The 57,671-nt window shown below is 38.7% G+C and carries 48 protein-coding genes and 1 riboswitch (1 of these 49 running past the window's edge); of the genes, 38 read left to right on the top strand and 10 right to left on the bottom strand.

The annotated features are described in order from the left end of the window. Positions 1-1,890: the 3' portion of a penicillin-binding transpeptidase domain-containing protein gene (locus tag NR125_RS17320; RefSeq protein WP_009332098.1), read on the top strand. Its footprint begins 117 nt before the window's first position; only the last 1,890 of its 2,007 coding nucleotides appear in the window; the start codon falls outside the window, past its left edge; it ends in the stop codon at positions 1,888-1,890. A gap of 152 nt (positions 1,891-2,042) precedes the next feature. Here the strand turns inward: NR125_RS17320 and NR125_RS17315 are convergent, their stop codons facing one another. Continuing rightward, the gene (locus NR125_RS17315) at positions 2,043-3,464 is read right to left on the bottom strand and encodes a YfcC family protein (protein ID WP_226280652.1); all 1,422 of its coding nucleotides are present in this window, start codon (positions 3,462-3,464) and stop codon (positions 2,043-2,045) included. A gap of 141 nt (positions 3,465-3,605) precedes the next feature. Continuing rightward, positions 3,606-4,487 (bottom strand): LysR family transcriptional regulator, encoded by an 882-nt coding sequence (locus tag NR125_RS17310; RefSeq protein ID WP_009332096.1) that lies wholly within the window; start codon positions 4,485-4,487, stop codon positions 3,606-3,608. A 129-nt stretch (positions 4,488-4,616) separates the two neighbouring features. Between NR125_RS17310 and hutG the strand changes: the two genes are divergently transcribed. The 3 genes from hutG to NR125_RS17295 all read left to right on the top strand — a co-directional run bounded on the left by hutG (position 4,617) and on the right by NR125_RS17295 (position 7,605). Next, complete coding sequence (hutG, locus tag NR125_RS17305) at positions 4,617-5,576, top strand: formimidoylglutamase (RefSeq protein WP_071156279.1); 960 nt, start codon at positions 4,617-4,619, stop codon at positions 5,574-5,576. A gap of 15 nt (positions 5,577-5,591) precedes the next feature. Further along, entirely contained in the window at positions 5,592-6,800 is a 1,209-nt protein-coding gene (gltS, locus tag NR125_RS17300; RefSeq protein WP_009332095.1) for a sodium/glutamate symporter, read from the top strand. Between the two features lie 338 nt (positions 6,801-7,138). Continuing rightward, a riboswitch (cyclic di-GMP riboswitch) is annotated at positions 7,139-7,222 on the top strand. 152 nt (positions 7,223-7,374) lie between these two features. Next, positions 7,375-7,605, top strand: coding sequence for a hypothetical protein (locus NR125_RS17295; protein WP_009332094.1), 231 nt, complete (start codon positions 7,375-7,377; stop codon positions 7,603-7,605). Between the two features lie 119 nt (positions 7,606-7,724). Here the strand turns inward: NR125_RS17295 and tagU are convergent, their stop codons facing one another. Further along, positions 7,725-8,651 (bottom strand): polyisoprenyl-teichoic acid--peptidoglycan teichoic acid transferase TagU, encoded by a 927-nt coding sequence (gene tagU, locus NR125_RS17290; protein ID WP_009332093.1) that lies wholly within the window; start codon positions 8,649-8,651, stop codon positions 7,725-7,727. A 269-nt stretch (positions 8,652-8,920) separates the two neighbouring features. Here tagU and NR125_RS17285 point away from each other — a divergent pair, with 269 nt between their 5' ends. The 4 genes from NR125_RS17285 (at position 8,921) to NR125_RS17270 (ending at position 14,183) form a co-directional block, all read left to right on the top strand. After that, the gene (locus NR125_RS17285; protein ID WP_034296140.1) at positions 8,921-9,925 is read left to right on the top strand and encodes a hypothetical protein; all 1,005 of its coding nucleotides are present in this window, start codon (positions 8,921-8,923) and stop codon (positions 9,923-9,925) included. Positions 9,926-10,037: 112 nt separating this feature from the next. After that, a complete protein-coding gene (locus tag NR125_RS17280) occupies positions 10,038-10,364 on the top strand; it encodes a hypothetical protein (protein WP_009332091.1) in 327 nt (108 codons plus the stop codon). Positions 10,365-10,469: 105 nt separating this feature from the next. Then, positions 10,470-11,852 carry a S41 family peptidase gene (locus NR125_RS17275; RefSeq protein WP_256815816.1) on the top strand — a complete coding sequence of 461 codons (1,383 nt, stop codon included), beginning with the start codon at positions 10,470-10,472 and terminating at the stop codon, positions 11,850-11,852. Between the two features lie 120 nt (positions 11,853-11,972). Continuing rightward, entirely contained in the window at positions 11,973-14,183 is a 2,211-nt protein-coding gene (locus NR125_RS17270; RefSeq protein ID WP_256815815.1) for a cell surface protein, read from the top strand. Positions 14,184-14,230: 47 nt separating this feature from the next. On the opposite strand, the gene NR125_RS17265 is transcribed toward NR125_RS17270, so the two are convergent. Beyond that, entirely contained in the window at positions 14,231-15,811 is a 1,581-nt protein-coding gene (locus tag NR125_RS17265; RefSeq protein WP_256815813.1) for a C39 family peptidase, read from the bottom strand. 696 nt (positions 15,812-16,507) lie between these two features. Here NR125_RS17265 and NR125_RS17260 point away from each other — a divergent pair. The 3 genes from NR125_RS17260 to NR125_RS17250 all read left to right on the top strand — a co-directional run bounded on the left by NR125_RS17260 (position 16,508) and on the right by NR125_RS17250 (position 23,522). Next, positions 16,508-19,219 (top strand): S-layer protein, encoded by a 2,712-nt coding sequence (locus NR125_RS17260; RefSeq protein ID WP_256815812.1) that lies wholly within the window; start codon positions 16,508-16,510, stop codon positions 19,217-19,219. Between the two features lie 393 nt (positions 19,220-19,612). Next, entirely contained in the window at positions 19,613-20,380 is a 768-nt protein-coding gene (locus NR125_RS17255; RefSeq protein WP_256815811.1) for a restriction endonuclease, read from the top strand. A 2,176-nt stretch (positions 20,381-22,556) separates the two neighbouring features. Then, positions 22,557-23,522, top strand: a complete 966-nt coding sequence (locus NR125_RS17250; RefSeq protein ID WP_306219851.1) for a tyrosine-type recombinase/integrase — start codon at positions 22,557-22,559, stop codon at positions 23,520-23,522. 221 nt (positions 23,523-23,743) lie between these two features. Here NR125_RS17250 and NR125_RS17245 read toward each other — a convergent pair whose 3' ends face one another. Continuing rightward, positions 23,744-24,721 (bottom strand): LexA family protein, encoded by a 978-nt coding sequence (locus tag NR125_RS17245; protein WP_256815810.1) that lies wholly within the window; start codon positions 24,719-24,721, stop codon positions 23,744-23,746. 132 nt (positions 24,722-24,853) lie between these two features. Between NR125_RS17245 and NR125_RS17240 the strand changes: the two genes are divergently transcribed. From NR125_RS17240 to NR125_RS17205, 8 genes are all read left to right on the top strand, one after another. Continuing rightward, positions 24,854-25,036, top strand: coding sequence for a hypothetical protein (locus NR125_RS17240; RefSeq protein ID WP_256815809.1), 183 nt, complete (start codon positions 24,854-24,856; stop codon positions 25,034-25,036). A gap of 12 nt (positions 25,037-25,048) precedes the next feature. Then, positions 25,049-25,891: a bifunctional DNA primase/polymerase gene (locus NR125_RS17235; RefSeq protein WP_256815808.1), complete on the top strand. Its 843-nt coding sequence runs from the start codon at positions 25,049-25,051 to the stop codon at positions 25,889-25,891. Next, positions 25,881-27,380 (top strand): hypothetical protein, encoded by a 1,500-nt coding sequence (locus NR125_RS17230; protein WP_256815807.1) that lies wholly within the window; start codon positions 25,881-25,883, stop codon positions 27,378-27,380. Before NR125_RS17235 ends, NR125_RS17230 begins: the two co-directional genes overlap by 11 nt. Positions 27,381-27,434: 54 nt before the next feature. After that, complete coding sequence (locus tag NR125_RS17225; RefSeq protein WP_256815806.1) at positions 27,435-28,295, top strand: tyrosine-type recombinase/integrase; 861 nt, start codon at positions 27,435-27,437, stop codon at positions 28,293-28,295. A 22-nt stretch (positions 28,296-28,317) separates the two neighbouring features. After that, positions 28,318-28,884 (top strand): hypothetical protein, encoded by a 567-nt coding sequence (locus NR125_RS17220; RefSeq protein ID WP_256815805.1) that lies wholly within the window; start codon positions 28,318-28,320, stop codon positions 28,882-28,884. A gap of 114 nt (positions 28,885-28,998) precedes the next feature. Continuing rightward, the gene (locus NR125_RS17215) at positions 28,999-29,568 is read left to right on the top strand and encodes a recombinase family protein (protein WP_256815837.1); all 570 of its coding nucleotides are present in this window, start codon (positions 28,999-29,001) and stop codon (positions 29,566-29,568) included. Between the two features lie 994 nt (positions 29,569-30,562). Then, positions 30,563-31,732, top strand: a complete 1,170-nt coding sequence (locus tag NR125_RS17210) for a hypothetical protein (RefSeq protein WP_256815804.1) — start codon at positions 30,563-30,565, stop codon at positions 31,730-31,732. Between the two features lie 475 nt (positions 31,733-32,207). Then, complete coding sequence (locus tag NR125_RS17205; RefSeq protein WP_256815802.1) at positions 32,208-33,800, top strand: hypothetical protein; 1,593 nt, start codon at positions 32,208-32,210, stop codon at positions 33,798-33,800. A gap of 377 nt (positions 33,801-34,177) precedes the next feature. Here the strand turns inward: NR125_RS17205 and NR125_RS17200 are convergent, their stop codons facing one another. Both NR125_RS17200 and NR125_RS17195 read right to left on the bottom strand, forming a co-directional pair. Beyond that, entirely contained in the window at positions 34,178-35,605 is a 1,428-nt protein-coding gene (locus NR125_RS17200) for an amidohydrolase family protein (protein WP_256815801.1), read from the bottom strand. A gap of 17 nt (positions 35,606-35,622) precedes the next feature. Then, positions 35,623-36,912 (bottom strand): Na+/H+ antiporter NhaC family protein, encoded by a 1,290-nt coding sequence (locus NR125_RS17195; protein WP_256815800.1) that lies wholly within the window; start codon positions 36,910-36,912, stop codon positions 35,623-35,625. A gap of 139 nt (positions 36,913-37,051) precedes the next feature. On the opposite strand from NR125_RS17195, the gene NR125_RS17190 reads away from it, so the two are divergent. Then, entirely contained in the window at positions 37,052-37,291 is a 240-nt protein-coding gene (locus tag NR125_RS17190) for a hypothetical protein (protein ID WP_256815799.1), read from the top strand. 150 nt (positions 37,292-37,441) lie between these two features. Here the strand turns inward: NR125_RS17190 and NR125_RS17185 are convergent, their stop codons facing one another. Beyond that, a complete protein-coding gene (locus NR125_RS17185) occupies positions 37,442-38,032 on the bottom strand; it encodes a helix-turn-helix domain-containing protein (RefSeq protein ID WP_256815798.1) in 591 nt (196 codons plus the stop codon). Positions 38,033-38,711: 679 nt separating this feature from the next. On the opposite strand from NR125_RS17185, the gene NR125_RS17180 reads away from it, so the two are divergent. From NR125_RS17180 to NR125_RS17130, 11 genes are all read left to right on the top strand, one after another. Continuing rightward, on the top strand, positions 38,712-39,455 hold the full coding sequence (locus tag NR125_RS17180) for an SDR family NAD(P)-dependent oxidoreductase (RefSeq protein WP_256815797.1): 744 nt from the start codon (positions 38,712-38,714) through the stop codon (positions 39,453-39,455). A 45-nt stretch (positions 39,456-39,500) separates the two neighbouring features. Then, a complete protein-coding gene (locus NR125_RS17175) occupies positions 39,501-40,235 on the top strand; it encodes a GntR family transcriptional regulator (protein WP_256815796.1) in 735 nt (244 codons plus the stop codon). A gap of 94 nt (positions 40,236-40,329) precedes the next feature. Further along, a complete protein-coding gene (locus NR125_RS17170; RefSeq protein ID WP_192907907.1) occupies positions 40,330-41,772 on the top strand; it encodes an FAD-binding oxidoreductase in 1,443 nt (480 codons plus the stop codon). A gap of 37 nt (positions 41,773-41,809) precedes the next feature. After that, positions 41,810-42,847, top strand: coding sequence for a zinc-dependent alcohol dehydrogenase (locus NR125_RS17165; protein ID WP_256815795.1), 1,038 nt, complete (start codon positions 41,810-41,812; stop codon positions 42,845-42,847). After that, complete coding sequence (gene xylB / locus NR125_RS17160) at positions 42,844-44,358, top strand: xylulokinase (protein WP_192907905.1); 1,515 nt, start codon at positions 42,844-42,846, stop codon at positions 44,356-44,358. Before NR125_RS17165 ends, xylB begins: the two co-directional genes overlap by 4 nt. 84 nt (positions 44,359-44,442) lie before the next feature. After that, a complete protein-coding gene (locus tag NR125_RS17155; RefSeq protein ID WP_009332078.1) occupies positions 44,443-45,792 on the top strand; it encodes an ABC transporter substrate-binding protein in 1,350 nt (449 codons plus the stop codon). A 109-nt stretch (positions 45,793-45,901) separates the two neighbouring features. Then, entirely contained in the window at positions 45,902-46,822 is a 921-nt protein-coding gene (locus NR125_RS17150) for a carbohydrate ABC transporter permease (RefSeq protein WP_034296132.1), read from the top strand. After that, the gene (locus NR125_RS17145; protein WP_009332076.1) at positions 46,819-47,649 is read left to right on the top strand and encodes a carbohydrate ABC transporter permease; all 831 of its coding nucleotides are present in this window, start codon (positions 46,819-46,821) and stop codon (positions 47,647-47,649) included. Before NR125_RS17150 ends, NR125_RS17145 begins: the two co-directional genes overlap by 4 nt. 113 nt (positions 47,650-47,762) lie before the next feature. After that, the gene (locus NR125_RS17140) at positions 47,763-48,563 is read left to right on the top strand and encodes an SDR family NAD(P)-dependent oxidoreductase (protein ID WP_009332075.1); all 801 of its coding nucleotides are present in this window, start codon (positions 47,763-47,765) and stop codon (positions 48,561-48,563) included. Between the two features lie 258 nt (positions 48,564-48,821). Beyond that, positions 48,822-49,652: a DUF4352 domain-containing protein gene (locus NR125_RS17135; RefSeq protein ID WP_256815792.1), complete on the top strand. Its 831-nt coding sequence runs from the start codon at positions 48,822-48,824 to the stop codon at positions 49,650-49,652. A 382-nt stretch (positions 49,653-50,034) separates the two neighbouring features. Next, positions 50,035-50,685: a lysozyme inhibitor LprI family protein gene (locus NR125_RS17130; RefSeq protein WP_256815791.1), complete on the top strand. Its 651-nt coding sequence runs from the start codon at positions 50,035-50,037 to the stop codon at positions 50,683-50,685. Between the two features lie 108 nt (positions 50,686-50,793). Here NR125_RS17130 and NR125_RS17125 read toward each other — a convergent pair whose 3' ends face one another. Both NR125_RS17125 and NR125_RS17120 read right to left on the bottom strand, forming a co-directional pair. After that, entirely contained in the window at positions 50,794-51,063 is a 270-nt protein-coding gene (locus NR125_RS17125) for a hypothetical protein (protein ID WP_256815790.1), read from the bottom strand. Positions 51,064-51,102: 39 nt separating this feature from the next. After that, entirely contained in the window at positions 51,103-51,309 is a 207-nt protein-coding gene (locus NR125_RS17120; RefSeq protein ID WP_009332071.1) for a helix-turn-helix transcriptional regulator, read from the bottom strand. A 360-nt stretch (positions 51,310-51,669) separates the two neighbouring features. Between NR125_RS17120 and NR125_RS17115 the strand changes: the two genes are divergently transcribed. From NR125_RS17115 to NR125_RS17085, 7 genes are all read left to right on the top strand, one after another. Beyond that, positions 51,670-52,515 (top strand): AraC family transcriptional regulator, encoded by an 846-nt coding sequence (locus NR125_RS17115; protein WP_009332070.1) that lies wholly within the window; start codon positions 51,670-51,672, stop codon positions 52,513-52,515. A gap of 231 nt (positions 52,516-52,746) precedes the next feature. Beyond that, the gene (locus NR125_RS17110; RefSeq protein WP_071156233.1) at positions 52,747-53,475 is read left to right on the top strand and encodes an SH3 domain-containing protein; all 729 of its coding nucleotides are present in this window, start codon (positions 52,747-52,749) and stop codon (positions 53,473-53,475) included. Between the two features lie 460 nt (positions 53,476-53,935). Further along, positions 53,936-54,628, top strand: coding sequence for a hypothetical protein (locus NR125_RS17105; protein ID WP_256815789.1), 693 nt, complete (start codon positions 53,936-53,938; stop codon positions 54,626-54,628). Positions 54,629-54,714: 86 nt separating this feature from the next. Further along, entirely contained in the window at positions 54,715-55,104 is a 390-nt protein-coding gene (locus NR125_RS17100; RefSeq protein ID WP_256815788.1) for a hypothetical protein, read from the top strand. 147 nt (positions 55,105-55,251) lie between these two features. Beyond that, positions 55,252-55,785, top strand: coding sequence for a sigma-70 family RNA polymerase sigma factor (locus NR125_RS17095; protein WP_256815786.1), 534 nt, complete (start codon positions 55,252-55,254; stop codon positions 55,783-55,785). Continuing rightward, positions 55,778-57,097 (top strand): DUF4179 domain-containing protein, encoded by a 1,320-nt coding sequence (locus tag NR125_RS17090; protein WP_009332062.1) that lies wholly within the window; start codon positions 55,778-55,780, stop codon positions 57,095-57,097. The genes NR125_RS17095 and NR125_RS17090 overlap by 8 nt, the downstream gene beginning before the upstream one ends. Before the next feature lie 70 nt (positions 57,098-57,167). After that, positions 57,168-57,566, top strand: a complete 399-nt coding sequence (locus NR125_RS17085) for a hypothetical protein (RefSeq protein ID WP_009332060.1) — start codon at positions 57,168-57,170, stop codon at positions 57,564-57,566. Positions 57,567-57,671: the final 105 nt, after the last annotated feature.

Here is a 57,671-nt window from a genome sequence, read left to right as displayed (position 1 = left end):
CAGGAGTTTGAGAAGATGTACGAATACCTGTCAAAGGATGCGAAGCAGTCAATCAGCAAAGAGGACTTTGCAGCCCGTTATGAAAAGATTTATAAGGATTTAGAGATAGATAATCTGAAGGTAACATACAAGCCGGATATGGAAAAGGAATACAAAAAAGAAGAAAATGCAAGTTTTCCTTTTTCAGCAAGCATGGATAGTGCAGCCGGCAAGATTGAATTTACCCATGATGCCAAGCTTGTAAAGGAGGAAAAGGAAGAGGAAGACAATTGGTTTGTTGCCTGGGATACGACTTATATTTTCCCGGAGCTGGGGCCAGAGGATAAAATCAGCTATTCAACTGTTCCAGCGCAGCGCGGAGATATTGTGGACCGAACAGGTGACCCGCTTGCCTTAAACGGCACCCTATATGAAATTGGTGTTGTTCCAGAACAAATGGGTGATCAGAAGGAGCAGACTGTCAAAGGTTTGTCAGCAGCCCTGGGAATGTCAGAAGAGCAGATTAATAAAAGCTTGAATGCAAGCTGGGTGCAGCCAGGTTACTTTGTGCCAATTAAGAAGGTTTCCCCGGATGATAGGACAACATTAGATAAAGTGTTCGCACTAAAAGGTGTCCTGAAACAGGATGTCAAAGGCAGAGTCTACCCGATGGGGGAATCAGCAGCCCATCTAATCGGATATGTTGGAACGATTACAGCTGATGAAATGAAAGAGCGTGAAGGCTATTCAAGTACTGATATAATTGGGAAAAGAGGACTCGAACAGGTGCTTGAGGAGCGTTTGAAGGGTTCGAACGGAATTAAAATCGGCATCCAAAAGAAGGACGGCTCTGAAGTGGTCCTCTCTGAAAAACCGGTAGAGAACGGTGAAACTATTCAGCTTACCATCGACATGAACCTGCAGAAGTCACTCTACACAGAGCTGGGAGGAAAGCCGGGAACCGCAGCAGCAATTGACCCAATTACAGGAAATACGCTGGCGCTCGTCAGCAGCCCGAGCTTTGATCCGAACCAGGCTTCACTCGGGTTTACAGCTGATGAGTGGAAGGAAATTGAAGGCAATAAGGACATGCCGCTTCTGACACGATTTAAGCAAACCTATGCGCCAGGTTCAGTGATGAAGCCGCTGACAGGCGCAGTCGGACTGACAGAAGGAACATTAACGCTTGATGAAACGATTAATGTTAAGGGCCTTCAATGGCAAAAAGACAGTTCATGGGGTGGCTATAAAGTCACTCGTGTTAAAGACCCCGGCGGGCCGGTCAACTTTGAAAAAGCGATGATGTATTCGGATAATATCTATTTTGCCCAGCAAGCCCTGGAGCTGGGAAAAGAAAAGTTTTCAGCAGAGCTCAAGAAATTTGCGTTTGAAGAGGAAATTCCATACGCGTTCCCGCTTGAACCATCCAAGATTGGCGGCCTGGACACAGAGATTCTGCTCGCTGATTCGGGCTACGGCCAGGGCCAGGTGGAAATGAGCATTGTCCATCTTGCAGCGTCTTACACACCTTTCATCAATAAGGGATCCATGATCAAACCTGTTCTTCTGGAAGAAGAGGAAAAAAGCCAGGTACTAAAAGAAGGCGTGATGAGCGAAGAAACTGCGAATACGGTGGCAGCCGCAATGGCTAAAGTCATCCAGGATCCAAGCGGAACCGGCCGGACGGCTTATATGAAAGATTACCCTTTGGCTGGGAAAACAGGGACAGCTGAGCTGAAAAAAAGTGCAAACGAAAAAGGGCAGGAAAATGGCCTGTTTGTTGCCTACAACCCGCAGTCACCGAAGCTCCTCATCGCGATGATGATGGAGGGCGTTGAAAACAGCGGCGGATCGAAAGTTGTAGTGGAGAAAGTGAAGAAGGTTTTTGAAGAGCATAAAGGGCGGTTTTAATAATCAATAAAGAAGTATGGAAAGTGTCTGTACCCTGATAGAGTGCAGACACTTTTTTTGTGGCCTGGATGGATTGAATAACATACACCATCGAAATTGAAAGAGCTTTGTATAACAAAATAGTGAAATCCGAACGGAAAGTCCGGTTCATTTTAAACTGGCCCCCAATTTATCAGTACCCCAATACTAAGCATGATAACAGCGATTACACACCAGATCAGAAAGAGAGGCATCATCCATTTTGCCCATTTGATCCAGGGTACCCCGGCTACGGCAAGGCTGGCCATGAGTGGACCGGATGTCGGAAAGATACTATTAGTGAATCCATCTCCAAACTGGTAGGCTTGGACCGCAACTTGACGAGTGATGCCAATCATATCTGCCAGAGGTGCCAGGATAGGCATGGATATCATTGCTTGCCCGCTTCCGGATGGAACAAGGAAATTTAGAATAGCATTGGATACAAACATACCAATTGTCGCCAGTATGGGGGGGAATCCTTCCAGAGGAATGGACAGCGCGTGAACAAATGTATCCAGGATGCTGGCGTTTTCCATGACGATAAGAATGGCTCGGGCAACGCCAATAATTAAAGCTCCGTACACAAGCTTTTGGCAGCCTTCCAAAAAGGTTAATGCAACTTGATTATAGTTCATACCTGCAATAATACCTGAAATAAGTCCAATGATAATAAAAAAGGCAGCCATGTGATCAATAGTCCATTTAAATTGAATGGTGGCAAAAATAAAAAACAGCAGTGAGAACCCTACAAAGCTGAGAATCAGTTTATGCCGGGCTGTAAAAGGGGATTCAAGGTTATCGTCTAAAGAGGATGTTTCAATTGATACTCCGACCAGGCTTTTAGATGGATCTGCAAGGACCTTTTTGGCATATCGCCAGGTGTAGAGAATGGTTGCACCCACAATCACAGCAAATGCTATAAGCCTTAGGGCCATTCCGGAGAATAAGGGGATATCAGCAATCGATTGCGCGATGCCAACTGTATAGGGATTCAGGAACCCGACATTAAAGCCGGCAAAAGTGGCCCCGAAAGTAATGGAAACTGCCACAAGCGCATCAAGCTTGAGGGCACGTGTGATAATAAGTCCGATGGCGACAAAAGGGATAACCGAATTGGCTACTGCTCCAACGGCTCCTCCCAATGCAAATAAGATAGATACAATAGCAATAAGCCAAAACTCTTTTCCCTGAGTCTTAGTAACCGCACGCAAAATGCCTCCTTTAATAGCACCTGACCGTTCCACGACCTCAAAGGCTCCGCCTGCAAATAGAACAAGAAATATCAGCCCTCCAGATTGAACCATTCCTTTCTGAAGTGCTAAGAATAAATCCATGAAGCCAGTTGGATTACCCTCTGTTCCTGCATATGTACCTGGAATGACTCGTTCTACCTGATCGACTATTTCTCTCTCAAATGCTCCTGCTGGCACGATGTATGTAGCTGCTGCTGCCATTAATAAAACAGCGAAGAGGATAACATAAGTATCCGGCATCTCCCACTTTTTTTGCTGATTAGTTTCTAATCCTGTTTCTTGCATTGTCTGTGGTTTCAATATTCTTAAATCCCTCCATTTGTTTTTTTCTTTATACAATTGCAGTATTACCATATAAAAGCGAAGCTGTTGTCTATTATAAAGTTTTGTGTATAATATTTCAAATTGTTAGAATTTATCGGGTCAATCTGATTGTAAATTTCAAACAAAAAGGCTCTGCATTTTCTCTATTAAATGAAACACTGCCGGTGTTAGATTTCGATTTTTCCAATAGGCAATATATACTGGCCGCTGGAGAAACCCTGAATTAATAGAGCGGGTCACAAGATTTGGATTAGAGTAATATTTAACATAGCTTTCCGGAAGGATAGCAATTCCTAGGCCGTGTTCAACCAGACTGCAGGCTGTTTCTAAACGCTCAATTTCATATTTAATATTTGGAGTAAGATTTTCATGATGAAATGCATTTAAAACATCGTCTCTCGTCTGAAAGCCGGCTGTGCTGATAATAAAGTCATGTTCCGTAAGATCCTTCAAAGATATGGAACTCAGATCATTAAGCCTGTCATCTTTATGCATGACCAATAGAAGTTTTTCAATATAAATAGGAATAACTTCTATTTCCTTGTTATGAATCAGCTGGTTGGTGATCGTGATATGCACATCATAATTGGAAAGAGACTCTATAACCTGTTTGTGTCCAAGCAGTTCTTTAAAATGTATTTCAATATTAGGATACCTTTCTTTAAATTGTTTTATTGTTTTTGGTATCCAGTATTTAGACGATTCAATCAATCCAATTGAGATCATGCCGCTTCCTGTTTGTCTAATTTCTTCTAGATCTTTTAACATATATTCATGCCTTTTGATAAGATCCATGGCACGTGTATAGAAGATTTCTCCGGATTCGGTAAGAGTTAAGCTCCTCGTGTTCCTTTCCAAAAGCTGAATCCCTATTTCATTTTCCAATTTCATAATGCTGCTGCTTAAAGAAGGCTGGGAAATATGAAGTATTCCAGCTGCTTTAGAGAAATTTTTTTCCTGTACCACGGTGGTAAAATAACGAAGCTGCCGAAGATCCAATTGTATACACCTCTCATTTATAGCTAAAAACTATTAATATATATAAATTTGGTATTGGTAATTATATATTAACTTAAATATACTTTTTGTAGGATAAAAATTCAGAATTTATAAACAGCAGGAGGAATTATGTATATTAAGCCTTCGGGAAATCATTGGTGCGGAAGAATTGATAGTGAAACAGACCCTCTTAGTTATCGGGTTCATCAGCAGGTAAAGTTGCTGGATTTAACAGCTGAAATTAAGGAAGTGGAAACTGGCAAATTGTTTGGCCTAATTGGCTTTAAGTGTGATGAAGGAGTTAGAAGGAATCAGGGCAGGAGAGGAGCGGCAAAAGCACCGGAAGAAGTTAAGCGGGCTATTGCGAAACTCCCCTGGCATTTGCCGGGGGATACAAAAGTGTTTGATGCAGGTGATATTGAGTGTGTTGGGCAAAACATGGAAGAGGCTCAAGCTGAGCTTGGAAAAACCGTTTCCTTTCTATTAAAAAAAGGAGTAACTCCTTTAATTATAGGCGGCGGACATGAGACCTTTTATGGCCACTATCTCGGGGCCAGGGAGTATTTAGGACCTGATGCGAGTATTGGAATCATTAATATTGATGCACATTTTGATATGAGGCCGTACGGACAGCAAACTTCCTCCGGCACGATGTTTAAGCAGATTTTGGATCAGGATCAAAATTGCGGATACTTAGCCGCCGGCATTCAAAAACTTGGAAACACGGCAGCCTTATTTGAGACAGCCCGTAAGTATAATGTGAGTTATATAGTGGAGGAGCAGCTGTCATCCCCGGATACTTCCGGTGTCTTAAAGCAGCTGGATGATTTTGCTTCAAAATATGACAATCTTATTCTCACATTATGTACAGATGTCATTGATACTTCTTTTGCTCCTGGAGTAAGTGCACCCTCCCCATTTGGCCTTGAACCGAAAAAAGTGCGGGAGTTGATAAGGTATATCGTTTCAAAGGAGAAAACAATCTCCTTTGATGTGTGTGAAGTTAATCCTGATTTTGATAATGACAATAAAACAATTGCATTAGCAGCACATTTCATAAAGGAAGGACTTATGAATTTTAATAAATAATCTAGGGGGTACAATATGGACTTGGCATTAAATAATGTTACCACCATCTTTTTGGCGGTTGCTCTACTCATAGGTGGAGGATTCCTGGTTAATAAAGTTTCATTTTTAAAACGATTTTGCATTCCTGCACCAGTGGTTGGCGGCTTGTTATTTGCTATTCTAGTAACAATATTAAAACAGACAGGACTTATAACAATAACATTGGATACTTCACTGCAAGGTTTATTCATGCTGGCATTCTTCACGACGGTCGGGCTGGGAGCGAGCTTTCAATTGGTAAAGCTCGGCGGGAAACTGCTGGTAATATATTGGCTTGCGTGTGGAGTATTGGCATTATGCCAGAGCATTATTGGAATTTCTCTGGCCAGTGTTTTAGGGCTTGACCCTTTATTAGGGGTAATGGTTGGTGCTGTGTCCATGGAAGGGGGGCATGGAGCTGCCACTGCATTTGGCGGAACAATTGAGGAATTAGGAGTAGACTCTGCACTTTCAGTGGGCCTTGCAGCAGCTACATTTGGGTTAATTGCTGGAGGTTTAGTCGGAGGACCTACAGTTAAATATCTTATTACGAAGTACAATTTGAATCCATCTGAAGCTGATGCATCGGTAGAGGTGGCAGCGGCTAATGAAGACGTAAAGGGGAAATCTGCCTTTGAATTCAATTCCCAAAAATTTATGGTCCAGATCTTAATCATAACTTTTTGTATGGCTGCCGGTTCCTATTTAGGTGAGCTATTCTCCAGCGTTACAGGCTTTGTACTCCCCAGCTATGTTGGAGCAATGTTTGTAGCAGTTATAGTCAGAAACATTCTGGATAGCTTTAATAAAAGTATTGTGGATATGAAGAGTATTAGCTTAATTGGTGATGTAACTCTTGGCATTTTCCTTTCCATGGCATTAATGAGTATTAAGCTTTGGGAAGTGGCGGGTTTGGCACTTCCGATGTTAATGATTGTTTTGATTCAAGTTGTATTCATTGTGGCTGCAGGAGTATTTGTTCTATTTAGGTTACTTGGTAAAGATTATGATGCTGCTGTTATGGTGGGAGGCTTCACTGGTCATGGCCTTGGAGCCACTCCCAATGCAATGGCCAATATGGGGGCCATTACTGAACGCTTTGGCCCATCCCCAAAAGCCTTTCTAATTGTGCCAATTGTTGGCGCGTTCCTTATCGATGTATTCGCCATGCCAATCATTATTACAAGCATAAATTTATTAAAATAATAAAGACTGAACCTTTTGGCGGATAAAAAACATAGCGGAATTAACAGGTAATAAGGGTTGGAGGCTCCAGGAAATTATAAGCAGATATAGAATATTATGCTGAAATAGTTATATGTTTTTAAAAGGTACAGACGAATCTCGTTTGTATTCTTTTTTTTTCTGTCTAAAAGCTGCAAATAGAAGAGAAAGAGGAGGACCTGTAAATAAGAAACTAAATAAGGTGTAATTAAATAAGGAGTCTTTCAGAAGTTAATAAGACTTAAGAACTATTATTAATAGAATTTAACAAAAATTATTGAATTTACTAGCATAAAAGTCTTAATATAATAGTAATAAAACTGGATAATCGGCAAACTTATTGAAAAGTAAGGACGCAAAGCCACGAGTCTAAGGTCATAGACTATGATAGTCGGGTTGCAGGTGTAATTGGGAGCTATAATTAGAACTCAAACTCATTGTAACCAGACATCAGGTCTGCCTTTTGGCAGGCCTCTTTGCGGTTTAGAGGTTTGTTAATGTTTAGATAGGGAAACGAATTAATGACTGAAAAATCTAATAATAGGAGGAGAATTTATTGAGTGTACAATTTGGAACGGTGGAATACTTTGAAAAGGAGATTAAAGCTTATCTGACAAATAATCGCTTAAAAGAGCCTAAACTTAAAAATCTGAAAACGATTGCATCTAAACTTGAAAATGAATTGCTATATGACTTCTCTTGTCATGAAAGATTAAGGCAGGAATGCCTGAAGAACCTTTCTGAAGCATACGGCAAGATGACAAGGGGAAACGCAGCCGCTGTGTAATTAAGTTTACTTCTAACGCTCCAGTTTTATCTTCCTGAAAGCTTCTGCAGAACAATCCCTCCCTGCATGTTTTCAATAAAAAAACAGTGCATCTCCATCAGGAATGCACTGTTTATTATTTATTGGGGTAATCCTAAATGATCCTTCAGCTCACCTTGAACCCGCTGCCTTTCTTCATCAGGCACAATCAGATACCAGATGTCTCCGAAATACTGGCCATCGCCTTCTATAGTCAGCTGCTGAATGTTATTTCTTGTGTCTTTATAATTTTTTTGAATGTCCATCATTTCATTAAAGGTAATATCAGTTTTGACGTTCTTGCCCAGCGCTGCAAAAATGTCATCAAAACGAGTCAGGGAGCTAAAGCTCGCCCCTTTGTTAATAACACCCTGGATTACCTGCCGCTGTCTTTGCTGGCGGCCAAAATCACCATTCGGGTCATTCTTTCTCATCCGCACATAAGATAATGCTTCGCTTCCGTTAAGGTGAATGCTTCCCTCGTTAAAATGGAACTTCCCCATGTTAAAGTCTGTTTCGTTTGTTACATCTATCCCATTGACAGCATCCACAATATCCTTGAAGCCGGCCATATTCATTTTAATGTAGTAATCAATAGGGATATCTAAGAAATCTTCTACTGTATCGATGGCCATCTCGACATCGCCAAAAGCATAGGCATGGTTTATTTTATCTTCTGTCCCATGCCCGATAATGTCGGTCCGGGTATCTCTGGGGATGCTCAGCATTTTTACTGATTTCAGGTCAGGATTAACAGTCAGCACAATCATCGTGTCCGATCGGCCTTTGTCTCCCTGGCGCTCGTCCACTCCAAGCATTAGGACCGAAAACGGCTCTCTTTCTTTTAAGGTGATCGTTTCTTCACGCTTCTCGGATTTCTCCCGCTGAATGGGCTCCTGCATCGTATCAACTGCAGAAGTCAGAGAGTTATATACATAAAATGCGTACGCACATGCACTTACTATCATTAAGATAAAAACCAGCGCTAAAACGCGCGGCCATTTCTTCCGTCCCTTTTTGCCAGTCAAATGATATCACCTCAAATTAAGAGCTTTAGCTCGATAATACCACAAATATAAAGAAAAAGAACTATTCTGAATGTCCCGTTGCAAGAAGAGTTTTTCGAGGTTAGATTTGTCTTTATTTACCTATAGAATTTAAAGATATCCGGGAATATAATCGAGTGGAATTTATTATCAGTTTAGTTAAAAGGAGGAGGATTGAGTACAGATTTTGAGAAATGGAATTGAATCTATGTTAAAAAGCATTAAATAATTTGCACTAGGAGAGTGTACGGGTGAAACGCATATTTGCCTCAATGATGATAGTAATCTTACTTTTTACAGGTTTTCCTTTTCCAAAAACAGAAGCCGCCTACACATACAGCCAGGCGGAAAAGCTGGTGGTCCAGGCAGAAAAATTGGCTGGAGCGCTAAAATGGCAAATTTCTGTTGAATACAATAAAACACTCGCCATGCTTGATATGAAATTGTTCAACAGTACAAAAACGGTTCACAGCACGGCGCAAACGGCGGTTAATTCATTAAAGGACTCAAGAAAAGCGGCGCTTCAGCAACGGCTTGATCAAAATGTGAAGCTCCAAATTAACCGGGCAGTTGCCTATATTGATGCATTGAATGGCGGCAAAAAAATCGAAAAGCTGTCCAATGAGCTTAGGTATCTGATTAAAGAAGAAATCTATATGATCCGCATGGATGACCTATACCATGAACTTTCGTATGAAATCCGCAAACAGGCAATTCTTCTGTACAGAGTATATGGCAAGTCAACCCGCGAAGCCATTTTGGCTAAATACAAGCTTCCGGCTGAACAGCTGAAAAGCAAGGTCGCCTATTTTGTCACAGTCAAAGATCTCGTGGACAAAGCAAAGCTGGAAATGTCAAAGGATGAAGTGGATATCTACTTGATGATCAATTATCTGGATAAAGCCAACAGCATGCTGGACAAAATCACCCCTGAGCATGCGATGAGGGCACTGCAATCGGATATTGTAAGTCTTTCTTCTGAATTGAGCTTACTAAGTGAATACTATTTTGAAGGCCCGATGATTGAAGGATTGAACACAGAAGACGGTTTTCAGGAAACAATGATCGTAATTTTTGACATGGCCGACTATCTTCAGGAAGAACTTTACCTCCTTGATGAACCGCTTAAATACCAGGAAACAAGAATCGTAACCTTTGAGTTTGAAGGCTTTGAATACACAGTTTTGCTATATAAAAATGGAGAAAATCCCTGGGAACGACCAGACTTTTACACGCTGGATATAACTGAAATTTAGCAAAGTGCTCTCCGATATGGAGAGTTTTTTTAGCAGGCAAATGTGAACAATGCAAATTGAAAACTGAAATCTGCAAATAAACTTGGATTTTTCCAAATAAAGTGTCAGGACCATGATCGAACAGGCAAATATGTTCAACTCACCTCCACCTGCAGGAAAGAAATATATTCTTGCTGAATTCAAAATTAAATTAATTGAGTATGCAGGAAAAACATTTGACTCCTGGACGGTCAGCCAGGCCATGTTTGATACGGTAACACAAAAAGGCGCACTGAATGACCATTACATCGGCATTGTTCCGCCAGGCCCTGAACTGCAGGAGCTTTATAAAGGCGGCCAGACCGAAGGATGGGTCCCGTTTGTTGTTGATGCCAATGCCAATCCTTACATCGTCTGGAACCGCGGCTGGGATGATGAGCTTTGGTTCAAAGTACAATAATGAATTGATTTGGCCTTCTCCTTTGAGAGGGCTATTTTCACTGCAAAAGATCATCCTCACATCCGATAAGATAAATAGAATTTAGTAATGGGAGGACGGATAAGCATGCCGATAAAGAAATACTTTTCTGTTTTAATGGCTCTGTTTCTATTTTTTAATATCTCTGCTGCATCAGCATATGCGGAGCCGGTTGAAGAAGCCAGGGAGCTCATCAAAGAGTATTATGTGGAAGAGCTGCCGGAATGGGTTTTGGCAAAACCATCGATTAAGGAAATGGTGCGGTACCTGGATATGTACTCTGTTTATATGTCAGCAGAAGAGTTTGCGGATTTTACGAATGCCATTGAACAGCAGCTGGTTGGCATTGGCGTCATATTAGAGGAGAGCGAAAAAGGGATCCGGATCATGTCGATCATACCAGAAGGCCCTGCCGCAGCCGCCGGACTGAGACCGGGGGATATCCTGGTGAAGGCTGATGGAACCAGTCTTGCGGGTGAGTCCGTTCAGACCGCGATTTCATTGATAAGCGGAAAGGAGAATACCAGTGTCACACTCACTTATATCAATAGTGAAACAGAGAGCCTGCAAACAGTAACCGTTCCGCGAAAGGTGATCCAGCTTCCAAACGTGGAGGCCCGCATGCTAGGAGGGAATATTGGCTATATCCGCTTAAACAGCTTCGCCATGAATGCCTCTAAGGATATTACGGCTGCCATTCAAAAGCTGGGGCCTGCAAATGGCTGGATCTTTGACATCACCAATAATGGCGGCGGCTATGTTTCCGCAGCCCAGGAGACAGCAGGCTTTTTTCCGGGGGTTACGAAAGCTTTCCAGCTGAGGTACAAAGGAGATGAGGCTCAGGTCTATCACGCAATCCGGCAGCCGGCGGGCTTCGCCTCTCCGGTACATCTATTAATCAATGAAAATAGTGCGAGCGCATCAGAAATGGTCTCCGCTTCCGTAAAGGAGCAAAAAGGAGCTGTTCTTTATGGACAGAACACATTCGGAAAAGGCTCTATGCAATCACTGTTTACTTTAAGTGATCAGAGTGTTCTCAAATTGACCACCGCCAAATTTTTCTCGCCAAAGGGATCTCCGGTACATGAAATTGGCGTTGCTCCGGATATTGAAACAGCTGCCGACGATGAACTATTCATCTCACACCGTGATCAGCTGATTAGCGGGCTTAAGGGATACAGGAAGTTCCCCATGTTAAAAGATGTTCCCGTAACCAAGACCTTCACAGTAAAAATGAATGCCGGCATGCAATGGGACAGTTTAAAGAAAGGCGATGTTCAGCTGATCGAGCTCGGCGGCAGTGAAACAGCCGTTGAGGTAAACATCACAGATGAAAAAACAATAAAAATAGTTCCGCAGAAACCTCTTGATTCAAAAGGCAAATACCTGCTGGTCATTCATCCAAATTGGACTGGGAAAAATGACCGGAAGATGAATGAAGGCATCTACTTGGAAGTGACTGTCCAATAACAAAATTTCCAATATTATCATAATGCAATTCGCAAAATTTCAAATTATGATAAAGATATTCTGGAAGCAGATAAAAATTTTGGAAGTTTATCAAAATCATAGAAAAGGTGGAATAAACAAGTGGGCAAAAAAATCACTAAAACAATCAAATTGGCAGGAGCAGCAGCCATTGCGGCTTCAGCTTTCGCAGCTGTAAACCCGGCACAGACAGAGGCAGCTTCAGCGGTGGAAAATCTTGTTTTAAAAGCGGAGCAGAATAAAGTGCCTCTTATCCGGGCAACTTCGGTTGATTATGATGCGGATGCAGTTACACAGCCATGGACTTTATACAACAAGGCGAAAAAGGATTACGCAGCAGCTAAAGCAGCAGTCAATAAATTATCTGGAAAACAAAAAGTGCAGCTGAGTGCAAGGCTGGATACGGTAAAGCTGTATATCGACCGCACAGCAGCATATATTGATGCCATTTCTTCAGGGAAAAAGCTTCTAAAAGGCACAGCGGAAATGGAAAAATATCTGGATGAAGGAAAAATGGCAGAAGCGACAGCCGCTTATCATAAACTTTCATATGAAATAAAGAAGCAAGCTGTTATCCTATATCGTGTATATGGACAGTCTACAAGACAGGCAATCCTTGATACATACAAGGCACCTGCAGAGGATGCCAAGTTCCAGGCACTTTACCCTGTAAGCATTCATATCGAATTGGATCGATATGTAGCAGCACTGGAGAAGGAAGATTTTGACCAAGTGGTAAAACACGATAAAAATGTAAATGAGTGGCTGGAGTATGTTGAGGATCAAGAACTCTATGACTTGCTTGAATACCGTTACAGAGAAATTATTGCTTCATATACGGATGGTCTTGAGGATGTTGCCGAAATTGGATTTTATGATGATGCTTATTATGTAACCGATCTGCCTGGAATGACCGCTTATGGTATGATTGGCTTCTTTGACAGTGAAGGAAATGAGCTGTTCATCGATGGTGTGGAAAATGCATTTATTATTAAAGATGACAAGGGATACTTCACAGACCTTGGATCTCTTGCGCCGGCATATGAAAAAGAGGGTCTTAAAGAAACGGGCCCTGTTAAAATCCAGCTCTTCGACCGTGAAACAAACGAATTGATCCTGGAAGAAACGATAGAAGTGAAGGATGGAAATCAGCTTTACAGCCTGGAAGAAGGAAAAATCCTAAATGCTGAAGGCAAGGATGCTGCCTATACAGTAACAGGACAAACCTACCAGTTCACACCAGTTGAGGCGATGACGTTTAATGGAGATATCATCGGCGATGATGAAGGGGAAAAGCTGGAGCTTAGCCAGTTCCCTGGCATTACGTTTAAATCATCAGATGTAACAAAATTTGTCGTAAATACTACAGGGAAAATCACACCAGTGGCACCGGGTAAGGCTAATTTAATCGTGACATGGAATGAAATGGAGTATAAGCTTCCAATCGAAGTGAAATCCGCTTCTGCTGTGGCAGAATTTGGACTGGCTTCCGGGAAAACAAAGATTCTATTGAGCGAAAACACCAATTTTGATGCATTAATCGATGCCGGCTACTTCACAGCAAAAGATCAATACGGTAATGAAGCTGATTTGAAAAGCGTAAGTGCCCAGCTATTTACCAGCCAGGAGTCAGTCTTCACAGCGAGCGGTGAAAACATCACCGTTACCGGTAAAGACGGTGATGCAGCATCACTGATTGTGAAAATAAACGGAATCGTGAAATCGATCCCGATTACAATTGATAAAACGGCTCCTGTTTTAGAGGGCGCTGCTAATCAATCTGCTGTCAATCAGGCAGTAACTGTATCAACTAAAGCAGCGGATGTAGCCTCTGTTGCAGCTACCAAGAATGGTGCAGCAATAGCGGGATATACATTAGCCACACCGTTAACAGATGAGGGTGTTTATGAGGTGACTGCAACGGATTTTGCAGGCAACAAAAGTGTCCTTAAGTTTGAAATTGATAAAACTGTACCAACACTGGCGGTTTCAGGAACTGCTGGGGCACCTGTGATTACAGCCTCTGAAGCCCTTTATTACAAAGACTCAGCCGGAAAGCTTACGGCTATCCAGAGCGCAGAACTTGACCAGACTCAGGCCAACGCCCTATTTACTTACACAGGAACAGGAACGCTGAAATCCGCAACTGTCAATGCGGAGCAGCATAAGTGGTCTTTTGTAACAGAAGGTACGGAAACGAGCGATACGGTTCTTTACAATGATGAGGAATTATTTGATAAGGCAGGGAATAAGCTCGCCGGATCTGTTAAAGCTACTTTTAATGGAAATGCGTGGGTGTTAAGTACACAATAAGATAATAGAAAATGGCCGAACTCTCAAGGCGAGGGTCCGGCCATTTTTTATTTCTTGAATTTTGCTATTCTTTCTAAGTAAACAGCTTTTACAGAAGCATCAGATATCTGGCTGACCAGGTTTTCTATTTCTGCGACTCTAGTATTATATTCATCCTCAGAGATCGGCTGTTTGTTCAATAGCTCGAGTTCGTCAATCTTCATTTTGGCGGTAATCGCAAATCGGTGTTTTTCAACTTCCTTTTCAGCTGGTGCCTTATATGCAGCCAGGATAGCTTCTCTGGTTGACTGCCCGTAAACTCTGTAAAGAAGCACGGCATTTTTTTTGATTTCATAGGAAAGCTTATGGAAGAGGCTTTCTCCTGCATCGGACAGCGGATCAGCACTCATGGTGTTCTGGAGCACTTTTGTCATCGTTAAGAGCTTCTTTCCTGATGTGACAGCATCAATATACCCCTGTGCCCGTTTATAATGCAAAACCACATCCGCATTAAGGGACGCCTGCAATTCATTTTTCTTCGCCGTGTCAGAAATGCGGTTAATGGCTGTCTGTGCGGAATTCATATATTTTTTCGTGCCATTAAAGTACGTCATGTTCGGATAATCTGTCACTTTTCCAGGGTATTTATCTTTCCGGTAATCAATATGAATCTCCCATTTAAGACTGCCTGCATAAGAGATTGCTGTTTTCAGATCCCGTTCGGCAAAGCCTGTATTCGCATTATTTAATACTGCAGAGGATGGGGTTTCATAGCGGATATACCCGCTCATGTTAGTGACATAACCGCCGCTGCAGATTTTATACTGTCCGCCATGCTTGCTGTCATATCCGCACACCTTTAATCCTTCCAATGGCTGGAGTACCTTTGCTGCGGAAAGCCCGCTGCTTGTCCGGTTCCAAAGTGTAATCGGCTTAAGTACTGTCAGCTTCCCAGTCTGCCCTGGGGTTAACTCCGCATTCCAATTCGTTTTCGGCACAACAGAAATGGCCTGCCGCCCCATTTGGACCCAGGATCCCTCGAAATTCCTGCGGGACATCTTTCGATGCTTTCCATAGTAAAGAGGGTCGTTGATATAGACATACTGGCTGTCATAGCCTGTTACTAAAACAGAATGTTCTTTATATGTAATGCGCAGCGGGCCGCTTGATGTCTGCCATGTCTGGAAGTAGCTGCTGGAGAGCGGCTTAAACAGCGTGTTCGTAATAACCCAAACAGGACTGCCGTTATCCAGTGCCCGATAAATGGCACTTGCATTTGAGCCAGTCAGATTCACTACTCTGCCAGGCAGGTACTTATTGGCGAGATCATAGATGGGCCCATGATAAACGCCCAGTCCAGGCTGGCTATATGTATACATATTACCGACAAACCCGTCATACGGATTGCCGTGAAGGCCATTCTGCTTAAAAGGCACCTTGCGAACCTCTTTAGCAAGCGTCATTTTAGGTGCATTGACACCCTGGCTTTCCAAAAGCATGGCCAGACTCGTTACCTCACACCCTCTAGGCAGCTCAGGCATCTGCCTGATATGCGGTGCATCCACAAGTGTTTTAGCGGAAGCTTCCCCCGTACCAGCACAGAGCAAAAAGATAAATAGAAAACTAATAAAATACCACTTTGACTTCAAAAGTACATAATCCTCCTTTATGGTTTTATCTGACAAATATTATTCTACCTTAATAGGGGTTAGTCTTTATTCCTTTTTAAAAATAAGGAAAAAATGCATGTGTATTCAAATTTCAGAAAAACAAACTGAGTCAAACTGTGTCTTTTCAACCTATAGAAGTTAAAATTTACCTTAATATAATCAAAATAACAAAAAAGTAGGTCTAATATATCATGAAGGAAAAATCAGAATTATTAATGAGTCATTTATGTTACAAAAAAGTGACTTAAATGTAGTGATAAAGCTTGATATGAAAGGGTTTGTGACCGTATTAAAATAAAACTGACATATTTATAGTCTTTGGGGATATAATCTTAAAGTGTGATTTTATTGCTAATTGTGGTTTTAGAGGAAATTATTACTAATGGATATTTACAAATAAACACAATAAAAACCTAGAATTTCCTCTAAAAATGTATTATTATAGGAAATGTGAGAAGGGCTGGTAATTAAACCAGTTATATAGTCCTCTGACACAATTCTACTAATTTTTTAGAAGGAAATAGACATATAGGTTGATATTTCCATAAAAGATTAGTATAATTCTCGTTAAGTTTGCTAGGCAATGATTAGCATTAGCCGAAAAGCTTAAAAACAGGCAAATCAGCCTGGCGATCATTGTACTACTTTTTATAATTGAAGGGAGAAAGACGAAACATGGCTAAAAAGAAAGCTATCAAACTAGCTGCTGCATCCGCGGTTGCTGCATCTGCATTCGTTGCTGCTGCTCCAGCTCAAACTGACGCTGCAAGCAATGTTGCTGTCGAAGTAAGTAAGGCTGTAACACAAATGAAGAAGGCATATCACACTTACAGTGATGTGACTGCACAAGGTAAATTTGCTCCTATCGCTGACGTTTACAAAGAGTACAACGCTGCGAAGAAAGCTTATGCTAACGCGAAAGCTGTTGTAACAAAAGCAGGGGGATCTGCCAAGGAAGCTTACCTTGCACAATTAGATGCTACATATAACGAGTACATCGCTAAGCGCGTTGTTACTTACATTGATGCATTCAACTATGCAACTGCTCTTGAAGACAAGAAAGAAGCTCTAGAAGCTGCTTTAGAAGAAAAAGAGTGGGAAAAAGCTGAAGAGCTATACCATGAAATTTCTTACGAACTAAACACTCGTACAGTAATCCTTCACCGTGTATACGGACAAACTGCACGTAACCTTCTAGTTGACGCGTTCAAAGTAGAAGCTCAAGATACTCGCGACAGCATCACAAACGAAGTATCTGTAAAAATGTACTATGACAAAGCTAAAGATCTAGTTGCTGAAGGCAAACTAGAAGATGCTAAAAAGGCTATGGATCACGTAGCTGACTACGTTGCTAAGCTTGATAAAGATACTGACTTTGGTGCTTATCTATTAACTCAAGTATCTGAAGTTAAAGCTGCTTACGAAGCTAAACTTGCTCCTGCAGTTGAGAGTGTAAGTGCGATTAACGCTACTCAAGTTGAAGTTAAGTTTAATACTCCAATCTCAAAAGCTTCATTATTTGCTGATGGAGTAAGTGGTGCATTTAAAGGTACTGCAACTGTTACTTTAACTTCTATCGATGGTGTTCCATCTGGTGGATTAACAGGTACACTAAGTGCTGATGGTAAAACTTTAACTATTACTGCGGCAAATGCACTTTCTAAGCGCTATGATGTTGTAGTTGATGGATTAAAAGGCCTAAATGATAAAGATCTTACTAAATACAATAAAGTGAGCGATTTTGCTGCTGATACTACTGCACCTATGGTACTGTCTACAACTAAGAAGACAGCAAGTACTTTCACAGTGAAATTCTCAGAACCAATGAATAACCTTGGTACAGTAAGCTATAAGTTAGCTGACGGAACAACTGTAAATGCAGGTGGAACAGGTGTAACTAATGACTTCGCTCCTGGCGCACAAGAAGTTACATTCACAGTAGGTACTGATGTTGCAGCTGGTAAGCAAGTAACTGCTACATTTGTAGGTGCTCAAGACCAAGCTCTTAACTTGTTAAGCCCAAATCCAGCAACTGTTTCTTTTGTTAAAGGCGATAAAGACGGAGTTGCACCAACAGTAACTTCTTTAACAGCTGTTAACAACAAGACTATTGAAGTGAAATTCTCTGAAGAACTTCAAGCAAATCCAGCAATTACAGGTTTTGCAGGTGCTTTAACTTTCAAGCAAGATTCTTCTGACAAAACTAAGTATACAATCGTATCTGACACAGCTAATACTGGCTTAAAAGCAGTTGAAATTTCAGCTGGCTATACAGATTTAAGTGGAGAAACTGGTGCTGCTTACTCTAAGGTATTAAACTTTGATCTAGATACTGTTGCTCCAAAAGTAGCTTCTTCTAAAGTAACCACAATTAATGGTGCTGAATACTTAGAAGTAACTTTTGACGAAGCAGTTGAAACTGAAGCTTCATTAGCGACAGTAGAAGTTACAGGTACTAAAGTATCTAACTACGTAACTACTAACATTACTGCAGTTAACGTACCTGTAGCAAAATTTGTTCAGGACGCATCTGACAAAAAAGTTTATCGTATTGCTCTAGCTGATTTACTTGGAGCTAACGATACAAAAGGTGCAACTTACTCACTAACACTTACTGGTAAAACTGCTGCATCAGCTACTGTTGCATTAGTAAATGACGTTAGTGGTAATGTTGGGCCATCTTCAACAAAAGTTAGTGTGACTCGTAGTGAAGATGCGACTTCTCCTTCAAATACAAAAGCAACTCTAGATACTACATTCTCTACGAATGGTATCCAGGTTAATGCTGATAAAACTATTACTGTTCGTTTCAATCAAGAACTTGATGGTGCTTCAGCTACTAATGTTGCTAATTACAAGTTTGACGGTGCAGTAGTAGAAAAAGCAGTATTGAATGCTTATGGAACTCCTGCTGGCAAACAAGACGTTACTTTAACAATCAAAGAAGGTTCAAATAACTTCACTGGACTTCGTAATGTAACTATTAGCGGAGTTAAAGCTAAGAACGGTTTAGCTATGGATACAGTAAACACTCAAGAAGTTTTAGTTGAAAACGTAGCTCCAACTGTAACAGCTGCTAAACTTACAGCTCCAGGCGTAATCACTTTGACTTTCAGTGAAGCAGTTTACAATGATGTTGATGCTGCTGCTGGTGACTTCGACCTATATGTAGGCGGAACTAAAGTTACTGCAACAACTCTTGATACAGAAGACGTTCTCAAAGCAGATGCAAAAACTACTCTAACTTTAACAGTTGGTGGTACTGCCCTTACTGCTGATGATCTAGCTAAAGGACTATCTGTTAAGCCAGTTGCTGCAGGGACTCTTGATATTAAAGATGCTAACGATAACTTATTATCAGTATCTTCTGTAACTGTTGCTCAATAATATAAGAAGGTTAAATATTTTATTGAGATTAAAAAGCTCTGTAGAGAATGATCTCTGCAGGGCTTTCTTTTTTGGTATTCTCACTCCAATTAGGAGTGTAGATATATATAAGAAGTTAGCTTCAAATGTTAAGTTAACTTCTCCCTTCAAAAGGCTGACTCAAAAGTACATAATCTTTTGGGTTGGCTTTTTTGTGCTAAAGGGAACGGTCGAAATATCTTCAAGAAAGGAAAGGATTTTAACTCAATATTATATAGAACAAGGGGTACTTATAGTGTTTAATTCATGAATAAGTAGCAGTTTAATCAAAGAGTATGATACTTAATTATTGATGAATTAATATAATATTTAACAAATGCATTTTACTTATAATAACTTAAAGGTGGTTACATAATGGGGAAAATAAAAAAATACATAAATTATGAAACAACAACTAAATGTTCTGTTCCAGGCTGTACAAATAATGCGGAATATGAGGTTTATTTGTATGACTACTATGACTCTATTGATGAAGAATTTTTTGAACAAGACTATACTTGTCCGTTTATATGTAACAAACATATGAATGTGAATGAGGCAAACGCTCGTGGAGAAAAGAGACCTAGAGGGTCAGTACATTACCCATTTACGAACAAAAATTTGGCTCGAGGATATACTAGGTATCATCCAGTTTTAGAAGTATATTTTGAAGTTATTAATGAAGGATTACCCGTGAATAATTCTTCTCTAAGAGTAGACTTTACTGATATTAATACAGAATTAATAAAATATTTATCGGAAAACCCTGAATTAATGCAAAAAATAGATCCGAGAAAATTTGAAGAATTGGTTGCAGAGCTATTTAATAGAAAAGGGTATGATGTGTCGTTAACCCAACGTACAAGGGATGGGGGGAAAGATATTTATGCTATTAAAAATGATTCAATAGCATCCACTTTATTTGTTATAGAAACAAAAAGGTATAGTAAAACTAATAAAGTGGGTGTTGAAATTGTCAGAAGTTTGTATGGGGTCAAAACCGCGGAAAGAGCAAATGTTGGAATGATAGTTACTACTTCTTCATTCACTAAAGCTGCAATAGATTTTGCTTCCCCATTAAATTATGAGCTGAGTTTAAGAGACTTTGAAAATTTAAAAGAATGGTTGAAGGAATATAAGTGAAGATTAGAAAATGAGGACTAGTTTCTAAATTATTATACTTAAACTAACGGGGGCTTTAGTTCAACAAGGGTATGAATATGAAACATGCCTATTCTAGGCATATAAGATGATCAATCCAAAGGTAAAGTGTAATACAAATCTTAATAATAAAAATGAGAATCTTGGCTATTAACAGATCCTCAATCTACTGGCAGCTGACATAATAGGCAACTGGAACTCTTTTAGAAGTAATCCTACTCAGATTCAGGCCATGCAGGGATTGCTTCTTTTTTATTGTAAGTGGCTCTTCCGGTGTTCTTCCAAATGCAAAGAAGTATTTTGATTTTTGACGGGTTTTAAGTTACTTGATGTCCTCCCATATCTTCTTCTCCATTTCCCTGGCCTTCTCGGGATTGTAACGGTAAATATGTTCAAAATCTTTAAGAGCAGAAAAAGGTTTGACTTATTAGGCTCCCTAGATCCGATAATTTTCTAATCATTCCTCATGGCTATCCTTCTCCTCTAAGATGTTCTTTCGGTAATTTTTCTCTTTATAAGATAAGAGTGGTACATTCGTTTTTAAAAGTAAATAAAAAAGTATCGCGCGAATATCATGACTCCACGAGATACTTTTATTAAGGGATTTAACGCATCGCTTTCCATTGGCGCAACGAGTTACAATGCAGCAGGTTTTTTTCTCCGTACCTTGATACGGGTACTCTACAACCCTAAGTAGGTTTGCCGTATCTTGATACGGGTTGCTAGCTTTAATATTAATATACAGATTCTAATTACAATAATCAATCTAAAAGTATATGGCGAAGCGATGATGATAGATTCAAAAGTAGTGGACTACTGAAGGACTGTTGAAACTCTTCATAAAAAAATAATAATAGTACATCAACCGTCGGAGCCGTCGTATCGACAATCATTCAATTAATGATTGTTTTTATATTGAATTAAATAAAGGTTTTAGGGAATTTGTTTTAGATTCATAAAATGATTAAAGTAGAGAAGAGTTTTAATTGTTCGGAAGGTATTCGCAATACTTTCGGAATGAAAAATATTGCTCTAAGAGTAAATTAATGGTAGAATTTTCTTATTCATATATAAATTTTTTATTATTGCGACTCTAGAATTGAGTCCGCAGGTGATTGACTAAAGTAAAGCCTTTGGGCTGTTTGGAATCATAGTGTACTTGCTATGCAAACAAACTAAGCCCAAAGGCTTTTTATTATACCAACAATAAGGTGTAGTGCTAAAAGACTGATGAAAAAAAGTTGAGATATTTTTAAATGAATTAAGTGGCATGCAGTGTTGATAAATTAAGAGTTGAATTCTATTAATAGAAAAAGTTAGCAGTTGTGGTAAATAGGAGACGAAGAGAAAGACAGTTACTCAAATAAGCGTAGGCAAAGATGTTACTAAATAACATTGGAGAAGTAGTGGAATTAACTTAATTATAGGGTTTGAATAGGATTAAAGACAGGAGAGCAAGAAAGTAAGGTGTAATTATAGCTTTGCTTTTTTATAAATATATTTCTTAAATCTTACTAAGTCAATAAACATCAGACAAAGTAAGTGACTGCACATTGTTTATATTGCAATTTTAATTTCGTAACGCAGGCAGACGTATAGAGCCGATCGCTAGGAGTGCGGTTTAGAAATACTCAAGTAATGGTTTATTAACTATTGCGGTTGCTGTAAAGCAAGGAACTGATGCATCAGCTAAAGTTAGGTATCTTGTATTAAATTGTTAGGTGCAAATCAGCTAGTAAGATTAGTAGAGTATTCGGTACTGCCTCTAACCGGATATTTAGAAATGAGGCAAAATGTAAACGAGGTGGGGACACCTGGACGAAGGTCTGCAGATGAGCAGTTTACTAGAAACTTGGCAATGGCCAACCCGGTAGGGGAATGTTTCATTCAGTACTCATATATAAATTTGAATAGCGGAGTGCTTTCTCTTTGCAGAGGGTTGGCGAAGCCAAACTTGCACGGATTTTTGAACGAAGTGATAAAAAGAGTGCAACCGCGGCAAAGAGAAAGCACTAGTCCCAGTGATAACAAAATCCTATAAAACTGGAACTCATTAAGGTTATTGGTATTAAGGTTAATTGTGACATTTGAGGATTTCACGAGGATGGTAAAAAATGTAAATGGGTGTTCTATGCCCTTTTAAGAAAGGACTCTAAAAATGACAAAAGGAAAATCTCCAATAATGACTCAAATGGAAAAGGTTTTTCGGCATACACGAGCAAATTCCTTCGGTACACGAGCCAGGTATGAAAGTAGCTGCAAGAACTTTATTGATTTTTTAAATGAAAATTTCAAAATGAAAAACTTAAGAAATCTCCAAGATAAACATGTTGTTGCATTTATTGTATATCGACAATCAGCAGGAATAGCACCTAAAACAATTAAGAATGACTTAGGGGCTATTCGGTACATGCACGACCTAATTCCTGATGTGAAGCATGAACTATCTGACAATGAGAGCCTAAAGCAAAACTTTTCAGTATCTTTGGACAAAACCCCTGCTGTTAAAGGGAATCGAGCTTGGACGCAGGGGGAATACGATAGTTTAAAGAAAATAGCTCAAGAAGTTTGGTCCAAGGGAGGCAAAGGGGCAATAACTGCAAAGGATGTCCAGGAAGTGATGATTTTGTGCCAATCTATGGGGTTAAGGATAACGGAGGCGGTCGCCATGACCAGGTCTCAGGCGGAACAAGCCTTACGAACGGGAATCTATCAAGTCAAAGGGGAAGGGAAAAATGGCAAATGGAGACAAGTCCCGTTATCTAAAAGTGGAAAGATCGTTTTAGAAAAGAGAATTAGAGAAATTTCGAGAGGTGGGAGGCTTTTTGTAAAGGAAAATGAAAAAACTCATGCCGCAGTAAATAGAATGGAGAAGTTCCTATACAATAACAGAGAAAAAGTCGTTACAAAAGTAGGGGTTGAGCTAAGGACCTGGAATAAAGACGGAGAAACATATACAAATGAACTTACCTTCCATGGATTGAGATATGGGTACGTACAAAAGCGAATACAAGAAGAAATCAATAAGGGGTTTTCAATAGAACAAGCTGCAGAAAAAGTCACGAAGGAAGTCGGTCATGAAAGAACCGATGTTATTAAAGTGTATCTGGGCCAGAGAAAATGAGGAAGAACTCTGTTTAAGGGAAAGTTTTAATCAAGCGAGAAGAGTTTATTAAAATGTTCTTATTCCATATGGCTCTACGCTGCAAAGAGCGAAATATAATGAGAGCCCCCTTTTAGTATTCTCACCGTTAGGCATTTTAAAGGGGGCTCATTGTCGATTGAACCGTGGTATAAGAAGTGAAAGGTATTAAGGACACCTATAATTTTGTTATGCGGTTTTCTTTAAATAGGTCTTCTTTTTTCAACCTCGATTATTTTACCTATTATGTTTACTTTATTGGAAGGTAAAACTTCAAGTTTCATTTTATTATTGAATGGCCTGAGTATCAAGTTATCATTAATTCTTTGTATTTGCCTCACCATTGCTGGCTCATTGTTAATAGAAACTAACACAGGATCCATTTCAAGAGGTTCCTTTGAACAATCCACTAATATTAAATCATTTTTATTTATACCAAGTTCTTTTCCCCCTTGATCATATGATTTAACCCAAAAAGCTACCTTTTCTTCCTTTTCTGGGTATGAAACAGAAGTTATTAAGTCCTCCTCTATAAATATATCTCCATGCACCTTTTCAAAAATAGGAATTTTATACTCACAAAATATACTAAGGTTAACGTCTTTCTGATAATACTCCCGATTGAGTTCACTTTTTATGAATGCTTCTATACTTTTTACGGTATCAACCTTATTCAGTGGATTGACAGTTACCTCAAAAAGATCATCATCTAAAGAGACATTTATGTCTATTTTAGCAGTGAGCGCAATATAGACCTCCATCTTTTCAAAAACACTTAGTTTGGTTTTGAATTGTGTAAGGAAACTTGATAAGTTCTTTAAGGTGAATCCTTTTTCTTCCAGGAACCTCGATATTTCTTCTGGAAAGTTGTCCAATGAATTAAGAGTTATAAGAACAGCTTCCATGGAAGCGTTAACAGATTGATCTATCAACTTGTACTCTTTCAGAATCTCTCGAAGTGAATTTGGTGCAATTTCATAGTAGCTCGCCCAGAGAAATTCATCCAAATCAATAGAAAGTATTTTAGATAAAGCAATATTAATTTCCTCTGAGGCAGGTGGTATTTTACTGTTTTTTAACCTACTTAAGTAGGCTTTATCTATAGAAAATCCTAAGTTGCGAAGTTGATTTGAAATCTCGGTAAGACTTAATGGATTTTTTTGTATAGCATCTTGTAGCATTGAGTAATAATTTTTCAAATAATCACCTCGAATTATTGACTTTAGTAAATGTATCCAATAATATAAAAATGTGGTTGTTGTAGTTGTTTACAACGAATGTTGTTAATTTTAACAAAAAAAGGAGGCGGTGATATGAAATGCAATATAGATATTCGAAAAACACTAAGAGAATCAAATGTTTTCATTTGGCAGCTTGCCGATAAGATGAACGTTCATGAAAACACGATTTATCGGTTGCTAAGAAAGGAACTACCTAATGATAAAAAGGCTGAAATTATCAAAGTAATAAAAGAAATCTATACAAACCAAGTCTGAAAGGAGCTACCTATGGATAGAATAACAGCAGCTGCATTGGAGCTTTATAAACAAGGGTTAATCCCTATTCCATTACAAGGGAAAAAGCCCATGCTTAAACATTGGCCTGATCGATTTTTAAAGACCCCCTTATTAAAAAGCCAAATAGTGTACGGTATTAAAGAGAAAAACGGATTTATTACTTACCAGGATCAGAATATTGGCATTTTAACGGGAAAAATATCAAATGTGGTTGTTATTGATATTGATGATATGAAGCAACTTGCTTATTTAAGGAAACATGGGAAACTCTTAGAGACCTGGGCAGCGAGATCATCTAGAGGTATACACTTATATTATAGTTATAAAAAAAATATCCCTTCTATGAAACTTGTTGATGGAGTAGATATTTTATCAGATAAAAAAATAGTGGTAGCCCCACCATCAATTCATCCATCTGGGAAACAGTATAATTGGTTAAGGTCCCCGAATGAAGTTGAGAAAAAAGAGCTACCAACATGGTTGGAAAATCTAATTCTAGAAAAAAGAGAAAATCCTACAAACCCACCTATAGTATATAAAAAAAATCCAAAAAATAAAAGGTATAACAGACTTAGCTTCCTAGAATTAGATTGGATTGAATTTTATTCCAGACATTTGAAAGGAATTAGAATTCGAGGTAAGTGGGGTTCTGCAAAATGCCCATTCCATGATGACCATCATAATTCGTTTGGCTTTAATATAGAAAATGGCAGCTGGGTTTGTTTTGCTCACTGTGGAAAAGGTAATGGCCTTCAGTTTATTCAAAGTTTTTATACCTTATCAAAAAGCGATGCATTTAAAATATTGATGGGCCGGAACATATATGTCGATTAACAAGAAAAGTATAGGCAAGGTTAAAAAGAAAAGCCAAACTAGCCAAAAGGAATATATTGAAGATCGAATGGAGCAAAAAGAAATCAATGTTACTCAAGCTTTATTGGAGATAGCTCAAAAAGCTGAAGAATTTTATCAAACTCATGATGGTGAAATATATGCAACAGTATTGTTTGAAGGCGGTTTTCAAGATATTAATATCGATAGTAAAAATTTTTCAGATTGGATTAGAGGTAGTTGGTATCAATTATTTAATAAAGATTTAAATAAAAATGTTATAGATGAAGGGATTAACACATTAAGAGCAACACTTAGGTTCAACAATAAGTTGCCAATAAAGAGTTTGAACACGAGAATAGCCGGTAATCTAAAAGAACTATATATTGACTTATGTAATAAACAAAGAGATGTTGTACAAATTACTCCTGGAAACTGGACCATTCTAAGAAACACGGAAATGAAGTTTCTTAGAGGGAAATCAATGCAGGAATTGCCTATTCCTGTGAAGGGAAATAACATTGAATTACTTAAAAAGTATGTAACTTGTAAGGGGACGGATTGGATCTTATTTGTCGCATTTATACTAGGATGCTATATGCCAGCTGGTCCATTTCCTATATTAATAATTCAGGGGCTTCAAGGAAGTGGTAAAAGCTTGCATAGTAGAATAATAAAGCGTTTGACTGACCCTACCAGGAATGAAGTGATGACGTTTCCTAGGAATGAAAGAGAAATTTATATAGTTGCAAATAAAAGCAGGGTGTTAGCCTTCGATAATATCTCGGAACTAAATAATAACTTAGCAGATACATTATGCAAGATAGCTACAGGTAGCAGTTTCGTTGCAAAGAAAAACTATACAGACTCAGAAGAGCATGTTATTGAGGCTTGTAATCCCCTAATTCTAAATGGAATAGATACCATTGCAAAAAGAAGTGATTTGGCTGACCGGTCAATAATAATCAATTTACCCAAAATAATAGGTGCCAAGCGAAGAAGTGAGCAGGAGTTTTGGAGCAGCTTTGAAGAGGACAGGCCTTATATTCTTGCAGGGATTTTTGACCTTATAAGTGAGATATTAAAGAATTACAGTTCATTTAAGTTAAGCACTTCACCTCGTATGAGGGATTTTACAAAGTGGATCACTGCATGTGAGCATCTGCTAGGGTTAAAAAAAGGAGGGTTTTCTGCTATTTATTCCTACAATCAAAAGGAAGCATATCGTGATGCTTTAGAACAAAGCAGCCTTGCAACTGTGATTGAAAAATACCTTAGAATCAATAAGTCTTTTAAAGGGACAGCCACCACATTAGTAAAAGAACTTAAAAAACAGGCCTTTAAAGAAAATATTGAGTTTGATATCAAACCAAATAAAATAAAAGATCAACTTTCTAGAATTGAAGCTATATTAAATGCTAATGGTATTGAATATAACTATGATCGGCAAAAGGAAAGAATTCATCAACTGTGGTTAACTGCCCAAAAGTAAAATATTTTCGACGATACGACGGCTCCGACGATAGATTTAATATGTTAGGGGAAAATGGATATGTTATTAAGTCATATTGATCTTTATGTAACCGATCATCTGCCCAAAGCTAATAAAAGCTTAGAAACAATTAAGGGATATACCAAGGATTTACATAGCATAAACGATTGGATTGCCGATGAGTATGGGTGCGTACCCACGGTTGAAATGATTGACCATAAAATTATAGAAAATTATTTATATTATCTAAAGACAGAACGCAACTACGCCGATGCAAGCAGGTTAAGACATCTGCACTCATTAAGTGCTTTCATGAAATTCTTAATGAGAGAAGGTTATGTTCAGAGTAATCCATGTGACAGAGTTACCCGTTTTAAAGTAGTAAAACAGGAAAGAGAACCTCTTTTGGAAGAAGAAATATCAGAATTATTTAAAAATTCAAGTGGTCAAACTAAGACTTTAATTTATATGTTGTATTATACTGGTGCCAGAATAAGTGAAATATGCAACTTGAAGTGGTCGGCTATAAGTTTTGAACAAAAAGTAGTGAAGTTATTTGGAAAAGGTAGAAAGCAGAGGAAGGTACCTCTTCATCCTTTACTCGAAGAAGAATTGCAAAAACATAAAGGAGCAAACACTATTCAAGATAGTGAATATGTTTTTGCAACTAATAAAACTGGAAGGTTATCACCTGGATACGCAAGAATATTAATTGACGAGCTTGTTAAGAGTCTAGGTTGGGAAAAGAAAGTTACGTGCCATACATTCAGGCATAGTTTTGCAACTAATCTATTAAGAAAGGGTGCAAACCTATTTAAAATCCAACAGTTATTAGGACACAGTTCTTTAAGAACAACTGAAGTATATTTGCATTCATTAATTGAAGAACTAAAAGATACCGTTGATCTTTTATAATTCAGAGGGTGGTGATCTTGTAATGACAAATGAAGAAAAAGTCAAAAAAGTAATCGATTTATATTCTAAAAATTATGAAGTTGATGAGGTAGCCAGGGCTGTAGGCTACTCACATCCCAAAAGTCTCTCAAGGTTTATGGGTGACATGAGTTATAAATGGGATAATGTTAAGAAGAATTACGTGCCGCGTGTTGGCGAAAAAGCAGCCGTTAAGAAGAAAAATATAAATACTAAACAAATGATAACCTCAAAGAAAAATAACGTTAATGTCGACCCACTTGACCTGTTAGAAGATGATAGAGTAATAACTTTACTCCAGCAATCAGACAGATTATTAGGATTGCTGCAACCAAGTGGACTAGCACCACCAACTAATCAAACAAATAGGCCACAATATAGCTTTTGGAGAAAAGCGCAAGAATTTGCTTTTGCAAGGAAAGCTAATTATACAACCTCAGTTAGGTTACCAGTCGATCTTCATGATCGATTTAAAGATTTTTGCACAAAGACAAATTTAAGCCAAACACAACTGATATGTATGTCCATTGATTACTTCATTGAAAAATTTGAATCAAAGGTTTCACAGTAAGATGTTTTGTCTCAATGGGGTACGCCCTATTGAGACATTTATTAAATGCAGTAAACATTATGTTTATTGTGTCTCATTTACATGTCTCAAATTCAGTTAAAGAAGGTGAGAATTATAGTTTACGGGTACGCGAGGGTCTCATCTACAGATCAAAATCTAGACACTCAGATCGAACAGTTAACATCTTACGGTGTCGATATGATCATAAGTGAGAAAATTACTGGAGTTGCGGAAAATAAGCAACTCGACCAATTATTACAAGAATTAGAGCCTCATGATACTCTGGTAGCAACTCGTATGGATAGGCTCGGAAGAAGTACAGTACAACTGTTGCAGCTTGTTGAGGAACTATCTAATAAAAATATCTATTTAGTCATATTGAATTTGGGCATAGATACCAGGACGCCAACAGGTAAGTTTTTTCTAACCGTAATGGCTGGTTTCGGCGAATTAGAAAGAACATTAATTAAAGAGAAACAAAGGGCTGGGATAGACTTAGCTAAGAGGAAGGGAAAGTATAAAGGAAGAGTTAAGAAGTATCATAAACAACATAAAGGAATTCAGCATGCAATAGAACTATATATTGAAGGAAATAAAACAGTGAAAGAGATTTGTGAGATAACAAGGGTAAGTAAAGCAACTCTATATAGGGAGATAAAAGCTAGAGAACAATTATCCTTTTAAAAAATTTTAACTTTAAAATCTATTAATGTATTATAAAATTACCATTTTAGTAGTATAATGGTAATGCTTGGGCTTGACCGACTGCTTTTAGAAAGGTCGGTGAGGTCTTCATGAGGAAAATGAAAGAACTTCTAAAGAAGACTGCTGAGAAAGAACGGGCACTTGGAATAGTTATTGATTGGTCGATACGAATTCTCAAGATAGTCCTGCTTTTTCTCAACAGCAAATAAGTAGTATAACCCTGTAATTCGTCGTTAAAGTCAAAAAAGTCAAAGAAAGATACCTTTTATTGTGCGTATGACCCACCTCTCACCCTGTGGTCATTCGAGCTGCTCTGGTCGAGCCCTCACAGTAATCGGTATTTTTTCTTTTACAGTAAATATCTATTTTTATAATTCCACAATTATGAGTAATTTAAACAAAAAAGAAAAAATCCCGGCCTCTCACCTCCGGGATTTTTCCTTATTACTCTGCTTAAGTTTTAGAAAGGTCATTATCAGCTAAGAAGAAATAACACCTGTGTGTCGTTCTCTGACAACTAACTAGGGAATGAATCAGTTGCCAAAAATTATTAGGTTCCTGGCTTCGCTCAACTTACATCTCTTCCCTAAAAGCTTTGTGATCTCAACGTCTCTTCAACAAGATCTAACTTGATGGAACAACTGCAAGAGATACACAAAAAGATGTAACATGTCTTTCTACATAAAAATATGTTTGAGATTTCAGTTGAGTTACTATAGGAACAATTTAATTATAGCTAAACAAGACTTAATTGTATAGTCTCCAATTGGTTTAATTATAAAAAATTGTATAAATATGTAAGGGTGTATTGCCCTTGCTTAATCAATAATTTAAGTAAGCTACCTTACATCGCAATGTCTAAGTAGATCATTCTTTAGGAGATGCTCAGTTTTATGAATACTAAATACTTTCTTCTAAAAAAAAATACAAGTCTTAATGCCAGAAATAAGATTTTTCCAGTCAAGCTTTTAATTTGAGTGGTAAAAAAAGTATAGTTATATCCACCCTAGCAAAGATTAAGAGGAATAAATTGGTGAAAAGGGTTTGGAATATGAAGAAAAGAAAAGTTTTCACTATAAGAGATGCTTATGAATTTAATAAGTTACATAATATTGAAGGAATGACTTTGCGGAGAATTGCATCGCTTTATAAAACCACTCATACTGTTATTAGAAATAATTTAAAGAAGTATGGCTTTTCTTGGAGATCTCGCCAATACCTTTTAGATGAAACCTATTTTAAAAACTTAGACAATCTAGAAAAGCAGTATTTATTAGGTTGGATATATAGTGATGGTTGTGTTTTTGCCTATGAAGATAAAAAATATTATGGGTTTGCAATTAAAATTCAGGAACAGGATCAGTACATATTGACCTACTTCAAGGGTTTATTATGTTCTGATAAAGACATTCAAACAGACTTTACAGACGGAAGAAGATATTCAAAATTAATAATAGGTAGCAAAAAGATATATGATGACCTACTCAAATATGGTTTAACACAAAGGAAAACTCATATTATTGAATACCCAGTAGATATAATAACTGATCATAGACCTTTTATTTTAGGAATATTCGAGGGAGACGGGTCTATCCATATTGATAAATCAACCAAAATGCCAACATTTCAAATTGTCGGGACCCAAAAATTGATGACTGCAATACGGGATATTTTAGCAAAAGAATTAAACCTAAACTCAGTACCCATTAGAAAGCATAAGAATTCTTATACTTTTGCTTTTTGTGGGACAAATTCAGTTCGAATAATAGGGGAATGGCTATATTCTTGGAATCCGCCAGCATATTTAAGGAGAAAGAGAGAAAGGTTTGAAGAAGTATATACGATGCCTAAGTACGGCAAAAGTTTTATGGTTTATAAATGCCCACAATGTGGGAGTTACAAGGAATATGAACAAAGACTAATGTATCAATTAAAGAAATATACTTTTAAGAGTAGATTCTGTTCACTCTCTTGCTCTGGAAAGTTCTACAGGAGATACCAATTGAACGGGTATAAATTAACTCCCGAAATGGAATTAGGTTTAAAAGAAAACTTTGTGAGAAGTGTTAAGTATTACAAGTTAACAAACAAAAATGGAAAATTTGTTGATTTTAATGGGCCATATCAAGAATTCTATACATAAACACTAAAAAAATTTAAAAAGTAACTGTATTTTACTATATTTATTATGATTCCTTAAAGTCCACTGTGTTTAAAGGTGTAACTATTATAGTAAGAACGGTATAACCTTAAAAAATGAACTAAATTCCTTTAAAATAAAATATAATTTGCTGATACCTATCTGTAAATACTCTATTTTAAAGGGGAAAACAAATATATTTTATTCTAACTAAATATTGTTTTAACTAGGTATTATAAGTGCGATTAACGCTAAACAAATCGTTGTTAACTTCAATAAAGCAGTTCAAGCTGGTACTGCAACTGGTGGTGCAGAACTTGCAACTAACTATACACTTGGTTCTGCTAACCCAACTCGCGTAACTTTAAGCGCTGATAAGAAATCAGCTACGCTAACATTTGGAACTGGATTTGCTGCTGATTTAAATAAGTATGTTGAATTCAAAACTGAAAATGTTAAAGACACTACAGGTAAAGTAATGGCTAAATATCAAGCGCCTTTATTCTTAGTGGATAAAGCAGTTCCAACTGCTTCTGTATCCTTCAGTGCTCCGGTTGCTACTGTTAACTTCTCTGAGCCAATGAATCTTTCAAGTGCAACAGTATCATTAAATGGAGTTGCTAAAGTTTCAGGAACTGACTATTCTGTAACACAAGATTCAGCCACAGATACACTTACAGGTGCTGTTAAGCTGGCATTCTCAGGCTTAACTCAAGGCACTCATAAAATTGCTATCGTAGGTGCAAAAGATTTAGCTGGTAACTTCTTGCCAGATACTGTGTTAACAGTAACTGTGGGTGCTGATAATGTTGCTCCAGAGGTAACTTCTATGGTTGCTGAAGGATCTAATGTTCGCGTAACTTTCAGCGAGCCAGTTAACCAAGCGGTATTAAAAGATGGAGCTAATACAGTTGCAACTGTAACTGCTGCAAACTCAGTGGACGCTGAAGGTAAAGTATTCGTATTCGATGCTTCATCACTAATTGTTTCTCCAAATACATTTGTAACTAAAGAATTAACAGTTGCTGCTGGTTCTTTAGATGCAAGCAATAATGCAAGCAAAGAATTCAAGAAAACACTGACATTAACTGCAGATAAGGCTGCTCCAACAGTTGTTTCCACAACAATTAAAGATGACAAAATCATCGTTAAGTATAATGAAGTTATCGTAGCTGGAGACACTCCAATTGTTCCTGCAACAGGGGTAAGCACTTCTTACACAACTGCTGATGGAGTAGTAAAACCTACTGCAAACACTGTGTTAGATTCAGTTGATTATGTATATGATGCTAACAACGATGGAGATACAACAGATCCTGGTGAAAACCAATATCTAGTTCTAGATGCAGCTGCTGTTTTAGCATCTGGTGACTACAAAGTTGTAATTCCTGCTGAGGCTGTTAAAGATGCAGCTGGAAACAACACTGTTGCTACAACTCTTACATTTAAAGTTACTCCAGCAACAAATACAAACGAAACTCTTGATGTTGTACCGACTCAAGTATCAACTGGCGTATTACAATTTGCTTTTGATGCAGAATTAACTGATGCTGCGTTAAATGCTAACAACTTTACAATTAACGGTGCCGCTGTTCCTGCATCTTCAAAAATCTATTTCTATGGTAATAAGCAGACTGTACGTATCGAGTTACCAGAAGGAACAGTTGCTGTAGATGGAAACAGAACTTTAGCAGTTAAAGACATTAAAGATAAAAATGGTAACACTCTAACAACTACTGCTAAAAATGGTGTTCTAGTTCCATTATTGGAAAACGTTAAGATTCTTGCTGAGAAAGTAACTCTATTAAACAGCAAGCAAATCTCAGTTGCTTTCAGTGAAAACTTAAAGTCTTCATTAACAGGTGGTACACTTTCTGGAATTAAGGTTAAGAAGAATGGTGTTGCAATTGATTCTTCTGATGTTGCCTTCACAATCTCTGGAAATGTTGTAACAGCAACTACAACTGCTGCTTCATTTGAATTAACTGATTCTATTACAGTAGAATTCTCATCTTCAAACGTAGCTGACGAAAATGGAAATACAATTAAAGATGTTGTAATTTCAAAATAATATGACAACCGGGAAGCATGGGGACGTTAAACCCTATGCTTCTTTTCTTGCAGTTAGAGTCAGAAACTGGGATCTGTCACCATTCGAAGTTTGTCAAAAGGCTCCTCTGGGAAATTCTTCCAAATAAAGATAGCGGTGCATATAATGAAAATTGCGATGATGCACCATCTTAAGGTGCAGCTCCTGTTTATAGCAAGACCCTGACTATAAATCCATAAAAAAGAATCCAGGTTGGGCACACAGTATACTTTCCAGTTAAAGAGGAAAGTAATTAAGAACAGGCATCTAGGATGAAAGCGGAATACCGCCACTAATATATTTCACTTTTCTTTTCAACTAAAGTTCAAGGAGCCCCATAAGTTCGAGGCTCCTCATTTTTATAGCAATTCTTCATTTACCATTGTTAAAATGTCACTTTCTGCTTTTAATATATCCTTTTCAGCTCTAATTGCTATTTGGTCTGCTGCCTTTTGTGCTTCAGAAATAGCAGTGGTTTGATCAATGGTTAAGATTTCTCTATTCTCCATAATAATTTGTCCATCAATAATGGAAGTTTCAACTTCATGTCCCCTTGCTGAATAGACTAAATTTGGAACAATATTTCTAATCGGTTTTGTGTAGATAGGGAAGAAAGAGGGATCCTGTAAATTAATAATAATCATGTCTGCCTTTTTTCCTTTGCGGATTGAGCCGACTTCATGGTCAATTCCCATCACTTTAGCTGCTTCAATAGTTGCCATTCTTAAGGCCATGGTTGCATTAAATACTCTTGGATCCGCGAGCTTTACTTTGTTTAAGATTGCAGCAAATTTCATTTCATTTATCATATTGTTACAATTATTGCCTGGAGCTTGGTCTGAGCCTAAGCAAGCTATCCCGCCTGACTGTGAGAAGAGGTAAACAGGGGGAACGAGTCCATCAATAATCCCAATACTGCCTGCACAGTAAACCATCCCCGCACCGCTTCTGGCAATCCTCTTAGTCTCTTCATTTGTTGCTTCCGTTAAATGAACAGCAATTAACCTTTTGTTCAAAAAACCGTGTTCTTCAAGGAAGTCGACTGATCTTTTGCCATACCGTTTCATCATTTGGTCAACTTCTCTGTCCCCTTGAGCAACGTGCATATGAAGTTTAGTATCGAGTTTTTCTCCATACTCTTTGATTTCATTTAGCAGTTCCAAACTCATCATATCCGGGCCATGGGGTCCTAAAATTGCTGTAATTCTGCCATTATCACTCTCGTGATGCTTTTCAAATAATTCAAGATTTCTTTTAAGTTTCGCATTCCCGATAGATGGATTAAATGGGTAAAGTTCTCCGACAGGTATATCACCAACGTTATCAGGAATTTCATTTACCAGTTCCGCAATTCGCGCTCTGGCACCGATTTTTTTGTAATTTTCAACAATCAGGTCCATTCTTCCATCGTAATCACAAAAAGTTGTGGTTCCAGACTTTATGCCTTCAATAATGTTTACCATGGATCCTTTAACACTTTCTTCCGGTTTTAGATGCTTCATAAACGGCCATAGTCCTTTTTGCATCCAATTTGACATGTCCTGAGCTACCCCTCTGAATATGGCAATCCCTGTATGGATATGCGCATCTATAAACCCAGGCACCACCAGTTTATTTGTGGCATCTATTATCCTATCAGCGTTGTAGTTTCTTTTTATATCATCAGCATTTCCAATCTCTTGAATAAGGTTTCCTTTAATTGCAATGGAACTGTTTTCTAAATATCCTACACCTTTTCCTTCCATTGTGAGTATATGTGCATTTTGTATGATAAGATCAACTTTCAATCTGCTTCTCTCCTAACTTACATATTTAAATTTAATGGACTTTGGGAGCGTTTAGCTTTCTTATTAAGTAAATAGAGAGCAATAATTGTTGCAGCTGCTGTTGTAATAAATCCCATCCATCCAGCTGTTGCACCGGCTACTAAGAAGCCTAAGAATGTACAAACTGCTATTAATATTGCATAAGGCAGCTGAGTTCTTACGTGTTCTATGTGATCACAAGCCGCACCTGTTGAAGCTAGAATTGTTGTATCGGAAATTGGTGAACAATGGTCACCGAATAATCCGCCACTAATAACAGCTCCGATAACAAGTGGTATTTCAATGTCCATAGTCACAGCCATAGGGATTGCAATAGGCATCATAATCGCAAATACTCCCCAGGAGCTTCCTGTTGCAAAAGCGATTAGGGATCCGAGTAAAAAGATTAAAGCTGGAACAATAAACGAAGGAAGGTAGTCTCCGACAATTAAAGACATATATGCTCCCAGCTCCATCTGTCCTGCAATTTTTCCGATGGACCATGCTAGAACAAGAATTATTGGAACAATCATTAAATTAATTATTCCCTGAGTGAATTCATCAAAGGCAGATTTAATTGTGTGGAGTTTGTATACCACAGAAAATAGGCCTGCTCCAATCGAACCCACTAAAAATCCACATGAAATGGCTAAAACAATATTTGCATTAATAAAAGCCCCTCTGAAACCATTTTCAAATATATTTCCGGTCCAGAAAATCACAGTGAATATGGTAATAAACAGGAGAAGCATTGGAACTAAAAATTGATGAAATTTAAATGTATAGCCCTCTGGGAATCTCTCCGACTCCTTAGTAGCAACCAATGGTTTGTCATTTTCCCCAAAGACTTTCCCGGTTTCAATAGCCCTTTTTTCAGCATGATACATAGGGCCGATATCTAGTCCAGTATTGATAACATATAAAACACCAATCATTGCAAATAGCCCATATAGGTTATAAGGAATCATCTGAATAAATAATGTCCATGGATTGTCTGATAAGCTTAGAGCGGTGATTTGTGTTGCGATAAGCCCTGTTATGAAAGGTCCATAACTGCTGATAGGGGACATAGATGCAAGGGGAGAACCCATTGAGTCTAATATATATGCTAGTTTAACTCGGGAAACACTCAGCTTATCTGTTAATGGCCTCATAATCGTACCCAAGATTAGAACGGGCTCTGTGTAGGAAAATAAAAATGCGCTCCCCCATGTTAGATTTTGTGCTTTTCTTCGAGTGTTTATCTTTCTGGTAGCAACTTGAGCAAAAGCCTGTGCTGCTCCAGTCACTCTTAGGATATGAATAAATCCTCCTGCTAAGCTGACTAATATTAAGAGTCCGGCATTCCAGGGATCCGCAATGGAGGGAATCATATAATCGGAGATACTTTTAGCAAATCCGGAAAAGGGATTCCAGGAGTTAATAATAGTGGCACCAACCCAAACACCAATAAATAAAGATAAAATGGTCTGTCTGGTTAATAAAGCAATTCCAATTGCAACTAATGGCGGTAAAAGTGACAAAGCACCAAATTCCATAAATGTTCCCCCTTTTATTAGGCTGATTGACAAACGTGTTCATCCGAGATTAGTTAATTTAGTTGGCCTCCGCTCCCATATCGCCCCCCTTTATAATACTGAAAATTCAAAAATATCAATCTACACCTAATATAAAGCATTAGCAATATCAAAATCAATAAAAATATTAACCACATTTATATTTTTATTAATGAATGTAATTTTATCGGAATTTAAATACTGAGATACGATTAAATTAAATACAAAAAGAAGGCTGCTGAATTAACAGCGGCCTTCTTTTTTAACTTTTGTTTATGGGTTCCCATGGAGTTCCTGTCCAAATTGCAACTGTTTGACTGTCTCCTGGGTTCCGAAAAGCATGGGGATTCGTACTGTCAAAATAAATACTATCTCCTTGTTTCAACAGATACCTCTGGGTCCCAATAATAACTTCTAACTCTCCCTTAATGACCATACCGCCCTCTTCTCCCTTATGCGGATATAGTTGGAGCTCTTCTCCCTTATCTGGATCGACTGTAATCTCAAAGAACTCTATCTTCCGACCTGTGAGAGGGGCCAGCACTCTGTACTGAACATTTTTATGCCTCATTTTGAGTATTTCCTGCTCTCCCCGCCTGGAAACAATAACGGATTGCTTTTCAATGCCTTCAAAAAAGAAGGAGAGAGGAACATCAAATAAAATACTTAATTTCCACAATGTATCTAGAGAAGGTTTTGCTTTTCCTCTTTCTATCTGAGAAACCATACTCTGACTTAAACCAATTCTTTCTGCAACTTCATCGACAGTTAACTGAAGAGTTTTCCTTTTAGAGCGAATTTTCCCTCCAATTATTTCGACAGGAAGTTCAGATTGATTTATATCATTTATCATTTAGGAGCCCCCTGGATGCAATTAAAGTTTATATTCTTTGTGATACATATTTTTAGAATATTATCACTTTTCTTTAGTATATCATAGGTCTTCATATAACTATAAACTCAACTTAATATTAAAAAGGCATAGTATTTCCTTATACTGTTCCAGAAGAAATAAGAGCTCAGTTAATTGGAAACGTAAATGACGCTTATTAAAGAACATTGCAAACTACCACAAACGATAGAAGAACTAATACATTTCCAGCACGGTTTCTTTCAGTCAATAAAATTTCATTTTAAAGAAATCCTTTTTCCAGGTGTTCGAACTCTAATCGATAACCTGAAAAATCAAAGCATTAGCATTGCTTTAGCTTCATCCTCTGACAGAGATCTTATCAATAGAGTCATAACAGACTGCTAACTAGAACGGATCTTTTATGTAGTTGTAAGTAGAGAAGAATTTAAGGATAGTAAGCCAAATCCCGATATATTTCTAATACTTAGGAATGGAACTGAAGCAGTGTATCGTAATTGAAGATTCTCATAATGGCGGCCGGTTTCCCTGTGGAGCCGGCCTTTTACTTTTATCAGTAAAGTCGCCAAAAAATATTTCGTAAAAAATAGGTTGAATTTTCAGAATTATGGTATTATTATATGTATAGTTGTATATACAATAACTAAAGGAGGAGGAACGGATGAAGTTACTAGGAAGGGTTGCCATCGTAACAGGCGGAGCGAAAGGAATAGGAAAATGTGTTTGCCAACTATTCGCTGAAGAAGGAGCTGCAGTCGTTGTTGCTGATCTTGATGTTGAAACAGGCCAAATGGCTGCGGATGAACTTGCTGCTAATGGGCATAAAGCTGCGTTTGTAAAGGTGGATGTCACTAAGGAAGAGTCTGTTAAGGGTCTAGTCAAAGCAGCTGTAGATACTTTTGGGAAGCTTGATATTATGATTGCAAATGCCGGTATTGCAGAAACCATTCCTATACATAATCTGTCTCTCGAAACCTGGAATCGCACTATTGATGTGAATTTGACCGGTGTATTTTTAACAAACAAATATGCCATCGAACAAATGCTGTTTCAAGGATACGGAGTCATTGTAAATACAGCATCCATGCTTGGCCATATTGGCAGGAATGAGGTCACTTCCTATACCGCTTCTAAAGGCGGGGTGGCCAATTTAACCAGAACCTTGGGAGTAACGTATGCAAGTAAAGGGATACGAGTAAATGCCGTTTGTCCAGGTTACATTGATACGGACTTAATACGAAACAAATCTCCTGAAGCGAAGGAGGAGCTTATCCGATTACATCCAATTGGCCGTCTAGGTCAACTGGAGGAGATAGCTAAAGCTACCTTATTTTTAGCAAGTGATGATTCTTCTTTTGTTTGTGGAGCAAATTTAATGGTGGATGGAGGATTTACTGCTCAGTAAGAAGTGATTTCGCCTGACAAAAACCAAAATGAAAGGGTTTACAATATGAAAAAAATGAAAACCTTTGCTAAAACTCAAATGCCAATTTATATTCAAATATCACAGGACATTCGAAGCCAAATCGTCAGTGGCCATTATAAACAGGATGAAAAAATTCCAACCGAGGATGAAATTGTCGTCAAGTATGGTGTCTCTCGTATGACAGCCAGAAATGCTGTAACCGAGTTAGTGAATGATGGGTTAGTTTACCGCGTTCAAGGTAAAGGAGCGTTTGTTGGAAATGTAAAATTAAAGCGCAGCCTAAATAAAATTACTGGGTTTCATCAGGATATGCTCGAAATTGGCCTTCACCCCAGATCAAAACTATTAGAATTCCAAAAAAGACCCCCAACAGATAAAGAGTGCCAAAAGTTAGCCATCCGGAAAATAAACAGAGTCTTCTCCATCAAGCGGATCAGATATATTGATGATATTCCTTATGGGTTTCAAGAGTTAGTCATACCTGAGTATCTGGTTCCAGATTTAGCCTCAGTCGATCTAGAACATCAATCGTTTTACTCCTACTTAGAAAATATCGGCAAGCCCATAAAAAAAGCCGAACAACATATGGAAGCTGTCATGAATGAACAGGTAGCAAACACGCTGGGTATATCAGATAGTATTCCCTACTTCTCTTTTGAAAGAATTTCCTACCTTCATGATGGAAATCCAGTTGAGCTTTTACACTCCTATTTTCGGGGAGATAAATTCTCCTATACTATCAGTCTTTCCAGTGAATAATCCAGTTTTGATAATAGAATCATATTTTTTCGGGAAAGCGCCGGTAAATCCGTCCAACCAATACAAAAAGGTATATAGAAAGGGGAATTTTATTTTGAACTTAAAAGGGTATGCTCGGGAGATGTTCCGATCAGAACTTGAGGATGCAGCAGGTCCGGAAAATGTAGTAGACGTGGTGAATGATGCCCAAAAGGATTTGGCGATTGACCAATATTGGCTGACCTATATGTGGAAACAAAAGAATGAAGAACTGCCGATGCCTTGCTTTATCGTAAGGCCGGAAACGACCGAAGAAGTCTCAAAGGTGATGAGAATTTGTAACACCTATAAGGTGCCGGTTGTCCCAAGAGGTGGAGGATCAGGAACCCAGGGCGGCGCAGCCACTATTTATGGAGGAATCGTGCTTGATGTCACTCGGATGGACAAAATTATCAACATAGACGAAGAGTCGTTAGTTTTAACGGCTCAGCCGGGAATCAATGGACGTGTCCTGGAAAATAAACTTAATAAACATGGATTCATGCTTGCCCATTACCCATCTTCGGTGGATATGGCTACATTGGGAGGATATCTTGCTGCAAGAGGCTCTGGAGTCATGTCCACTAAATATGGTAAAGCGGAGGACATGGTTCTGTCTGTGGAAGTTGTCCTGCCAGATGGAAAAGTAGTTGAAACCCTGCCTGTTCCCAATCATGCCTCCGGGCCGGGCTTGCTGCAGCTATTTGTTGGTTCAGAAGGGACACTTGGGGTGATTACGAAGATACGCATCCGCTTGGATCCATTACCGGAAGCACGATTATTCCGAATGATTAAATTCAATGAAATCCACGATGGAATTGAAGCAGGGCGGCAAATCATGATTAACCGATTAAACCCTGCCGTCATCCGGCTGTATGATCCTGGCTCCACAAAAAAATCGTTAAAGGGAACCGGAATGGATGCAGACGGTGTCAATATGGTACTCATGGTGGATGGATTTAAAGGCATCGCTAATGAACAGATGAAAAAGGTGTTGGAAATCTGCCTCGAAAATGGAGGGACTGATTTAGGGGAAGAGCCGGGATTATACTGGTGGAATACCCGCTATGATTTCTACCGCCCGCCGCTTCAGCCGTCATATCCGCTTTTATATGGAACCGTAGAAACCATCACGACCTATGACAAAATCCACAAGCTTTACGATGAGAAAAAACGGCTGGTGGAGGAAAAGTATAAGGAATATAACGCAGAATATATGGCCCACTTTTCTCATTGGTATCCATGGGGAACCATGATTTATGACCGATTCTATATTGCCAAGCCTCCAGAGGACTCAAGGGAATTATTCCGGTTGCATAACCAAATTTGGGCGGATTGTTCACGAGTTAATCTAGAAAATGGAGCACTTTTAAATGAGCATCATGGAATAGGCTTTAAGCTTGGATATCTCATGCCGGAGCTTTATGGCGATATGTTTGATGTTTTATTAAATATTAAAAAAGGCATCGACCCTAAAGGGATCATGAACCCAGGAAAGTTAGGATTTGGAATTTGGTAAACTAACTGATTAATAGTTTAGTAAAAGGAGTGGAGTTATGAAAGCCTTATGCTATGTTGGCCCCAATGAATTAGCCGTTAAAGAACGAAACATACCTGAAACTGGGCCGGGAGAAGTACTGATTAAAGTAAACTATGCCGGGATTTGCGGGACCGATATGCTTGCGTATCACGGCGGGATGACCAAACGGACAAAGCCTTCTGTCATTTTAGGCCATGAATTTTCCGGAACTGTTTACGAAGCTGGAGTATCTTCCAGCTTTCAAAAAGGAGACAGAGTAACGGTTGAGCCGATTACCTCCTGCGGCGAATGCGACAGCTGCCAAAGAGGGGATTATAACCTTTGCACGATTAATTTTAACCTAATTGGCATTGATAGCGATGGGGCGTTTGCCGAATATATTAAAGTTCCTGAGTCCAAGGTTTACCGGCTGGGAGATACCATTTCGATGCAGGAAGGAGCCTTAATCGAACCGCTTGCGGTGTGTGTCCATGCCGTGGAAAAAGGAAAAATAGCAGCCGGCCAAACGGTATTAGTGGTTGGCGGCGGTCCGATTGGAATAATTACCGCACTGACCGCCCAACAAAGAGGGGCAAAAGTACTCATCTCAGAAATAAGTCCGTATCGAATTCAGGTTGCCAATCAATTGGGGTTTGAGGTATTGAACCCAACAGAGGAGGATTTCCTTGAACAAATTAATGAAATAACCCATGGACGGGGTGTGGATGTGTCCATCGAAGCAACAGGCACCAACGATGGGATGGTTGCCTGTATTGAAGCCGCCCGTACAAAGGGGATCGTTGTGATAACCGGTCTGCCTAAAAAGAATGCAGATTTTGATGTGTACCGCATTATCGCAAAAGAATTGCAGCTTGTCGGAACAAGGGTCTATATGAAAGAAGATTATGATCAAGCCATCGAATTGCTTTCGTCCGGGGGACTGGATCTAAGCAGCCTCATTAGCAAGGTAGTTCCGCTAGAAGAGGCAATTCAGCAAGGGTTTGAAGCGATTGACAGCGGCGAGGATGTTATTAAGATCCTCATTTCACTTTCAGACGAGGATGAGAAGGCATGAACGAACAGTACGTTTTAGGGATTGACCATGGCTCAGGCGGATGTAAGGTTACCTGTCTCAAATCTGATGGAACCATTTCCTCAGAAGCATATGTCCCGTACCCCTCTTTTTATCCCCATCCTAAGTGGGTGGAACAGGAGCCTGAAATGTGGATTAAGGCGGCCTTTGAGGCGGTATCCAAAGCAACGGAGAAATTAGGCCCGTATGGAAGGAAGAATATTAAGGCGCTTAGCTTTACTGCCCCACATCATGTGGCGGTTTTACTTGATAAGGATCGTCAGGTAATCCGTCCGGCCATCATGTGGAATGACCAGCGTTCCGGGGAACAGTCCAAACAACTGAGTGAGTTATATGGAAAGAAAATATTTGAACTTACTTATAATGCACCAAATCCGACCTGGACGCTCAGCCATCTTTTATGGCTGAAACAGCATGAGCCCGAACAATATGGAAAGATCGATAAAATCCTCTTTATGAAGGATTATGTCCGTTACCGTTTTTCCAGCCAGATGGCCACAGATTATATAGAGGCTGAAGGCACGCTTTTATTTGATATTGAAAAACAAGAATGGTCTGACTTTTTGCTATCGCTGATTGATTTAGATGAAAGCGCATTCCCTCCGGTTTTATCGCCGACGGAGGTATGCGGAACCATTTCACCTGATATTGCGAAATGCCTTGGGCTTTCGGAAATGACAAGAATCATTATCGGCACGGCGGATACCGCCGCTGAAGTTTATGGATGCGGCACCATAAAGGGTGGTGATGGGGTTGTTAAGCTGGCAACAGCCGGAAACTTCTGTCTGGTTACTGATACGGTTACCAAGAATGAAAAACTGACTACCTATCATCATCTTGTCGATAACTTATTCTACCAAAATAGTGCGACCAATTTTGCTGCCGCCTCGTTTCGCTGGTTTAAGGAAAGCTTTTTCCAAGAGTTTGAGGAAAGCATGAAGGTTCCATCGATTTATCCTGAAATTATGAAACAGGTTGAATTAATCAAGCCGGGGTCGGAAGGGTTAATTTTTCATCCTTACTTAAATGGCGAGCGCTCTCCGCATTGGGATCCATACTTAAGAGGAAGCTTTTTTGGCTGCACAGCCCGCCATTCCAGAAGCCATTTTGCCAGAGCTGTCTTGGAGGGGGTTGGTTTTTCCCTGAAGGATTGCAGTTTGCAATTTCCTAATAAACACTTGAAAAAAATACGGATTATTGGGGGAGGAAGTAAAGGCCGGGAATGGGTGCAGATTATTGCTGATATCTTAAATGTGGAATTAGAGGTTCCTGCCAGCAGTGATGCTTCCTTTGGAGCCGCCTTGGTTGCCGCAACAGGAATTGGCTGGTTTGCTGATTTAAAAGAAGCCGCTCAATCTACTGAAAGTGTGATTTATAGCTTGCCGCCTAAGGAGAAAAATATAGGGGGTTATGAGGAGTTATTTTCCATCTACCAAGAATTGCATTCACGGACATATGAATTGTCACACAGACTCTCGCAATTTAGCTTCTAGATTATTTTATCAGGAGAGAAGTATGTAATATCAGGAATTTGCCTTTTCTCAGGCATTCTATACAAAGGGGAGTGTGGAAAATTGATGAGGAAAAAATGGTTTCTTTTATTCTTGGTAAGCAGTTTGCTAGCGGGGATCCTTTCAGGGTGTTTAGGCAGTTCGGCGAAGCCAACGGAAACAAAAGAGAAAACAGGGCAGGAAGGCGACACCATCATTCGGATTGCTTCCGTCGAAACAGGACCAGAAACAATGGAAGTTCTGCAAAAAGCAGGGGAAGAGTACGGGAAGGAATTTGGCGTCAAAGTGGAAGTAGAAGCCGTTCCATTAGCGGATATTTTTACAAAAATAAATGCCAGCTACGGAACTTCTGCCCAATATAGTGCGTTTTTGACCGGTTTTATTGGACATATATCCATCCTGGAAGAACAAGGGAAATTAGCTGAGGTGGACGATATCATTGAAAACCTCGGCGGTAAGGAAGACTTCTACAGCGGGCATATCTTATTCCCGATTAAAGGGAAAACGTACTGGATTCCATATGATTATAACTTAGCATATGGTTACGTTCGAACAGACTGGTTACAGGAAAAGGGATTATCCGTTCCAAAAACATGGGATGAATTTGTTAACGTCGCGAAGGCATTAACGGATAAAGAGAATAATAAATACGGTTTGATTATGCCATTATCCTCTGATGGGGCGACAAACTGGATTACTAGCAGCTTATTGTGGGCCAACAAAGTCCGAATTTTTGATGACAATTGGAAGGTCATTCTTGATTCAGATGAAATGAAGCCAAAGGTGGTTGAATCCCTTAACCTATTGAAGGAACTTTATCAGTATATGCCGGCAGAGGCGACAAGCGCTTCCTATGCCGAGATGACAGAAGCCTTTATTTCTGAGCAGGTAGGCATGACCTTCTACTCCGGAAGATTGGTTGATATTTTAGAAACGAAAAATCAAAGCTTAGCAGATAAATTTGAAGTGTTTGGGATTCCGATGAAGGATGGAAATGGCGTAGCTGCTTCTCTAGGCTATGATTCCATGGCAGTATTGAAGACGGATCATACAGATGAAACGAAGAAGTTTGTGGAATGGTTCTATAAAGAAAAGCTGAATGATTTCCTGCACACCGATGGGGTTCATTACTTCCCGGCTCAAGAGTCTATTTATAACAGTGAGGAATGGCGTTCCGACCCAGTTATTACGAAGTATTGGGAAACGGGCGTGGAGCCGCAATATGAAATTTTGAAAAATGCGGAACTGCACTCCATCGATTCAGATGGACCTGAAACGGATGCACGTCCAGGTAAAGTGTTTGAAGCCTTCTTAATTCCAAAGTTATTCCAAAAAGTCACGTTAAATAACGAGGACCCTGAAAAAGCTGTGGAAGAAATTGCTGATGAGATAAGAAAGTTAGTTGGAGAGAAATAGAGTGAAGTCAGGCAGATTCTCGAGATCTGCCTGGCTCCTCTACGAATAGGAGGCGGTTAAGATCGAAAGGAAGCTTTCAAAACGAGATATTCCCCTTGTACTCCTTTTTTTGATACCCGGTCTATTAATATTCACATTTGTGATTATTATCCCTGCAGGCTTTGCCGTCAGCTATAGTCTCTATGAAGCCGCCAGCTTTGTAGGAATTCCAACGTTTGTCGGTTTGGAGAATTATCTGAATCTCTTGCAGGACATAAGGTTTTGGCGGGATCTATGGCAAACTTTAGTCTATGCACTTGGTTCGATATTTTTGCAAATTATTATTGGTATTGTGATTGCCTTAATCCTTAATCAGCAATTTAAGGGAAGGGATTTTATCAGAGGGGTTTCTGTTGTCCCTTATATCATTCCAGTCATTGTCGTCACTATGGGCTGGGAATGGATTCTTGATACGAACTTTGGGATTATCAACAAAACATTGGCGTCCGTGGGGTTAGGTAATATTAACTTTCTATCCATGGATCTTGCCATGCTCACTTCCATCCTTTTATCTGTATGGACATGGACTCCATTTGTCACCCTTGTTTTCCTGTCAGGCTTACAGACGATATCCCATGATTTGTACGAGAGTGCGACCCTGGACGGGGCCAACAGCTGGCAGCAATTTTGGAGAATTACGATTCCTATGATGAAAGACTTGTTAATTACGATTGTTCTTCTTCGCGGACTTTGGATGTTTAATAAGTTTGATTTGGTGTGGCTGTTGACGGGTGGCGGTCCGCTAGAAAAAACAGAAACTTTGCCAATCTATATTTATTTAAATACGTTCAAGCTTAATGAAGTGGGCTATGGAGCGACGGTGGCAGTCACTTCCGCTGTTATCATGATGGTGATTATGTATGTTTATTTAAAAATTACTAACTATTCACCAAAGGACAAACGTTTGAAAAAGAGAGAAGCGGCGGTGAAGAAGGAGCAAGTGTCCTCTCCCGGTCAAGGAATCTCAATTAAAGGAGACGGCGGCCTATGAAAAGAAGCGTACAGTCTCAGGTCACAATCTATATCCTGGCGGCTTTTGTATTTGTCTATTCTTTTTTTCCAATCTATTGGATTACGATCTCACCATTACGCGGGGTCAAAGGTTTTTTTGAAGATAGTACCTCTTTATTGCCTACATCATTTGATTTAACCTTCTTTATTAATATTTGGAATGAGACGAATTTTCCATTGTATTACAAGAATAGTTTTATTGTAGCGGCAGCTACGACGGTTGTTACGGTTATTTTTTCAAGTCTCATTGCCTATGTGCTGACTCGTTTTCAGTTTCGCGGAAAAAATTTGCTGTTAAACGGCATGTTAATCGGCTATATGCTGCCGCCGATGTTATTGGCGATTCCGCTTTTAGGAATGTTTATTTCCTTTGGTATTGAGGATTCGTTGTTTGGGTTAACGATTTCTCATATTGCGATGACTCTGCCGTTTGGGGTATGGATGCTTAATAGCTTTTTCAAGACGATCCCATTTGAGCTGGAGGAAAGTGCCTGGATGGATGGAGCAAGCCGGTTTCAGGCATTGTATCGTGTGATTTTGCCTTTGCTTATTCCTGGGGTAATCAGTGTTGGGGTCTTTTCGTTCATTGTTTCCTTTACGGACTATACGTTTGGGCTCATGATGGTTTCTTCGGAAGTGAATAAAACGATCCCTATCGGTTTAGCGGGAATTAAAGAATCGACATCCCTGCAGCGCGGAGAATTACTCGCAGGTGCGGCGATGATTATTGTGCCAATGGTCATTTTATTTTCCTTCGTTACAAAGTACTTTATTAAAGGGCTGACTGCCGGGGCAGTGAAGGGTTAAACCAGGGAGGCGGCTCTGCCGGATGTTTTTTTAGAATTATGAAGACTACGGGGACGGTTCTCTGGCCATAGGTCGGAGGAGCCGTCCCCGTGGCAGTTAGGAGATGAACCTCTATGTTTGAATTAGATGTAAAAGAGAGAAACGTTGTTGTTACAGGCGGAAGCAGCGGTATCGGGTTAGCAATTTGTCAGGCTTTTTTACAAAAAGGAGCGAACGTTAGTAATTGGGATATTCAACAAACGGATGAAGTGAAGCAATTGCTGGCGAAATATCCTTCTAGTTTTCAGTATCTAGAAGTAGATGTTATTGAAGAAAGTGCAATCTTAAAAGCAGTGGGGAACACGTGGGGAACGGTCGATGTTCTGATCAACAACGCAGGCATTATTAGTAAATCACCTCTTGAGAATATTTGTGCAGAAGATTGGAATCGGATCTATGATATTAATGTCCGGGGCACAATGCTGGTGACAAAAAATCTTTTGAGGAAATTAAAGGTGTCTGGGAGAGGGCGGGTCATTAATCTTTCTTCAATGACTGCAAAAATTGGATTGGAGACCTACAGTCTTTATTCCTCTACGAAGGCAGCTGTTTCAAATTTGACAAAGGTGTGGGCGCTGGAATTGGCAAAGGATGGTATAACCGTAAATGCCCTATGTCCCGGATGGGCTGACACAGCGATGAAGGGGAAGCTTGTTCAAGGGATTGCCGGAATTCATGATATTCCTAATGAAAAGGCGGAGGAGCTTATTTTGGGACATGTTCCGCAAAAAAGGTTTATTCAAACCGAAGAAATAGCCTTCAGCTGTCTCTTTCTAGCCAGTACACTGGCACAAGGAATCAGTGGGCAGGAGCTATTTATTGATACTGGATTAACGAACATGTTTAAACCAGGGGTGCATGCAGCAAATAGGTAAGAAGGTCCCGTCACCACACGATTATAAAAAAAGGCCGGTTTCCAAAACCGGTCTATCTCCGTGTGAATTTGCCGAATAGAAGGGCGAAGCAGGTTAAAGTGGGAATCGAGAAGTAGTAATGCAGCTAAATCCACTTCAATAAATCAGCTAATATACCAATATGAACATACCTTCCAAACATATTCTTCCAAATTATATTTAAATTAGAAAATTTATCCATTATAATAGAGTTATATTTTGGAAGGGAGAATATACATAGTGAAAAAATTAGGATTGATCTTAATGTCACTAATTGTGGTTCTTGGTGTTTACACACCGAGTTCTAAAGCAGCAGGATATGATACTAAATTCTGTGAACAGTTTAAAGGGGTTACAAAGATTTGGTGGGATGGAATTGAATTAAAGCCTGGTCAAATTGGCAGATTGATTGTATTGAAAGATACTCCTTTGTTTAAACTTCAAGGAGATAAGAAAGTAGTTGCCCGGACGCTGAAGGCTGGAGAATTTTACCGAATTTATGCCTTTAAACCAGGAATGCTGAGTGTAGGCGGAGGATATTATGTTGACCGTAATACTAAAGTAAAATACGAAACGCCAAGTAAGACAAAACTACAGGCTGTTCAATGTATCCATAATCCTTATGGCTCAATAAGTAACCCTACTGCACTTGGAGATGGCTGGGAAGTAAAGGTTGAAGATAGATATAATGGCCTTAGGCATTATGAAATCGGAATGGTGGAAGCTATAACTGATGGCAATGTTGCCTGGCAGCTGATAAAAGAGAAAAATTATTATAATGATCCCCCTCCTCCAGGCAAAAAATATGTAATGGCTAAATTCTATTTTAAATTGATTAATGCTGACAAAGAGCCATTTAATGTAAACTATTATGATTTTGAAGCGGTTAGTAAAAAAGGTGTTACTTATAGTAATAAGTCTGTAGTGATACCTGATCCCGAACTGTGGGCTGACCTTTATAAAGGCGGATCCTTCGCAGGGTGGACAGTATTTTTAGTCGATCAAAATGATGAACCTAAGATTGTATGGAATCGCAAATCAACCGATGAAATTTGGTTTAAAATGAACTAACCAAAAGCCCTTCTCAAAAAGAGAGGGGCTTTTAATATGCAATAAAGAAAAGCAGGAGGGCCTCCTAGACTGGGAGGTGGAAATCCCAATTAAAAAGGAAGGGCTCAAGAAGATGGATTCTATATAGCTTTTATCAATTTGAAAAATCCCTCTTAAACACTTTCGATGGAACAAAAAAATTAGGTGAATCTATAAAAAGACCAGATATAGAGAATTTCTATATGTCTGGTCCTTTTTATTTATTTTATATTTTTAATAATAGGTAGGCCTAACAATTCTAATATATTATGATACCTTGAATAAGGAATAAAGCAGTAAATATATGTATAAAATGGTGGCCTGTATTGTGTAGGTATTACAATCAAGAAAGGAAGTCATGTCAATGAAAAAATCGTTTGCAGCATTAGCCCTTTTTATGTTTTTGGCCGGATGCAGTAATGAGAGCAGCTCAGATAAGTCAGTTTCAGAAAACAAAGAAAGCAATACTGAAACGGGTGATATAACAGCAGAAAATAAAACCGAAAGTTCAACAAGTAATCAAGAAGGCCAAAATATTGATGAGAAAGAAAACAGCAATATTTCAGAAACGGATAGCCAAGCACTAGAAGATAGCCAGAAAGAATCAAGCAGTAATACAGAGGATAAAGAAGCAGGTACAGAAACAGATAAGAATATGGGAAAAAAGGCTAAATACAAAGAAAACCTTAATGAAATTGAACAAGCAGCAGCTGAAATACGTAATACTGATGATGATACGACAATAGGGATGACAAAATCAGAAGAAGAGATATTAAAAAAGTGGGATCAAGCTCTAAATGAAATCTATCAAGTGCTGGAAAAGCAGCTCCCTAAAAGTGAAATGGAAAAACTAAGAGGAGAACAAAGAAAGTGGATCGCATATAGAGATGAAACAGCAAAAGAAGCAGCAAAGAAATATGAAGGAGGAACACTGGAATCATTGGAATATATAGCCTCCCAAGCAGGAACAACAAAAGATAGATGCTATGAATTAGTTGAAGGTTACATGAAGTGAATTTAGAGTTTGTTAGTGAGTGTGAGTAACTATACGAGAGTATCTGCACAATTTAGACATTCAAGAAAAGACTTACTCAGGGCTTTTATTTGGCAAAAGTTAGCCATATTATAACTTCAAGTAATAATCCAAACTAATATTATTCCGATAAACCAATCTAACAGGCTCAAATGTAACTACATAATAAACTTCCCCGGCCCTTTGGCCGGGCAGCTTTATAGCGAAGCCTTTTTCGGCAAGATCCTCCCACAAACCAGATGGCTCAAAAGCATAATGAAATTTTTTACTGGGCCTTTTTTGGTTATTGTTTAAGCCCAGTGCTTTCCTTATCTCAGAGTATTGGATGGCTGAGATATCTGAAATCTTTATTTCCATCATTACATCACCCCACTGCTAATGCTATGTAGTTCCTTTCATTTAAATATCATAATCCAATAGTTCTTCTGCAGAAATATCATAAAGTGCAGCTAACTGTTCCATTCTTACAGCACTAGGAAAATATCGGTCATTCTCCCAGGCTGAAATCATATAAACACTTACCCCTATTATTTTTGCAGCTTCTTTTTGAGTTAAGTTACGGGTCAGTCGTTTCATTCTTAATTTATCACCGATAGCTGGATACATTTGAAAACCTCTAATGATGAATTTGTAGGTATATTTTACTAAAAGAATTTAATGCAAGTAGTTCTGTTTTCACTCAATTTTAAAGGTTCTCGCCAAGAAAAATGGTGTATATTAGTTTGTTTCTATCAGTTTTATAACTTTAGGCATATTATAGCTGTAATTCAATTTAGAGGGAGCACTAACGGCAGCCTTTACCGCAACTAATAGGTCACATTAGGGAGAGTTGAAGAATGAAAGCAGGAAATTCTCAAATTCAAACGAATTATCATATATTTGAGAAAACCGACTTTTATAGGCAGAAGATATCGGGCTGAAATTTCCGTTTTCTTCTAGAATGGTATATGGAAAGGGATGGAGTAAATGGATTGGCTGGAAAGAATGAATAACGTATTGGATTACATTGAACAAAACCTCGATGGTGAAATAGACTATAAAAAGATGGCAGAAATCGCCTATACTTCCGAGTTTCATTTTTCAAGGATGTTTTCATCAATTTCTGGAATACCACTGTCTGAATATATTAGACGAAGACGTCTAACAGCTGCAGCTTTTGAAATTCAGAAAAAGGATGTTCGGATTATCGATATAGCAGCAAAATACGGATATGATTCTGTTGATTCATTTTCACGGGCTTTTAAAAAGACACATGGAATGACTCCTTCTGCCGCCCGTAAAAATGGAATGCAATTAAAAGCTTTTCCAAAGATCTCTTTTCAAATTTCTATTAAGGGAGATGTAGAAATGGAGTACAGAATTGAGAATCTAGACTTTGAATTAAGAATTGTTGGAAAGGGCAGCCCAGTTAAAACAAGCAAAGCATTCAAAACCATTCCTTCCATTTGGAATAATGCGAGAAAAAATGGATATATGCAAAAACTAATAGATATGTCATGGGAAAATCCCAAATGTACACTTGAAGGTCTATTGGGGGTATGCGGAAAAGAAGCAGCCATTACAGATGAAGAATTTGAATATTTTATGGGAATCCGTTATGACGGTGAAACCCCAAGTGATATGGAAACTCTTATTATTCCTCCAGGTACCTGGGCTGTATTTCCCAATATACCTGAAGCATGGAAGAGGTTATATTCAGAATGGGTCCCGGCTTCTGGATATGAGCTAGCCAATTTGCCTTGTATTGAATGCTACTACGGACCAAAGCATAAGCCCAAGCATGAGTTATGGGTTCCAGTAAGAAATAGATAAATGAACTATATTGACGGTAATGCCACGGGGTAAATTAAGAGTCCGCAGATTCCTGAAATGCTGAGAGTTTCGTATCATATGTTCCATACATCCAAAAGGTAAATAATAGGGCGAATTACAATGATCATCCATCAGCACTTTCCTGGTGTCAATATGCCTTGAAATTTGTGTAATATTCTTCTCTACAATCGTGTATATCATATTGTATTGAAGAAATAAGGAGGCAAAAAGATGAAAAAGTGTCTGTTTTTATGCACTTGCTTAATGTTATCAGTTCTCATCACCCACACTTCCCTGAAGGTGCATGCAGAAGAAGAAATCATTAAAAAGAACCTGATAACCATTACAGATAACGTTGAGGTTAAAAGGGGAGCAACAATGACTTACCCGACTGTTTTTACGTTAAAGAAAGGCACCCGGGTTTATGTAAGAGATACTTTTGCTGGAAGTGACGGGAGCAAGTGGGTATCAGTTGTTACACATGGTTATAAGTCAGGCTGGGCACTATTGGAAAAATTTGAAGTGCCGTCACCCGAGGCGGGAAGAAAAGCCTTTATTACCGACCAGGTTGATATTAGGAGAGGGGCACACTGGGGTTATGAACCAGTCGCATCTCTGCAAAAAGGTATGGTTGTCACTCAGGCAGATACATTCATGACTTTTTCGGGCCAACTATGGCATAAAGTGGATACGGGCAGGAAACAAGGATGGTTAGAAAGCCAATATTTCCAGAATTATATGGACTATTATGGAAAAGGGTCTATTAGTGTTAAAAATGGCGTAATTAGAAAAGGCGCATCAATGGATTATAGTGTCAAAGCTGCATTATCCCAGGGAACAGAAGTAAATACCTTTGTAAAATTCCTCAATAGCCGGGGTGAAATTTGGTATCATGTTAAAACTCCAAAGGGTATGTATGGATGGATTAATTCAGCTGAAATGTCTGCTAGACCATTATAAATGAAGTAGCTTGTTCAAAAGCAATAAACTGTTTAAGTAAAATTTATAAAGAAATGTTATGTTTTAAGGACAGGACAGTGTAACGCCTTGAGGGATAGGATGCTGTTTATCTAGTTTAACGGATGGAAAAAATCTAAAGTTCTGAACAGCTGTCATGAAGTCAGCTGTTTTTTTTGCGCTGTTGGCTGTTAATATGAGGACCTGATTAGTAATGTGGCAGTACTTGCAAACAGAAGTATTATTGTCTGTAATAGCTATTGGATAATTGGTTCTAAATTACCATTTTATTGGAAGGTTATATAAATATATACCAACTTTTGTTATAGTTAGCATAGTTTATAATTTTGAGAGGGGAATGGTAAACTTGTTAAAAAAATCCTTATCTATATTTATAATATCCTTGTTGGTATTTAGTTCTTTCAATGTACATAAAGGTGAAGCAGCATCAGCACCTATTGGAGTGAAGTGGGGGAATTCCATTTTAATTCCAGGCCAGATTGGAAAGGTAACCATTCTCCAGGATACAAACTTATACCAGCTAAATTCCAATGGAGAGCTTACAGTATCCCGTAAGCTATTAAAAGGGAATGAGTACCGGGTATATTCTTATCTCAGCAGTCACGGCGGTCTTTATGGTGTAGGGGGAGGAATGTATGTTAAAAAGTCTCCTGCACAGGTAAAATATGAAACTCCTTCATCCACAAAGAAACGGCAAATTCAAAGAATCCTGTTTTTTGACCAGCAATTATTGACCCTTGCTGAGCAGGGAATACTTAAGGGGCAGCCTATTGCTGCAGACAGCACACATGATATTAAGGAAGTCTATGAGCATTTTAAGAAGATAGGAAACACAGCCCCTAAGCTGGAGAGCACCCATTCTGGAAGCCTTGCTCATACCTTTAAGATGTATACGTATTATACCTATTACCCTCATGACAATAATGTACAGGTAATCGACTGGAACGATGATAATTTTGTTCCAATTACTCCTTATGTTATTCGGGAACTTCTTGGGAACCCGGAATCGGAAGGAAAGAGTGAAATAGACGGAAAGTGGACGATGAGATACAAAACAGGAGATTATTATTTATATGTTGGTTTTAGAGGCAATAATGGGTCACAGCTTGATTACCTTCGCTTAAAGAAGAATTAAACCAAAAGAAGGCATGAGCCCAATTAAGTAATGTGTAACTTGATTTTATTAATGCTGAAAAGAGTGGTACAACCTTGAAACGTTTCATGATTTTCTTAATCCTGCTATTGGCTCTTTCTGGCTGCACTCAAAAAAGTGAAGAGGGAATACGAAGTGAAATATACACAGCAGGGACAAGCTATTTGGAATCCATGCAGAAAAGCGTAGAAGAACTGGATCAAAATCCATCAAAGGAGGTTCTCTCGAATTCAGATCTCTTTAAGGAAGTATGTACAAAAAAATTTGATTACAGTAAGCTCTCAAACAAAGAAACAACGTTTGTTGATAGAGTCGGTGATTTAAGAATAGCTTACGAACACGTGGTAGACAGCCGCAACCCTAAATATAAAGGCAGTTTCAATGAAGAATCAGCAGTAAGCGAATTTAATGGTTTGTCACAAAAATTTATAAATAATTATAAAGTGGATAAAGAGTAAGATTGATGTATGTTAAGAGCTAAGGACCAGTCAGAGCTGCCGCTTTCGGCAGCTTTTTCTTATTCGTAAAATTGTTGTAATAATTTATGAGAGGTTTGAACCCCCTCAACCACTTAGAACGTCTAAAAACTAGAAAGGGGGATACAATTGAACCATCTGCAGGAAATAACAGGGGATCCGGATATAGTAATGACTAATATTATGAAGCAGTATGGCACAGAGCTTTCTATTTTAGCTTATTCCTATATTAAAGATTTAGAAGCCTCTAAAGACATCGTACAAAACACATTTATCAAGTGCTATACACATTTGGATACGTTTGAAGGCCGTTCATCAATTAAAACCTGGCTTTATAGAATTACCATTAATCAATGTAAGGATTATTTGAGATCTCACTATTTAAAGAGGATATTTTTATTCGGCCAAATAAAAGAAGAGGTAACAAAGCAATCGCCTGAGACTATTACTATGCAAAAATTAGATGAGGAACAGGTTATTAATCATATTATGGCTCTAAGTAAAAAGTATCGGGAGGTTTTGGTCCTCAGGTACGTTCACTCCCTCGAAGTCAGGGAAATAGCAGAAGTATTAAATATACCGGCAGAAACAGTAAAGACCAGGATCCGCAGAGGGAAAAACCTGCTAAAGCCTATATTAAAGGAGGAATTTCTGAATGAATAGAAAAAAATCCTTAAAACAGGCCTTTATTAATAAGTATGGGGAGGACCTGAATTTTTCTGATGATGATATGAAGTTGGTTTTAAACAAAGTTCATAGCAAAAAAATTGAACAGCCTAAAAGGAAGTTTAGATTAGGACCGGTTCTAATGATGATTCTTACACCATTGATTATTATGATTCTTATTTTAAGTTCGGATCACTTGCTGACCGATTCAAAGGATGCTTCAAAGGAACCAGAGCCTGCAGCGGAATCGGATAGGGATTTATTTGGAGACGCAGGGATTCAGAATATCATAAACCATGACCTTTTTACGGAAATTAATCAAACTGTGGAGAAACATGGAGTTGCTTTTACCATCCATGAAATTATGTATGATGGAACCCGTCTTGCACTTGTGTATTCAATAGAAAAAGAAGAAAGCAATCAGGAAGAGAGAGGGATTCCAGATGCCCTTTTTAAGTTATCCGTAGATGGAGAGCCTTTTCATGATTACTCCGGAGGCTTGACATATGCAGATGAAGAGAAGTTTCTTCATGAATTCCACACGTATACAGAATTACCTGAACAGTTTCAATTAAGCATAGAAATTATGAACCTCGGAGAAAAAGAGGGTCCCTGGAGCTTTCAATTTCCTATAGAAAAAATTAATGAGAAATATCATGCTGCACCAGGAAAATCATCTGTAAATGGTGATACAAGTTTGACTCTAAATGAGCTGTCCTTTTCCGCAAGTTCCACAAATTTAAGCATTGATATGATTGAACCAATTGAAAAGCAAAGAAAAAGGGCAGGCACTTACATTTTTGAAGTTAGGGATAATAAGGGGAATTCAATAGCTCATATGACTTCTGGTGCTACAGGTGGAGGAGACAGGGACGGGAAATCTGTTGAGAATTTCAACGAGTATTTTGAACCCGTTGATAAGCTGCCAAAATCTATTACGATTATCCCTTACCTTAGCAAAAGCGGGGGAATGGATTATATCACTAAACCCCTTAATCAGAAATTGCCTATTTATCTTGAACAGGATCAGTTTGGCGGAATTATGATTAAGGAAGTGGAGCAAAAGCAGGGCGAAGTATGGATTTATTATGAAGGCGAGGGCGTGTCAGAGAGCTTCCGAAGTTGGGTGGTTCTAGAGGAGAAAGGATCAAATACTCCAATAGAACGTATTAATAACTACGAAAAGACCGCAGAAGGGTATATTGCCAAGTTTAAAACCTCACTTCCTTTAGAAAGTTTAACAGTCAGTACAGCAAAGAGAAATATCACAAAGCTGGAGGGATTGGAGTTAAATGTAGATATTAAATAAATAATTTTTATGAAAAGATGATCAGTTATTCTAATATTCTATAATATGTTAATTTGGGAGGAGATTCAAAATGAAATTTAAATTACTTTTAGCAGCTCTATTGTCAGTAGTTACCCTTACCCTTTCAACTGGGAATGCAGATGCTGCATCCACAAAGGTATGGTGGGATGGAACAGAATTGAAAAAGGGACAAATAGGTCGAGTGACGATGCTGAAAACCGGTTTCTCTATTTTTAAATTAGAAGATGGAAAAATGGTTCCAGCCCGTTATGTAAAAAAGGGTGAAGTCTTCCGCGTTTATGGCATCTACCGTGATGACGTCACAACAAATTATGCCTTGGGAGCCAACTTGTTTGCCTATAGAAGCAGCCATCGACTGGATGGCAGCAACGAATATTTTCAAAAGAATTTATTCTATGAGACACCTTCTAAAGCTAAGCTGGAGTTAGTGAAGCAATTAAATAACTAGATTAATAGCCAGCTTTTTAGCTGGCTATTTCAGACTGTCGACAAACTCGGTGAAAATCGTGCTTGTCTGCAGTCTTTTTTATTTTAAAATAGAAGTAATACAATG

The organism is Cytobacillus sp. Bac17, from assembly GCF_024519925.1.
Classification (GTDB): Bacteria; Bacillota; Bacilli; order Bacillales; family Cytobacillaceae; genus Cytobacillus; species Cytobacillus pseudoceanisediminis.
This window is presented reverse-complemented; position numbering and strand designations above follow the sequence as displayed.

Coding starts and splice junctions, on each gene's coding strand:
- NR125_RS17225 (WP_256815806.1), top strand. CDS start 27,435: ATGGATATGTTATTAAGTCATATTGATCTTTATGTAACCGATCATCTG.
- NR125_RS17220 (WP_256815805.1), top strand. CDS start 28,318: ATGACAAATGAAGAAAAAGTCAAAAAAGTAATCGATTTATATTCTAAA.
- NR125_RS17185 (WP_256815798.1), bottom strand. CDS start 38,032: ATGATAAATGATATAAATCAATCTGAACTTCCTGTCGAAATAATTGGA.
- NR125_RS17260 (WP_256815812.1), top strand. CDS start 16,508: ATGGCTAAAAAGAAAGCTATCAAACTAGCTGCTGCATCCGCGGTTGCT.
- NR125_RS17155 (WP_009332078.1), top strand. CDS start 44,443: ATGAGGAAAAAATGGTTTCTTTTATTCTTGGTAAGCAGTTTGCTAGCG.
- NR125_RS17120 (WP_009332071.1), bottom strand. CDS start 51,309: ATGTATCCAGCTATCGGTGATAAATTAAGAATGAAACGACTGACCCGT.
- NR125_RS17250 (WP_306219851.1), top strand. CDS start 22,557: ATGACAAAAGGAAAATCTCCAATAATGACTCAAATGGAAAAGGTTTTT.
- gltS (WP_009332095.1), top strand. CDS start 5,592: ATGGACTTGGCATTAAATAATGTTACCACCATCTTTTTGGCGGTTGCT.
- NR125_RS17230 (WP_256815807.1), top strand. CDS start 25,881: ATGTCGATTAACAAGAAAAGTATAGGCAAGGTTAAAAAGAAAAGCCAA.
- NR125_RS17090 (WP_009332062.1), top strand. CDS start 55,778: ATGAATAGAAAAAAATCCTTAAAACAGGCCTTTATTAATAAGTATGGG.
- NR125_RS17205 (WP_256815802.1), top strand. CDS start 32,208: ATGGCTAAATATCAAGCGCCTTTATTCTTAGTGGATAAAGCAGTTCCA.
- NR125_RS17280 (WP_009332091.1), top strand. CDS start 10,038: ATGATCGAACAGGCAAATATGTTCAACTCACCTCCACCTGCAGGAAAG.
- NR125_RS17115 (WP_009332070.1), top strand. CDS start 51,670: ATGGATTGGCTGGAAAGAATGAATAACGTATTGGATTACATTGAACAA.
- NR125_RS17165 (WP_256815795.1), top strand. CDS start 41,810: ATGAAAGCCTTATGCTATGTTGGCCCCAATGAATTAGCCGTTAAAGAA.
- NR125_RS17085 (WP_009332060.1), top strand. CDS start 57,168: ATGAAATTTAAATTACTTTTAGCAGCTCTATTGTCAGTAGTTACCCTT.
- NR125_RS17100 (WP_256815788.1), top strand. CDS start 54,715: ATGATTTTCTTAATCCTGCTATTGGCTCTTTCTGGCTGCACTCAAAAA.
- xylB (WP_192907905.1), top strand. CDS start 42,844: ATGAACGAACAGTACGTTTTAGGGATTGACCATGGCTCAGGCGGATGT.
- NR125_RS17180 (WP_256815797.1), top strand. CDS start 38,712: ATGAAGTTACTAGGAAGGGTTGCCATCGTAACAGGCGGAGCGAAAGGA.
- NR125_RS17140 (WP_009332075.1), top strand. CDS start 47,763: ATGTTTGAATTAGATGTAAAAGAGAGAAACGTTGTTGTTACAGGCGGA.
- NR125_RS17240 (WP_256815809.1), top strand. CDS start 24,854: ATGAAATGCAATATAGATATTCGAAAAACACTAAGAGAATCAAATGTT.
- NR125_RS17145 (WP_009332076.1), top strand. CDS start 46,819: ATGAAAAGAAGCGTACAGTCTCAGGTCACAATCTATATCCTGGCGGCT.
- NR125_RS17130 (WP_256815791.1), top strand. CDS start 50,035: ATGAAAAAATCGTTTGCAGCATTAGCCCTTTTTATGTTTTTGGCCGGA.
- hutG (WP_071156279.1), top strand. CDS start 4,617: ATGTATATTAAGCCTTCGGGAAATCATTGGTGCGGAAGAATTGATAGT.
- NR125_RS17110 (WP_071156233.1), top strand. CDS start 52,747: ATGAAAAAGTGTCTGTTTTTATGCACTTGCTTAATGTTATCAGTTCTC.
- NR125_RS17175 (WP_256815796.1), top strand. CDS start 39,501: ATGAAAAAAATGAAAACCTTTGCTAAAACTCAAATGCCAATTTATATT.
- NR125_RS17125 (WP_256815790.1), bottom strand. CDS start 51,063: ATGATGGAAATAAAGATTTCAGATATCTCAGCCATCCAATACTCTGAG.
- NR125_RS17275 (WP_256815816.1), top strand. CDS start 10,470: ATGCCGATAAAGAAATACTTTTCTGTTTTAATGGCTCTGTTTCTATTT.
- NR125_RS17235 (WP_256815808.1), top strand. CDS start 25,049: ATGGATAGAATAACAGCAGCTGCATTGGAGCTTTATAAACAAGGGTTA.
- NR125_RS17245 (WP_256815810.1), bottom strand. CDS start 24,721: ATGCTACAAGATGCTATACAAAAAAATCCATTAAGTCTTACCGAGATT.
- NR125_RS17255 (WP_256815811.1), top strand. CDS start 19,613: ATGGGGAAAATAAAAAAATACATAAATTATGAAACAACAACTAAATGT.